Annotated in this window: 40 protein-coding genes; 21 read left to right on the top strand and 19 right to left on the bottom strand. The window is 63.4% G+C overall.

The window, feature by feature from the left end; all coding sequences use genetic code 11:
- Positions 1–121: 121 nt before the first annotated feature.
- Together metH and metF are read right to left on the bottom strand one after the other, a co-directional pair.
- Positions 122–3,997, bottom strand: coding sequence for a methionine synthase (metH, locus tag Q8R73_RS05615; RefSeq protein WP_305718543.1), 3,876 nt, complete (start codon positions 3,995–3,997; stop codon positions 122–124).
- A gap of 3 nt (positions 3,998–4,000) precedes the next feature.
- On the bottom strand, positions 4,001–4,915 hold the full coding sequence (gene metF / locus Q8R73_RS05610) for a methylenetetrahydrofolate reductase [NAD(P)H] (RefSeq protein ID WP_305718542.1): 915 nt from the start codon (positions 4,913–4,915) through the stop codon (positions 4,001–4,003).
- A gap of 412 nt (positions 4,916–5,327) precedes the next feature.
- On the opposite strand from metF, the gene Q8R73_RS05605 reads away from it, so the two are divergent.
- A complete protein-coding gene (locus Q8R73_RS05605) occupies positions 5,328–6,347 on the top strand; it encodes an LLM class flavin-dependent oxidoreductase (protein WP_305718541.1) in 1,020 nt (339 codons plus the stop codon).
- A 97-nt stretch (positions 6,348–6,444) separates the two neighbouring features.
- On the opposite strand, the gene Q8R73_RS05600 is transcribed toward Q8R73_RS05605, so the two are convergent.
- Together Q8R73_RS05600 and Q8R73_RS05595 are read right to left on the bottom strand one after the other, a co-directional pair.
- Positions 6,445–7,293: a prephenate dehydratase gene (locus tag Q8R73_RS05600; protein ID WP_305718540.1), complete on the bottom strand. Its 849-nt coding sequence runs from the start codon at positions 7,291–7,293 to the stop codon at positions 6,445–6,447.
- 42 nt (positions 7,294–7,335) lie between these two features.
- Positions 7,336–8,076: a 3-deoxy-manno-octulosonate cytidylyltransferase gene (locus Q8R73_RS05595; protein ID WP_305718539.1), complete on the bottom strand. Its 741-nt coding sequence runs from the start codon at positions 8,074–8,076 to the stop codon at positions 7,336–7,338.
- Positions 8,077–8,273: 197 nt separating this feature from the next.
- On the opposite strand from Q8R73_RS05595, the gene Q8R73_RS05590 reads away from it, so the two are divergent.
- From Q8R73_RS05590 to Q8R73_RS05555, 8 genes are all read left to right on the top strand, one after another.
- A complete protein-coding gene (locus Q8R73_RS05590) occupies positions 8,274–8,825 on the top strand; it encodes a cytochrome c family protein (RefSeq protein ID WP_305718538.1) in 552 nt (183 codons plus the stop codon).
- A gap of 210 nt (positions 8,826–9,035) precedes the next feature.
- Complete coding sequence (locus tag Q8R73_RS05585) at positions 9,036–10,925, top strand: extracellular solute-binding protein (RefSeq protein WP_305718537.1); 1,890 nt, start codon at positions 9,036–9,038, stop codon at positions 10,923–10,925.
- A 14-nt stretch (positions 10,926–10,939) separates the two neighbouring features.
- Positions 10,940–12,787, top strand: a complete 1,848-nt coding sequence (locus Q8R73_RS05580; protein ID WP_305718536.1) for an extracellular solute-binding protein — start codon at positions 10,940–10,942, stop codon at positions 12,785–12,787.
- Between the two features lie 3 nt (positions 12,788–12,790).
- The gene (locus Q8R73_RS05575) at positions 12,791–13,900 is read left to right on the top strand and encodes a microcin C ABC transporter permease YejB (RefSeq protein ID WP_305718535.1); all 1,110 of its coding nucleotides are present in this window, start codon (positions 12,791–12,793) and stop codon (positions 13,898–13,900) included.
- Entirely contained in the window at positions 13,900–15,078 is a 1,179-nt protein-coding gene (locus Q8R73_RS05570; protein WP_305718534.1) for an ABC transporter permease, read from the top strand. Before Q8R73_RS05575 ends, Q8R73_RS05570 begins: the two co-directional genes overlap by 1 nt.
- Positions 15,079–15,113: 35 nt before the next feature.
- The gene (locus Q8R73_RS05565) at positions 15,114–15,341 is read left to right on the top strand and encodes a hypothetical protein (RefSeq protein ID WP_305718533.1); all 228 of its coding nucleotides are present in this window, start codon (positions 15,114–15,116) and stop codon (positions 15,339–15,341) included.
- Positions 15,334–15,804 (top strand): type II toxin-antitoxin system VapC family toxin, encoded by a 471-nt coding sequence (locus Q8R73_RS05560; RefSeq protein ID WP_305718532.1) that lies wholly within the window; start codon positions 15,334–15,336, stop codon positions 15,802–15,804. The genes Q8R73_RS05565 and Q8R73_RS05560 overlap by 8 nt, the downstream gene beginning before the upstream one ends.
- Positions 15,805–17,439 carry an ABC transporter ATP-binding protein gene (locus tag Q8R73_RS05555; RefSeq protein ID WP_305718531.1) on the top strand — a complete coding sequence of 545 codons (1,635 nt, stop codon included), beginning with the start codon at positions 15,805–15,807 and terminating at the stop codon, positions 17,437–17,439. It abuts the gene before it with no gap.
- Between the two features lie 206 nt (positions 17,440–17,645).
- On the opposite strand, the gene Q8R73_RS05550 is transcribed toward Q8R73_RS05555, so the two are convergent.
- A complete protein-coding gene (locus tag Q8R73_RS05550; protein ID WP_305718530.1) occupies positions 17,646–18,647 on the bottom strand; it encodes an AraC family transcriptional regulator in 1,002 nt (333 codons plus the stop codon).
- Between the two features lie 253 nt (positions 18,648–18,900).
- Between Q8R73_RS05550 and Q8R73_RS05545 the strand changes: the two genes are divergently transcribed.
- The 4 genes from Q8R73_RS05545 to Q8R73_RS05530 all read left to right on the top strand — a co-directional run bounded on the left by Q8R73_RS05545 (position 18,901) and on the right by Q8R73_RS05530 (position 22,288).
- Positions 18,901–19,311, top strand: coding sequence for an AraC family transcriptional regulator (locus Q8R73_RS05545; RefSeq protein ID WP_305718529.1), 411 nt, complete (start codon positions 18,901–18,903; stop codon positions 19,309–19,311).
- A gap of 315 nt (positions 19,312–19,626) precedes the next feature.
- Complete coding sequence (locus tag Q8R73_RS05540) at positions 19,627–21,057, top strand: DUF1254 domain-containing protein (RefSeq protein WP_305718528.1); 1,431 nt, start codon at positions 19,627–19,629, stop codon at positions 21,055–21,057.
- Complete coding sequence (locus tag Q8R73_RS05535; protein ID WP_305718527.1) at positions 20,985–21,983, top strand: DUF2092 domain-containing protein; 999 nt, start codon at positions 20,985–20,987, stop codon at positions 21,981–21,983. Before Q8R73_RS05540 ends, Q8R73_RS05535 begins: the two co-directional genes overlap by 73 nt.
- The gene (locus tag Q8R73_RS05530; RefSeq protein WP_305718526.1) at positions 21,980–22,288 is read left to right on the top strand and encodes a hypothetical protein; all 309 of its coding nucleotides are present in this window, start codon (positions 21,980–21,982) and stop codon (positions 22,286–22,288) included. The genes Q8R73_RS05535 and Q8R73_RS05530 overlap by 4 nt, the downstream gene beginning before the upstream one ends.
- Before the next feature lie 167 nt (positions 22,289–22,455).
- Here Q8R73_RS05530 and Q8R73_RS05525 read toward each other — a convergent pair whose 3' ends face one another.
- Positions 22,456–23,301 (bottom strand): NlpC/P60 family protein, encoded by an 846-nt coding sequence (locus Q8R73_RS05525; protein WP_305718525.1) that lies wholly within the window; start codon positions 23,299–23,301, stop codon positions 22,456–22,458.
- Positions 23,294–24,676, bottom strand: a complete 1,383-nt coding sequence (locus tag Q8R73_RS05520) for a M17 family metallopeptidase (protein ID WP_305718524.1) — start codon at positions 24,674–24,676, stop codon at positions 23,294–23,296. Before Q8R73_RS05520 ends, Q8R73_RS05525 begins: the two co-directional genes overlap by 8 nt.
- 127 nt (positions 24,677–24,803) lie before the next feature.
- Between Q8R73_RS05520 and Q8R73_RS05515 the strand changes: the two genes are divergently transcribed.
- Complete coding sequence (locus Q8R73_RS05515) at positions 24,804–25,631, top strand: tetratricopeptide repeat protein (RefSeq protein WP_305718523.1); 828 nt, start codon at positions 24,804–24,806, stop codon at positions 25,629–25,631.
- Positions 25,632–25,724: 93 nt separating this feature from the next.
- On the opposite strand, the gene Q8R73_RS05510 is transcribed toward Q8R73_RS05515, so the two are convergent.
- The 9 genes from Q8R73_RS05510 to Q8R73_RS05470 all read right to left on the bottom strand — a co-directional run bounded on the left by Q8R73_RS05510 (position 25,725) and on the right by Q8R73_RS05470 (position 34,879).
- Positions 25,725–26,699 (bottom strand): type II secretion system F family protein, encoded by a 975-nt coding sequence (locus tag Q8R73_RS05510; RefSeq protein WP_305718522.1) that lies wholly within the window; start codon positions 26,697–26,699, stop codon positions 25,725–25,727.
- Positions 26,700–26,708: 9 nt separating this feature from the next.
- Entirely contained in the window at positions 26,709–27,971 is a 1,263-nt protein-coding gene (locus Q8R73_RS05505; RefSeq protein WP_305718521.1) for a type II secretion system F family protein, read from the bottom strand.
- An 11-nt stretch (positions 27,972–27,982) separates the two neighbouring features.
- On the bottom strand, positions 27,983–29,443 hold the full coding sequence (locus tag Q8R73_RS05500) for a CpaF family protein (RefSeq protein ID WP_305718520.1): 1,461 nt from the start codon (positions 29,441–29,443) through the stop codon (positions 27,983–27,985).
- Positions 29,444–29,461: 18 nt separating this feature from the next.
- Positions 29,462–30,727, bottom strand: a complete 1,266-nt coding sequence (locus tag Q8R73_RS05495) for an AAA family ATPase (protein WP_305718519.1) — start codon at positions 30,725–30,727, stop codon at positions 29,462–29,464.
- A complete protein-coding gene (locus Q8R73_RS05490; protein ID WP_305718518.1) occupies positions 30,724–31,464 on the bottom strand; it encodes a CpaD family pilus assembly protein in 741 nt (246 codons plus the stop codon). Before Q8R73_RS05490 ends, Q8R73_RS05495 begins: the two co-directional genes overlap by 4 nt.
- Positions 31,465–31,484: 20 nt before the next feature.
- On the bottom strand, positions 31,485–32,939 hold the full coding sequence (locus Q8R73_RS05485) for a type II and III secretion system protein family protein (RefSeq protein ID WP_305718517.1): 1,455 nt from the start codon (positions 32,937–32,939) through the stop codon (positions 31,485–31,487).
- Between the two features lie 14 nt (positions 32,940–32,953).
- Entirely contained in the window at positions 32,954–33,748 is a 795-nt protein-coding gene (gene cpaB / locus Q8R73_RS05480; RefSeq protein WP_305718516.1) for a Flp pilus assembly protein CpaB, read from the bottom strand.
- Positions 33,749–33,874: 126 nt separating this feature from the next.
- Positions 33,875–34,399: a prepilin peptidase gene (locus Q8R73_RS05475; RefSeq protein ID WP_305718515.1), complete on the bottom strand. Its 525-nt coding sequence runs from the start codon at positions 34,397–34,399 to the stop codon at positions 33,875–33,877.
- Positions 34,400–34,714: 315 nt separating this feature from the next.
- Entirely contained in the window at positions 34,715–34,879 is a 165-nt protein-coding gene (locus Q8R73_RS05470; RefSeq protein WP_305718514.1) for a Flp family type IVb pilin, read from the bottom strand.
- A gap of 301 nt (positions 34,880–35,180) precedes the next feature.
- Between Q8R73_RS05470 and Q8R73_RS05465 the strand changes: the two genes are divergently transcribed.
- The 4 genes from Q8R73_RS05465 (at position 35,181) to Q8R73_RS05450 (ending at position 38,027) form a co-directional block, all read left to right on the top strand.
- Positions 35,181–36,011 (top strand): sterol desaturase family protein, encoded by an 831-nt coding sequence (locus tag Q8R73_RS05465; protein ID WP_305718513.1) that lies wholly within the window; start codon positions 35,181–35,183, stop codon positions 36,009–36,011.
- Between the two features lie 125 nt (positions 36,012–36,136).
- Positions 36,137–36,643, top strand: coding sequence for a pilus assembly protein N-terminal domain-containing protein (locus Q8R73_RS05460; protein WP_305718512.1), 507 nt, complete (start codon positions 36,137–36,139; stop codon positions 36,641–36,643).
- 196 nt (positions 36,644–36,839) lie between these two features.
- Positions 36,840–37,412, top strand: coding sequence for a TadE/TadG family type IV pilus assembly protein (locus tag Q8R73_RS05455; RefSeq protein ID WP_305718511.1), 573 nt, complete (start codon positions 36,840–36,842; stop codon positions 37,410–37,412).
- A gap of 27 nt (positions 37,413–37,439) precedes the next feature.
- Positions 37,440–38,027 (top strand): TadE/TadG family type IV pilus assembly protein, encoded by a 588-nt coding sequence (locus tag Q8R73_RS05450; RefSeq protein ID WP_305718544.1) that lies wholly within the window; start codon positions 37,440–37,442, stop codon positions 38,025–38,027.
- 139 nt (positions 38,028–38,166) lie between these two features.
- On the opposite strand, the gene Q8R73_RS05445 is transcribed toward Q8R73_RS05450, so the two are convergent.
- The 3 genes from Q8R73_RS05445 to Q8R73_RS05435 all read right to left on the bottom strand — a co-directional run bounded on the left by Q8R73_RS05445 (position 38,167) and on the right by Q8R73_RS05435 (position 40,396).
- Positions 38,167–38,379, bottom strand: coding sequence for a cold-shock protein (locus tag Q8R73_RS05445; protein ID WP_011474122.1), 213 nt, complete (start codon positions 38,377–38,379; stop codon positions 38,167–38,169).
- Positions 38,380–38,647: 268 nt separating this feature from the next.
- Positions 38,648–38,929 (bottom strand): translation initiation factor IF-1, encoded by a 282-nt coding sequence (gene infA / locus Q8R73_RS05440; RefSeq protein WP_011474121.1) that lies wholly within the window; start codon positions 38,927–38,929, stop codon positions 38,648–38,650.
- 21 nt (positions 38,930–38,950) lie between these two features.
- Complete coding sequence (locus Q8R73_RS05435) at positions 38,951–40,396, bottom strand: DEAD/DEAH box helicase (RefSeq protein ID WP_305718510.1); 1,446 nt, start codon at positions 40,394–40,396, stop codon at positions 38,951–38,953.
- A gap of 537 nt (positions 40,397–40,933) precedes the next feature.
- Between Q8R73_RS05435 and urtA the strand changes: the two genes are divergently transcribed.
- The 3 genes from urtA to urtC all read left to right on the top strand — a co-directional run.
- On the top strand, positions 40,934–42,253 hold the full coding sequence (gene urtA / locus Q8R73_RS05430) for an urea ABC transporter substrate-binding protein (protein WP_305718509.1): 1,320 nt from the start codon (positions 40,934–40,936) through the stop codon (positions 42,251–42,253).
- Between the two features lie 76 nt (positions 42,254–42,329).
- On the top strand, positions 42,330–43,943 hold the full coding sequence (urtB, locus tag Q8R73_RS05425; RefSeq protein WP_305718508.1) for an urea ABC transporter permease subunit UrtB: 1,614 nt from the start codon (positions 42,330–42,332) through the stop codon (positions 43,941–43,943).
- Positions 43,940–45,006 (top strand): urea ABC transporter permease subunit UrtC (urtC, locus tag Q8R73_RS05420; protein WP_305718507.1); only part of this gene is annotated, 1,067 nt, incomplete at its 3' end. The genes urtB and urtC, both read left to right, overlap by 4 nt.

The following is a 45,006-nucleotide window of genomic DNA, read 5'->3' as shown; positions in this document are numbered from 1 at the left end:
GCTGACCTCGCGCAGTGAACGACGGGTCCCGTCGCGATCCCCTCCGAAACTGTCCACGATGTCTCCGAACACCTGTCCACCTTGTCCCCGGTCTGAACACAGGGGAGGGTAAGAGCGAGAGCTAAGCCCGCGCCGCCTTCTTGCGATACGCCAGATGCACCGCGCAGTTGCAGCCGGGGGGATGCGAGGCCACGTCGTTGGCGGGCTCGGCCGTGGCCGGCGCCAGCGTCGGCATCGCCTCGCGCAGGCGACGGTCCTGTTCGGAGCGGTCCTGGGTCGGAATGTAGTTCAGCACCGGCGCCAGCCAGCGCTCGGCCTCCGCCACGCTCCAGCCCTTTCGCGACGCATAGTCCTCGACCTGGTCGCGCTCGATTTTGCCGACCCCGAAGTAAAAGCTCTCGGGATGGCTGAAATAGAGCCCCGACACCGACGAGCCCGGCCACATCGCATAGCTCTCGGTCAGATGCACGCCCGCCGTCTTCTCGGCATCGAGCAGCGCGAACAAGGTCGCTTTCTCGGTGTGGTCGGGCTGCGCGGGATAGCCGGGCGCCGGGCGGATGCCCTGGTATTGTTCCAGGATGAGTTGATCCGGTGCCAGCGTCTCGTCGGGCGCATAACCCCAGAATTCGCGGCGCACCCGGGCATGCATGCGCTCGGCAAAGGCTTCGGCGAGCCGGTCCGCCAGCGCCTTGCACAGGATCGAGGAGTAATCGTCATTGGCGTTCTTGAAACGGTCGGCGATCACGTCCTCGCCGATCCCGGCGGTGACCACGAAGGCGCCGATATAGTCCGGCACGCCGCTGGACGCCGGCGCGATAAAGTCCGACAGCGCCGAGTTGAAACGGCCCTCGCGCTTCTCCAGCTGCTGGCGCAGCGTGTGGAACGTCGCGATTTGCTCCGTGCGGCTGTCGTCGGCGTAAACAGCGATATCGTCGCCCTCGGCATTGGCCGGCCAGAAGCCGATGGTGGCCTGCGCCTTGAACCAGTTCTCCTTCACGATCAGATCGAGCATCTTGCGGGCGTCGTCATACAGCGAGCGCGCGACCTCGCCGACCTTGGGATCGTCGAGGATGGCCGGAAACCGCCCGGTCAGTTCCCAGGTCTGGAAGAACGGCGTCCAGTCGATGTAATCGGCGAGTTCGGCGAGGTCGTAATCGGCAAAGCTCCGGATGCCGAGAAACGCCGGCTTCTTCGGCGGCGCCCTGGTAAAATCGATCGCCTGCGCGTTGGCGCGCGCGTCCGCCAGCTTCAGCCGCTTCTTGTCGGCCTGCGCGCGGAAATGCGCCGCGGAAATCCTGGCATAGTCGGCGCGGACTTCGGCGGCATAGGCTTCGCGCCGTTCGGGCGACAGCAGCGAGGAGGCGACGCCGACGGCGCGGCTGGCGTCGTTGACATGCACCACCGGGCCGCCGCGGTAATTCGGATCGATCTTGACGGCGGTATGGACCCGGCTGGTGGTGGCGCCGCCGATCAGCAGCGGCACGGTCATGCCCTGGCGCTCCAGTTCGCCGGCCAGAAAGCTCATTTCATCCAGCGACGGCGTGATCAGGCCCGACAGCCCGATGATATCGGCGCCTTCCGCCTTCGCGGTCTCGATGATCTTCGAAGCCGGCACCATGACGCCGAGGTCGATGACCTCGAAGTTGTTACACTGCAGCACGATGCCGACGATGTTCTTGCCGATGTCGTGGACGTCGCCCTTGACGGTGGCGAGCACGATCTTGCCGGCGGAGTTGCGGCCGTCGCCGGCGATGCCGTTGGCGAGATTGTCCGCCTTCTCCTGCTCCATAAACGGCATCAGATAGGCCACCGCCTGCTTCATCACCCGCGCCGACTTCACCACCTGCGGCAGGAACATCTTGCCGTCGCCGAACAGGTCGCCGACGATGTTCATGCCGGCCATCAGCGGGCCTTCGATCACATGCAGCGGGCGCTCGACCGTCAACCGCGCGGCCTCGGTGTCGGCCTCGATATATTCGGTGATGCCGTGCACCAGCGCGTGGCTGAGCCGCTTCTCGACCGGCCATTCGCGCCAGGCCAGGTCCTGCTCCCTGGTCTGCTTCTCTTGGCCGCGGAATTTCTCCGCCAGTTGCAGCAGCCGTTCCGACGCGCCGGGATCGCGGTTGAGAATGACGTCCTCGCAGGTCTGGCGCAGTTCGGGATCGATGTCGTCATAGACGATCATCTGCCCGGCATTGACGATGCCCATGTCCATGCCGGCCTTGATGGCGTGATACAGGAACACCGAATGCATCGCCTCGCGCACCGGCTCGTTGCCGCGGAACGAGAACGACAAATTGGAGACGCCGCCGGAAATATGGGCATGCGGCAGGTTCTGCCGGATCCAGCGCGTCGCCTCGATGAAGTCGACACCGTAATTGTTGTGCTCTTCGAGCCCGGTCGCGATCGCGAAAATGTTGGGGTCGAAGATGATGTCTTCCGGCGGGAAGTCGAGCTGCCCGACCAGGATGTCGTAGGCGCGCTTGCAGATCTCGGTCTTGCGCGCAAAGGTGTCGGCCTGGCCGACCTCATCGAACGCCATCACCACCACGGCGGCGCCATGGCGCCGCGCGATCCGGGCCTCGTGGATGAACTTTTCCTCGCCTTCCTTCATCGAGATCGAGTTCACCACCGGCTTGCCCTGCACGCATTTCAGGCCGGCCTCGATCACGGTGAATTTCGAGGAATCCACCATCACGGGGACGCGGGCGATGTCCGGCTCGGCGGCGACGAGGTTGAGGAACGTCACCATCGCGGCTTCGGAATCCAGCAGGCCCTCGTCCATGTTGACGTCGATGATCTGGGCGCCGTTCTCGACCTGGTCGCGCGCCACTTGCAGCGCGGCGGTGTAGTCACCCGCCGTGATCAGCTTGCGGAATTTGGCCGAGCCGGTGACGTTGGTGCGCTCGCCGACGTTAACGAACGGGATCGCGGGGGTCAGCTCGAAGGGCTCGAGACCGGAGAGCCGCAGCCGCGGCTCGATCACGGGGATCGCGCGCGGCTTGTGCGGCGCCACCGCGGCGGCGATCGCCGCGATATGGTCGGGCGTGGTGCCACAGCAGCCGCCGACGATGTTGACGAGGCCGGAGGCGGCGAATTCGCCGATCAGCCCGGCCATGAATTCCGGGCTCTCGTCGTACTGGCCGAATTCATTGGGCAGGCCGGCATTGGGATAGGCGCAGACCAGCGTATCTGCGACGCGGCCGATGTCGGCGATATGGGCGCGCAGGTCCTCGGCGCCGAGCGCGCAGTTGAAGCCGATGGTGATGGGGCGGGCGTGCCGCACCGAATTCCAGAACGCCTCCGGCAACTGGCCGGACAGCAGGCGGCCGGACTTGTCGGTGATGGTGCCCGAGATCATCACGGGCACGTCGATGCCGCGGGCCTCGGCAATTTCAGCGATCGCATAGAGCGCCGCCTTGGCGTTCAGCGTATCGAAGATGGTCTCGACCAGCAGCAGATCGGCGCCGCCGTCGAGCAGGCCGTTGATCTGCTCGCCATAGGCGGTTCGCAGATCGTCGAACGTTACCGCGCGGGAGCCGGGGCTGGACACATCAGGCGAGATCGAGGCGGTGCGGTTGGTCGGGCCGATGGCGCCGGCGACGAAGCGCGGCCTGCCGTCTTCGGCGGTAACACGGATCGCGGCATTGCGCGCCAGCCTCGCGCCTTCCAGATTCATCTCATAGGCGATGCCGGAGAGGTCGTAATCGGCCTGCGCGATCGAGGTCGAGGAGAACGTGTTGGTGGCGACGATGTCGGCGCCGGCGCGCAGATATTCGGCGTGGATATCCTCGATCGCCTGCGGCTGGGTCAGGATCAACAGGTCGTTGTTGCCCCTGACGTCGCGGTGGAAATCCGCAAAACGCACGCCGCGAAACGCGGCCTCGTCATAGTCGAGGCCCTGGATCATGGTGCCCATGGCGCCGTCCAGTACCAGGATGCGCTCGCGGGCGGCCGCGAGCAAGGCGGTCCGCTTGTCGGAAACAGGAGAGGTCATTGATCAAGCGGCTTTCTGGGCGCCCTGCGGGCGAATACCGAGCAAATGGCTGATCGCGAACACGAGGTCCGCGCGGTTCATGGTGTAGAAGTGAAAGGTATCGACGCCGTGCTTGGCCAGCTTCTGCACCTGGCCCGCCGCGACCGTGGCGGCCACCAGTTTGCGCGTCTCGGAATCGTCGTCGAGGCCCTCGAATTTTTCCGCCAGCCAGTCCGGCACCGACGTGCCGGCGCGGGTGACGAAATTGCGCGCCTGCTTGAAATTGTGCATCGGCATGATGCCCGGCACGATCGGAATCGTGATGCCGCGGGCGCGGACGCGGTCGAGGTAGCGGAAATAGAGGTCGTTGTCGAAGAACACCTGGGTGATGGCGCGGGTCGCGCCGGCGTCGACCTTGGCCTGGAGCACATCGATGTCGGCGTCGAAGTCGCGGCTTTCCGGATGCTTCTCGGGATAGGCGGAAACCGAAATCTCGATATCGCCATGCCGCTTCTTGATGCCGGCCACGAGTTCGGTCGAGGTCTGGTAGCCGTCGGGATGCGTCGAATAAATGGTGCCGATGCCGCCGGGCGGATCGCCGCGCAGGGCGACGATGTGGCGGACGCCGACCTCGTGATAGCGGCCGACGATCTCGTCGATCTCGCCGCGCGCCGCCCCGACGCAGGTCAGATGCGCTGCCGGCAGCAGGTCTGTTTCAGCCAGGATGCGGGCGATGGTGGAATGGGTGCGTTCGCGGGTCGATCCGCCGGCCCCGTAGGTCACGGAGACGAAGCTCGGCGACAGCGGCGCCAGACGCTTGATGGTCTCCCACAGGCTCTTCTCCATCTCCTCGGTTTTCGGCGGGAAGAACTCGAACGAGATCGCGGGCGATTTGAGCGCGCGGTGCCCGTCATGCGCAGGCGGCGTAACCTCGGTCATGGCAGCACAGACTCCACTCAAAGCGTTGGGACAGACTTAGCTGCCGAGACGCTAAAATAGGGCAAACAGGAATATTCCAACAGCCCATCGATAGTGGGAAATTGCCCAATTCTTGCGTGGGGTGTGAATTTTATGGCTTGTTTAACATCCAGTGGGCGAGCTGTGAAAAGTGGAATGTTGTCGATCAGAAATTGGTAATAAGAATTAATTCAATTAAAACAATTATATAGTTCGCGTGTGCCGATTTCCATTCCAATTGACGATCAATGTGGGCAGAATGGAAATGCGTCGAAATACGATACATCGTCCCACTATCCGTCTTCCGCCAGCCATCGCCGCTGCCCTTCGGAGCGCGCCTGATCTGCGCGCGGAGGCCCTTTGTGCCCGCGACAATGCACACTAGCTTACCGCCATGATTCCGCTCTCGATCCTCGACCTATCGGTCGTCACAACGGGCACAAAGCCCGCCGCGGCGCTGCGCAACAGCATCGATCTGGCGCGCCATGCCGACGGACTTGGCTATGTCCGCTACTGGCTGGCCGAACATCACAACCTCGCCTCGGTGGCGAGCCCCGCGCCCGATCTGATGATCGGGCAGATCGCGGCGGTGACCCGACACATCCGGGTCGGCTCCGGCGGCGTGATGTTGCCGAATCATGCGCCGCTGGTGGTGGCCGAGCGCTTCAAGATGCTGGAGGCGCTGTTTCCCGGCCGGATCGATCTCGGCCTCGGCCGCGCGCCCGGCACCGACGGCGCCACCGCGCATGCGCTGCGCAGCCGGCTCGACCGCCGCGACGGCGACGATTTTCTGGAGCGGCTGCAGGAATTGATCCTGTGGGAGACCCGCGGCTTTCCGCCCGGCCATCCCTACAACAATGTGGTGGCGATGCCGGACGACAGCCCGCTGCCGCCGATCTGGCTGCTCGGCTCCAGCGATTACTCGTCGGAACTGGCGGCGCAGGTCGGGATGGGCTTTGCCTTCGCACATCATTTCGCCTCGCATGACGCGGTTGACGCCATGACCAACTACCATAACCGCTTCACGCCCTCGGGCTGGCGCGCGACGCCGCACGGCATTTTGGCGGTCGCCGTCGTATCCGCCGAAACCGATGCCGAAGCGGACCGGCTGGCCTCGTCGATGGACCTCAACCGGCTGCGCCGCGACCGCGGCCAGTATCTGCCGCTGCCATCGGTCGAGGAGGCGCTGGCCTATCCTTACACCGACAGCGAGCGCGCCTCGATCGCCCGCAACCGCTCGCGGCTGTTCGTGGGCAGCCCGGCGACGGTGATGCAGAAGCTTCAGCCGATGATTGCGGCAAGCAAGGCCGATGAGTTGATGATCATCACCGCGGTCTACGATCACGACGCGCGGAAGAAATCTTACAGCCTGCTGGCGGATGCGTTCGGGCTGGGCAAGCGCGCGGCGGCGTAGCGGCTTCCAGCAGTCATTCCGGGGCAGCCCGGGCTGAACCCGGAATCTCGAGATTCCGGGTTCGATGCTGCGTATCGCCCCGGAATGACGCCACGTCTCACTCCGCCTCTTCCCTGAACGTCGCCCGGAACGGATGGCCGGGATACACGCCTACGATCCGGAACTCGCGCGAGAAGAATTGCAGTTCCTCCAGCGCGAAGGCCAGTCCCTTGTCCTCGGGATGGCCGTCGACATCGGCGTAGAATTGCGTGGCGAAAAAATTGCCGTCGACCATGTAGCTTTCAAGCTTGGTCATGTTGACGCCGTTGGTGGCAAAGCCGCCCATCGCCTTGTAGAGCGCGGCGGGCAGGTTGCGCACCCGGAACACGAAGGTGGTGACCAGCGGCCCCGAACCCTGTTCGGCCCAGGTCGCCTCGCGCGCCAGCACCACGAAACGGGTGGTGTTGTGGGTCTCGTCCTCGACGTCCTCGGCCAGGATATCGAGGCCGTAGATGTCGGCGGCAAGCTTGGAGGCGATCGCGGCGCAGGACGCGTCGCCGCGTTCGGCGACGATGCGGGCTGACCCTGCGGTATCGCCCGCCACGATCGGCTTGATCCTGAGCTTGCGGATGATGTTGCGGCATTGCCCGAGCGCGTGGACGTGGCTCTCCACGGTCTTGACGTCGCCGAGCTTGGCGCCGCGCGGCGCCATCAGCTGGTGGTGGATCGGCAGAAAATATTCGCCGACGATGAACAGGCCGGATTGCGGCAGCAGATGATGGATGTCGGCGACGCGGCCGGCCACCGAATTCTCGATCGGGATCATGCCGAGGTCGGCTTCGCCGGAGGTGATCGCGGCCAGCGCGTCCTCGAAGGTCGGGCAGGGCACCGGCTCGGCGTTCGGATAGGCCTCGGCGATGGCGATGTGGGAATTGGCTCCCGGCTCGCCCTGGAATGCGATTTTCATGGATTCTTCCTGGGATCTTTCTTGCCGCCTTGTATCAGCCGTTCAGGCATTTGCCAGTAGGCGCCGGGCGGTTTCGAGGTCCGCCGGGGTATCGACGCCGCGCGGCACGGTGTCGACGATGCCGATGTCGATTCGCATGCCGGCCTCCAGCGCCCGCAGCTGTTCGAGCTTTTCCTGCATCTCCAGCGGCGAAGGGGGCAGCGAGACGAAGCGCTCCAGCGCCGCACGGCGATAGGCATAAAGCCCGATATGATGGTAGCGCGGCCCCTCGCCGTGAGGCGCGGTGGCGCGAGTAAAATACAGGGCGCGCAGCCGCCCGGCGCTGACCAGCGAGCCGACCGCCTTCACCACATTGGGGTTGGTGGCCTCTTCCTCGGTATGGATCCGGGCGGCCAGCGTCGCGATATCGACCGCGGGGTCATCGAGCGGCGCCAGTACGCTGCGGATATTGTCGGGGTGGATGGTTGGAAAGTCGCCCTGCAGGTTGACGATGATCCGGACTTCGCCCTTGGGGTCGATCTGGCCGAGGGCTTCGAAAATCCGGTCCGACCCGGAGGGGTGGTCGGCACGTGTCATGACCGCCTCACCGCCATGGCTTGTCACGGCTGCGGCGATCTCGGCCGTATCGGTGGCCACCGCCACCCGGCCAATTCCGGCCGCCTCCGCCCTGCGCAGCACATGGACGATCATCGGCAGCCCGGCGATGTCCAGCAGCGGCTTGCCGGGCAGCCGGCTGGCGGCCATGCGGGCGGGAATCAGCACCAGGGTGCGGGGCTCGGTCACAGGGTTCAGACCCGGCTCGAATGATCAGGAATGGATGGGGATTGGCGGAAAGTCGGGGCGTTTATACGGGTTGCCAGAGCGCGGGCAAACCGATATCTCATCGCTCGGAGTGCGGTGCGAAAGCCCTATTCCTGCTGCTCATCCGGCCGATTCTTGCGGCCTTACGTCGACCTTCCGGCCCTGGAGCCTGATCGAAAATGGACTCCTTCGAACTCAATAAAATCATGGGCGCCGTTCTGGCCACCTGCCTGCTGTTGCTGGTGACGAATTTCGCCGCCAACGCGATCTTCACGCCGCATATGCCGGAAACGCCCGGTTTCGCGATCGCCGTCAAGGAAGCCGCGCCTGCCGGCGGCAAGGAAGCCGCTCCGGCGCCGTCCGAGCCGATCGAGAAACTGCTGCAGACCGCATCCGTCGAGAAGGGTGCCGGCGCGGCCAAGAAATGCGCGGCCTGCCACACCTTCGAGAAGGGCGGCCCCAACCGCGTCGGTCCGAATCTCTACGGCATCCTCAACGAGCCGATGGCTTCCCCGTCGCGCAATTTCAATTTCTCGGCGGCCCTGAAGGCCAAGGGCGGCACCTGGACCTATGACGACCTCAACAAGTTCATCGCCAGTCCCAAGGGCTTCGTTCCCGGCACCGCGATGAGCTTCGCCGGCATCCAGAGGGACAGCGAGCGCGCCGACGTGATCGCCTATCTGCGCAGCCTGGCGGAGAGCCCGGCGCCGCTGCCCACCGCGTCGAAGTAGCATTCCGAAGGCCCTGCATGGGTTTGATGCAAACGGCCAGGCTTCTGCCTGGCCGTTTTGCCATGATCGCATCCTTGTTACCGGGACCTTTCGCCGCACCGGGCGTGTTATCAGGCTGGCAACATGAGGAAAAAGCAACATAATCGGTCGAAACCTTGCCTTATATTGCGTTCTTAAAGGGGCACTCCGTCAGCAACAGGGATGTTTCATTTGCCGATTACCCGACGACATCTTCTGCAAGGCGCGGCCTTGTCCGCCATCGCGCCCTCCCTGGGGGCCGTCGCTGGTGTTGAGGCTCAGGCGCAATCCGCAACCGCCGCGCCGGTCTGGCGCCACGCGCTGTCGCTGTTCGGCGACGTCAAATATCCGGCCGACTTCAAGCGCTTCGACTACGTCAATCCGGACGCGCCCAAGGGCGGCATCGCCCGGCAGATCCTGATCGGGACGTTCGACAATTTCAATGTCGCGGTTGCCGGCGTCAAGGGATCGATCGCGGCAGCCGTCCAGCTGGTGTACGAACCGCTGATGACGTCGTCGCTGGACGAGGTTTCGACTGAATACGGCGCGCTGGCCGAAGCGGTCAGCCATCCCGAGGATTTTTCCTCCGTCACCTATCGGCTGCGGGCCGAGGCGAAATGGCACGACGGCAAGCCGGTGACGGCGGACGATGTGATCTTCTCGCTGGAATCGTTCAAGAAGCATCACCCGCAATATTCGGCCTACTACCGCCATGTGGTGAAGGCCGAAAAATCCGGCGAGCGCGACATCAAGTTCACCTTCGACGCGCCGGGCAATCGCGAGCTTCCGCTGATCGTGGGCCAGCTCACGATATTGCCGAAGCACTGGTGGGAAGGGACCGACAGCGAGGGCCGCAAGCGCGACATCTCCGCGACGACGCTGGAGAAGCCGCTGGGCTCCGGTCCCTATCGCATCAGGGAATTCGTCGCCGGACGGTCGGTCTCGCTGGAGCGCGTGAAGGATCATTGGGCGCGCGATCTCGGCGTCAATATCGGGCGCAACAATTTCGACGAGTTGCGTTACGAGTACTTCCGCGACTCGCTGGTGGCGCTGGAGGCCTTCAAGGGCGATCAGGTGGACTGGCGCACCGAGAACAGCGCCAAGAACTGGGCCACGGCTTACGACTTCCCCGCCGTCGCCGACAAGCGGGTGGTGCTGGAGGAGTTTCCAAACCGCAGCTCCGGCATCATGCAGGCGTTTGCGATGAATCTCCGCCGCGACAAGTTCAGGGATCCGCGGGTGCGCCGGGCGCTGAATCTTGCGTTCGATTTCGAGGAAATGAACAAGCAGATTTTCTTCGGCCAGTACAAGCGCATCAGCAGCTATTTCGACGGCACGGAGCTCGCATCGAGCGGCCTGCCGCAGGGCAGGGAACTGGAAATCCTCGAAAAGGTCCGCGCCGAGGTTCCGCCGGAGGTTTTCACGACGGCCTATACCAACCCGGTCGGCGGCAGCCCGGAAGCGGTGCGCGCGAATCTGCGCGAGGCACTGCGTCTGCTCAAGGAGGCCGGTTACGAGGTGCGTGAGCGCAAGCTGACTGACGCCAGAACCGGAGCGCCGTTCACGATCGAATTGCTGGGAGCCGATCCCTCGTTCGAGCGGGTCATGCTGTTCTTCAAGCCCTCGCTGGAGCGTCTCGGCATCGACGTTGGCGTGCGCACCATCGATCCGGCGCAATACGAGAACCGGCTGCGAACCTGGGATTTCGATATCGTCGTGTCGTCGTGGCCGGAATCGCTTTCGCCGGGTAATGAGCAACGCGAGTATTGGGGTTCGCCGGCCGCCGACATGGCCGGCTCGCGCAATATTATCGGCATCAAGAATCCCGCGATCGACAAGCTGATCGAACGGCTGATTTTTGCCACGGACCGCGACGATTTGCTGGCCGCGACCAGGGCGCTCGACCGCGTGCTGTTGTGGAATCATTACGTCGTGCCGCAATGGACCTACAATAAATCGCGGACCGCGCGCTGGGATCGCTTCGGCCGGCCGGCCGAGCTGCCGAAATACGGCCTGTCGGCATTCCCCGCGATCTGGTGGTATGATGCCGACAAGGCCGCCCGGATCGGCAGACGATCTTGAGGGACATTTCGCGCATGACGATGTTCGACCGCCGCGGCATGCTGCGGCTCGGCGCGGGCGCCGTCGGCGCGGCGTGGCTTCGGCCCGCGGTGGCGCAGGATACGGCCGCCAGAGTCCATGGCCTTTCGGCGTTCGGCGAGCTGAAATATCCTGCGGATTTTCGCCATTTCGACTACGTCAATGCCGACGCTCCCAAGGGCGGAACGTTCTCGCAGCTGGTCGGCGCCGGCGGATCGACCTTCAATTCGCTCAACGCCTACATCATCAAAGGCGACGTCGCCGGCAATATGGGCCTTACTTTCGCGTCGCTGATGACGCGGGCGCTCGATGAGCCCGACGCGGTTTACCCTTTGGCGGCGCAGGACCTGGCGGTTTCCGCCGACGGGTTGCTCTACCGCTTCCGCCTGCGCCCGGGGATCAAATTTCACGATGACACCGACATCACCGCGGCCGACGTCGCGTTCTCGCTGACGACGCTGAAGACCAAGGGCCATCCGGCCTATTCTTCCGTGTTGCGCGAGCTCGCCGAAATCGTGGCCGAGGACAAGCAGACGGTGGTGTTGCGGTTCTCTCCGGCGCGCGGGCTCGATGCGCCGGCACTGGCGGCGTCGATGCCGATCTTCTCGGAAAAATACTACGGCACACGGCCGTTCGACGAGACCTCGCTGGAGGCGCCGCTCGGCTCGGGTCCCTACCGCGTGGCGCGTTTCGAGCAGGGACGTTACGTCGAATTCGAGCGGGTCAGGAACTGGTGGGGCGAGAATCTTCCCGTCGCGCGCGGGCAGTACAATTTCGACCTGCTGCGCGACGAGTATTACCGCGACCGCGAAGTCGGCCTGGAAGCCTTCATCGGCCGCAATTACCTGTTTCGCGAGGAATTCACCTCCCGGGTCTGGGCCACGCGCTACGACTTCCCGGCACTTCGCGACGGCCGCGTCAAGCGCGAGGTGATTCCCGACCAGCGCCCCTCGGGCGCGCAGGGCTGGCTGCTCAATACCAGGCGCGAAAAATTCGGCGATCGCCGGCTGCGCGAAGCGATGGTGGTCGCGTTCGATTTCGAATGGACCAACAAGAACCTGATGTACGGTGCGTACGACCGCACCCATTCGGTGTTCCAGAACTCCGAGATGATGGCGAAGGGCGAACCGTCGCCCGAGGAGATCGCGCTGCTCGAGCCGTTCCGCGACCGGGTGCTGCCGGAGGTGTTCGGGCCGGCATGGCTGCCGCCGGTGAGCGACGGATCGGGGCAGGACCGCAAGCTGCTGCGCGTCGCCGGTGACCTGCTCAATGCCGCCGGCTGGAGCGTCAGGGACGGCAAGCGGGTCAACGCCAAGGGCGAGCAATTGACGATCGAGTTCCTGCTCACCGAGCGCTCGTTCGAGCCGCATCACACCACCTTCATCAAGAACCTGCGCGTGCTGGGCATCGACGCCAATATCCGCCTCGTCGACCCGTCGCAGGCCGAGGCGCGAATCAAGGATTTCGATTTCGACATCGCGATCGCGCGCTTCATCTATCCGCAAATTCCCGGCAGCGCCCTGCGCAATTATTTCTCCAGCGAGTTCGCCAAAACCAAGGGCTCCAACAACCTCGCCGGGGTTGCCGATCCCGTGATCGACGCGCTGGTCGAAAAGGCGATTGCGGCGCAAAGCCAGGCAGAGCTCAATACCGCGTGCCGGGCGCTCGACCGCGTGCTGCGCTCGGGGCGGTACTGGATTCCGCACTGGAACAAGGCGTCGCACTGGATCGCTTATTGGGACCAGTTCGGCTATCCCAAGGTCAAGCCACGCTATGCGCGCGGTGCACCGGAGACCTGGTGGCTCGAGGCCAGCAAGGCGGCCAGGATTGAACAGGCGAAATAGCCCATGAGCGCATACATCGCCCGCCGCATCCTGCTGATGATTCCGACCCTGCTCGGAATCCTGTTCGTGTCCTTCATCGTGGTGCAGTTCGCGCCGGGCGGGCCGGTCGAACGGGTGATCGCACAGCTCAGCGGCGCCGATACCGGCGCCAGTTCCCGGATCTCGGGTTCGTCGGGCGGCGATTTCGGCGCCCGCACCCAGGTCGGCGCCTCCGCCGACATGACCAACTCCAAGTATCGCGGCGCGCAGGGTCTCGATCCCGATTTCATCAAGAGCCTGGAAAAGCAGTTCGGCTTCGACAAGCCGGCGCACGAACGGTTCTTCCTGATGGTGTGGAATTTCGCGCGGTTCGATTTCGGCAAGAGCTACTTTCGCGACGTCAGCGTATTGCAGCTGATCAAGGAGAAGCTGCCGGTCTCGATGTCGCTCGGGATCTGGATGATGCTGTTGACCTATCTGATCTCGATTCCGCTCGGCATCCGCAAGGCGGTTCAGGACGGCACGAAGTTCGACACCTGGACCTCGGCGGTGATCATCATCGGCTTCGCGATTCCCGGCTTCCTGTTCGCGATCCTGCTCATCATCCTGTTCGCCGGCGGCTCGTTCTTCAACATCTTCCCGCTGCGCGGATTGACCTCGGACGGCTGGGAGCAGTTTCCCTGGTACTGGAAGATCCTGGATTATTTCTGGCATATGGCGCTGCCGCTGTTCTCGATGGCGCTCGGCGCCTTCGCCACCATGACGCTGCTGACCAAGAACTCGTTCCTCGACGAGATCCGCAAGCAATATGTCATGACCGCGCGCGCCAAGGGCTGCAGCGAGCGGCAGGTGCTCTATAACCACATCTTCCGCAACGCCATGCTGATCGTGATTGCCGGCTTCCCCGGCGCGTTCATCCACGCCTTCTTCTCCGGCTCGCTGCTGATCGAGACCATCTTCTCGCTCGACGGGCTCGGCCTGCTCGGCTTCGAGAGCGTGCTGAACCGCGATTATCCCGTGGTGTTCGGCACGCTGTTCATCTTTTCGCTGGTCGGCCTCGTGGTCAACCTGCTGTCCGATCTGGCCTATATGTGGATCGATCCGCGCATCGATTTCGAGGCACGGGAAGTCTGATGACCCTGACCTCGCCGCAACCGATCGAAACCTCGATGCAGTCGCCGCTCGGCGAGGTCGCACCGATCACGCGCCATCGCTTCTCGCCGTCGCCGCTCAACCGCCGCCGCTGGCAGAACTTCAAATCCAATCGCAGGGGATACTGGTCGTTCTGGATCTTCCTGATCCTGTTCTTCATCTCGCTGTTTGCCGAACTGATCGCCAACGACCGCCCGTTTCTCATCAAGTTCGACGGCCGGCTGTATTTCCCGGCCTTCGTCAGCTATTCCGAGACCACGTTCGGCGGCGATTTCGAGACCGCCGCCGACTACCGCGATCCCTATCTGCAGAAGCTGATCGCCGACAAGGGCGGCACCGTGGTGTGGCCGCTGATCCGCTATTCCTACGACACCCACAACCTCGATCTGCCGACGCCGGCGCCTTCCAAGCCGACCTGGATGCTGACCGAAGCGCAGTGCAAGGAGGTGGTGCAGAAGAAGGGCCTGACCGGCTGCCGCGATCTCGAATACAACTGGCTCGGCACCGACGACCAGGGCCGCGACGTGGTGGCGCGGCTGATCTACGGCTTCCGTATCTCGGTGCTGTTCGGGCTGTCGCTGACCATCATCTCCTCGATCATCGGCGTCGCCGCCGGCGGCGTGCAGGGCTATTTCGGCGGCTGGGTCGATCTCGGTTTCCAGCGCTTTATCGAGGTCTGGAGCGCGATCCCGTCGCTCTATCTGCTGCTGATCCTGTCCTCGGTGCTGGTGCCCGGATTCTTCGTGCTGCTCGGAATCCTGCTGCTGTTCTCCTGGGTGTCGCTGGTCGGGCTGGTGCGCGCGGAATTTCTGCGCGGGCGAAATTTCGAATACATCATGGCGGCGCGCGCGCTCGGCGTCTCCAATGCCGTGATCATGTTCCGGCACCTGCTGCCGAACGCCATGGTCGCGACCATGACGTTCCTGCCCTTCATCGTGTCGTCGTCGGTGATGACGCTGACCGCGCTCGACTTCCTCGGTTTTGGATTGCCACCAGGCTCGCCGTCATTGGGTGAACTGCTGTCGCAAGGTAAAGCCAATGTGCAGGCGCCGTGGCTCGGCTTCGCCGGATTTTTCGCGGTCGCCATCATGCTGTCGCTGCTGATCTTCATCGGCGAGGCCGTGCGCGACGCGTTCGATCCGCGCAAGACGTTTCGGTAGGGTTATGGTATGTCTCAGCCAATTAGAGGTGCGCCATGAACAGGACCATTCGCGAACATTATCCGGCATCGAAGCTTCCCGACGACCTGCGGGGTGAGGTCGACCCTTCCGCGACCGTCACGGTGACGATCGTCGAAGAGGAAAAACGGCCGGACGAGGTGATGAGCCTTGAAGAAATTTTTTCTCTGAAGGGCTTCCGTCGGCGCTCTGCCGCGGAAATCGATGAGGAACTGCGTCGTCAGCGAGACGAATGGGATGGCTGAATCATCTTTCAGCCCGATTTATCTCGATACCAACTTTTTCATCAAGGCGGTCGAGGGTCTTGACGAAGCGGCAGCTCCGGCGAAGAGTCTGATCGCCAAGATGCGGCAGCGTCCCGGAATTGCGGCAACCAGCGAAATCACTTTTGCGGAAGTCCTGGCTCCATCCAGGCAAGTCGACGGGCTGCCGCCTCAGATGAAGCGCCGCGCATATCTCGATTTGTTGCTCTGGAGCGGTTTTGTCGCCTTGATACCTGTTAGCCGCAATATCTTGATCGAAACCGCAAAGCTGAGAACGACGGGTCGGTTCAAACTACCCGATGCAATTCATCTTGTTTGTGCCATTCAGGTTCGATGCCGGTTTTTCGTTTCGGCAGACAAGGATTTCGACAAAATGCCCGAAGGTATCGAACGACTGGATTGCAACCACGATAGCCTGCCTCGCTTGCTGGAGGCGCTGTCATAAATGGACGCCATCAACCAGCCCTTGCTCGATGTCCGCGACCTCTCGGTGGCGTTTCACCAGCCGAGCGGCACCACGGTCGCGGTCGACCGAATTTCCTTCGAGATCAGGCGCGGCGAATGCGTGGCGCTGGTCGGCGAATCCGGCTCCGGCAAATCCGTCAGCGCGCTGTCGATTCTGAAGCTGCTGCCGTATCCGACCGCCTCGCATCCATCCGGCAGCATCCGCTTCAAGGGGCGCGAACTGATCGACCTGCCGGAGCACGAGATCAGGGACATTCGCGGCAACGACATCTCGATCATCTTCCAGGAGCCGATGACGTCGCTGAACCCGCTGCACACGATCGAATCGCAGATCGGCGAGATCCTGAAGCTGCACAGCGGCATCGGCGGTGCGAACGCGCGGGCGCGGACGCTCGAATTGCTGGGCCAGGTCGGCATTCCCGACCCGGAAACCCGCCTTGCCAGCTACCCGCATCAATTGTCCGGCGGCCAGCGCCAGCGCGTCATGATCGCGATGGCGCTCGCCAACGAGCCGGATCTCCTGATCGCGGACGAGCCGACTACGGCGCTGGACGTCACCGTGCAGGCCCAGATCCTGGCGCTGCTGGCGGAAATCCGCGCCCGGCTCGGCATGAGCCTGCTGTTCATCACCCACGATCTCGGCATCGTGCGCCGCATCGCCGACGTGGTCTGCGTCATGAAAGGCGGCGAGATCGTCGAGCAGGGGCCGGTCGAACAGGTGTTCACGGCGCCGAAGCATCCCTACACCAGGGCTCTGCTGGCGGCGGAGCCGAAGGTCGACCCGGCGCCGCCACGGCCGGAAAGCCCGGTCGTGATCTCCTCCGATGATTTGAAGGTCTGGTTTCCGATCAAGCGCGGCCTGTTGCGCTCGACGGTCGGGCACATCAAGGCGGTCGACGGCGTAAGCGTCTCCGTGCGCAGGGGCGAGACGCTTGGCGTGGTCGGCGAATCCGGTTCGGGCAAGACCACGCTGGGACTGGCGCTGCTGCGGCTGATTTCATCCGACGGCCCGATCGTGTTTCTCGGCAGCAATATCCAGGACCTGCGCTTCAAGGAAATGCGGCCGCACCGACGCGACATGCAGATCGTGTTCCAGGATCCCTTCGGGGCGCTGTCCCCGCGCATGTCGGTCGGCGACATCGTCGCCGAAGGCCTCAGCGTGCACCAGCCCCAGCTTTCCTACGAAGAGCGCGAGGCGCGCGTGATCAAGGCGCTGCAGGACGTCGGCATGGATCCGGCCACGCGCTTCCGCTACCCGCATGAATTCTCCGGCGGTCAGCGCCAGCGCATCTCGATTGCCCGCGCCGTGGTGCTGGAGCCGAATTTCGTGGTGCTGGACGAGCCGACCAGCGCGCTCGACATGCTGTTTCAGGCGCAGATGGTGGACCTCTTGCGCGAACTGCAGCGCAAGCGCGACCTCACCTACATGTTCATCTCGCACGATCTGCGCGTGGTCGCCTCGCTCGCCAGCCACTTGATCGTGATGCGCCATGGCAAGGTGGTGGAGGAGGGCCCGGCCTCGGAGCTGTTCAAGAATCCGAAATCCGACTACACCCGCGCGCTGTTCGCCGCCGCGTTCCGGCTGGAAGCAGCGCCGGGCGGAGCTGCTTCCTAGCGGAAATCCGGCGCGTGGTGCCGGACATGGAAGCTCTCTGGCGCCTTTGCTGTCGAACCAAATTCGGCAGATTGCCCCGGTTGTTGCGGCGCGACCTTCCCCGCGCACCACGGCCATCCGTTTGGAGGAGCCGCGGCGCAAAACTGGCGAAGAGGATCTGTGCGGAGAAAAGGTGCCGTTCAGAGCTTCGCACGGCGATCGACGCTTCAGGCTCTCGGCGAATTCTCTCGAAACTCGCGCGGCGTTATGCCCGCGATGCGGCGGAAGGCACGGGCAAAGTGAGCCGGGTCGGCGTAACCGGTAGCAAAGGCCACGTCGATGATCCTGGCATCCGTCTTGCGCAGCAACTCGGCACCTCTCTCGAACCGGACCTGATCGAGCAAGCGAGAGTATGTCAATCCTGCGCTTGCGAGTTCGCGCTGAAGGCTTCTCACGCTGGTCCCGGCGATCTCCGCTACCTCGGCGATGCTGAGAGGACGCTCATCCAGGTATGACGGAAGCATCATCTTGAGCGCTGTTACGGTATCGGTGCCGATGTGCCGAAATTCGCGCTCCGACGGGCCTGATACCGCGGACGTCGCCGGATTGCGTAAGCTCAGCAGCGAAACGGGCAAATCGATCCATGAGACCTTCTGACCCGACAGAAAGCGGGTGCGTGGCCACCGGGATTGGGTCTCGGCACCAGGCGTGTAGCGCGCTTCAAACGCGATGGTCGTCGGCGCCCAGTTCTGCCCTGCGAACTGGCGTATGACGTAGATCATCATCACGTTCTGCAGCCATTGCGTATGCTCGAGATGCAGCATTCCGGCAGTTCCGGAGATGCTGTTGCAAACCCTCAAGCGGTCATCGTGACGTTCAAGCCAATACCGGACGAGGTTGTCTTCGATCGGGATGAGCCGACACCATTGCTCCAACACGTTAAACAACGTCGGCGCGTGGCGAACCGCGGCTTGAAGTTGCTCGCTCATATGACCAAAGTGCATTCGTTGGACGGCTCGAAATCCAAGATCCGCAAGCCCCTGCGATGACTGTGCGGTCGTTGCGAACTGAAGCGCGGGAATGAGCGGGAAATAGTCGTTGGGCTTCTGTTGGGGATGCGCAGGCAGGCCGAACCTGCTCAGCATCCGTTCAGTCGGGGCGCCGACATCGTTCAAGACATCGACGAAAGGTGCGAGCAGGGCGCAACGCGCCAGGACAATGGCCTTCATGGTTGTGCCCCCGGGAGCGTCACGGCTTTCGGCTGTCCCGGCTGATCCGGGGTGATGCAACCGCGCCTTCGCCTCATGCTACTTTAGGCGTAGTCCGGGATCAACCGTTCCACGCTGCACCGCAGCATCATCCCAGTGCTACCCTCGGCACCAGCCGGCGAAGTCGAATTTTGGCGCGCAGTGGCCATACGGCTCGGCGTTTTCCGGGTAAAAACTCGCAATCTGTGCAATCTGTCAAGGCTTCGCGCGAATCATGAAGCGGGTCTGCACGCCCTCCCGATACGCTGTTCGGGCGGCCATCGCCGCGTCGCTGCGTCAGGGTGGTGCGATGCTGCCGCAAACGGCGCGCCGGCTCGGCATCAGTGCCCGCTCGCTTCAGCGCCGCCTCGCCGATATGGGCACCACCTACGCAGAGCTCGTCGCGGAAGTTCGGCTCGACACCGCGTGCCATCTGCTCGCGGAATCGGACGAAAACATCACCGACATCGCTGCTCGTTTGGGTTTCTCAGGTGCCAGCAGCTTCAGCCGCAGCTTCGTGCGCTTGATGAAGATCCAACCCATCGTCTATCGGCGACAGCAGTCACCCCGGAAGAGTGCCACGAAATGCGGTCCTGTTGCCCGGAAGCCGGCAGGCAAGCGCCTCTCGGCACCTCGCAATGGTTAACTCAACCTCGGAATGATTGGCGCGAAATGGCAAGACGCCGCGACGTCGACTGATCATTCTGCCTCTTGCGGCTGACGCGAGAGTGCTCACCAAAGCGATCGATGGAGCTTTTTGTAACGGGGGCGGACGTCATATGCGCATCACAAAACTGAATCATGTTCTCGCGATTCTCACCTCGGCCACGGCGTCTTGCGGCGCCAATGCGTCGCTCGCCCATGCGGCGGCGCCGTCTTCCCGTTTGCACGGCGTCTCGATCAAGGTATCGTCAGCGTTTTTTTTCTGAACCAGCAAAATCCGATTGAACGGAGATTTTCAATGAACATCACCCGACGCAATCTCACCCTGGGCGGCATCAGCCTGCTGGCCGGAGCTTCCGCAAGCACCGCCAGCCGTGCCGAACTCGGTTCGTTCCTCGGGATCGGGGAGGGCGTCGAGGACTTCCTGCTCGCCACCGATGCCTACATTTTTGGCTATCCGCTGGTGACCATGGAGATGACGCGGCGCGTCATCACCAACGTTGCGTCTCCGGTCGGAACGCGCGGGCCGATGGGCCAGATCATCAAGCTGCGGCAATATCCCGATGCATCGTTTCGCGACGTTACCGCGCCGAATGCCGACACGCTCTACACGACATCTTTCTTCGATGTCGGCAAGGAGCCGTGGGTGCTCAGCATTCCCGACATGAAAGGCCGCTATTTCCTGCTGCCGATGCTGGATGGCTGGACCAGCGTCTTCCAGGTCCCGGGCAAGCGCACCACCGGTACCGGCGCGCAGACCTACGCAATCACCGGCCCTGGCTGGAAGGGCACGCTGCCCCCGGGAGTCAAGGAATACAAGTCGCGTACCGCCATCGTGTGGCTGCTCGGGCGCATCTACTGTACCGGGACGCCGGAAGATTACGCCGAGGTGCACAAGCTGCAGGATGAGTTCAAGCTGGTACCGCTGAGCTCGTACGGCAAGCCCTATAGCCCGCCACCGGGGACGGTCGATCCTTCGATCGACATGAAGACGGCGGTGCGCGAGCAGGTCAACCGCATGGACGCGGTGGCGTACTTCACGCTGTTGTGCAAGTTGATGAAGGACAACCCACCGTCGGCGGAAGATGCGCCGCAACTGGCGAAATTTGCCAGGCTCGGCATCGTGCCGGGCCAGGACTTCGATGCCAGCAAGCTCAAGGCGGATTTCGTCAAGCGGGTGCCCGAGCTTGCCTTCGACCGGATCATGCTCCAGTTCAAGGTCAACAAGGCCATCACCGACGAAAACGGATGGGCCTATACGACCAAGACCGGTATTTACGGGACCGACTACCTGATGCGCGCGCTGATCACTGCGATCGGGCTTGGGGCCAACCGGCCGCAGGATGCGGTCTATCCGACCTCGCAGAAGGATGCCGAGGGCCGCAAATACAACGGCGCCAACAAATACGTGATGCGTTTCGCCAAGGGCCAGCTTCCCCCGGCGGAGGGATTTTGGTCGCTCACGATGTATGACTCCGGCTATTTCTTCGTCAACAACCCGCTCAACCGCTATTCGATCAGCGCGCGCGAGAAGCTCAAGTCGAATCCGGACGGTTCGGTTGATCTCTACATTCAGAACGACTCGCCGGGCAAAGACAAGGAATCCAACTGGCTGCCGTCGCCTCCCGGCGATTTCATCCTGATGCTGCGTCTGTATTGGCCGCGCGAGAACAACCCGTCGATCATCAATGGTTCCTGGAAGATTCCGCCCGCGAAGAAGGTGTCCTGATCAAACTGCAAAAGTTTGATGCGTTGACGGAGCAGATTGCGGCGCCAGCGCTCGTCCGGAGAGAGAATGGCAATGATAGCGATCATGTCACTGAACAAATAAGGGAGAAGTCAATGAAGATGCAGGAAGCAGCACACAAATCGATCGGCCGGGTGGCACGATGGCCGGTTTTGGTCAGCACCATCCTGACTGTGGCCATTTCGCTCATGCCCGAGGCGCGGGCGCAAGGCGGCGACGCCGAAAAACTTCTCAAGGCGATGTCGGACTACGTTGCGAGCCAGAAGACGGTGTCGGTAACGTTCGACTCCGATATCGAGGTAGTCACCCCAAGCGTGGAGAAGATCCAGTTCACGAGTTCGGGTCAGGTGCAACTCAGCCGACCTGACAAGCTTCGGGCCACCCGCACGGGTGGTTATCGTGACATCGAAATCGTGTTCGACGGCAAGATGCTCACCGTCAACAACAAGGACAGCAAGGATTACGCTCAGATTGAAGCGCCGGGAACCGCCGATCAATTGATCGATGTATTGCGGGACAAGTACGGTGTCGTGGCCCCGGGGGCTGATCTCCTGATTTCCAACGTCTATGACGTCATGATGGCCGACGTCATCCAAAGCGCCGTTATCGGCAAGGGCGTCGTCGATGGCGTCGAATGCGATCATCTGGCTTTCCGCAACCTGGATACCGACTGGCAGATCTGGATCGAGTCCGGCGCCAAGCCGATCCCGCGCAAATACGTGATCACCAGCAAGGGTATCGGCGCGGCGCCGCAGTACACGCTGCGCATCAAGGAATGGAAGACCGACCTGCCAGCGGAGCCCTTTGCATTCAAGCCGGATACATCCGCCAGGAAGATCGAACTCGTCGATCTCGGTGACATCGACGAAGTGCCGCATGGCATCGCCAAGACAGGAGGAAAGAAATGACCAGGATATCAAGGACGTTCATCCATCTCTCGATAGCGACTATTCTCGGCGGCGCAGCCTTGTTGTGGAGCGGGCAACTGCCGCTGGATCCGCAATCATCGCTGCTGTCGTCCGCCGAAGCCCGGATCGGGCGTCCGCTGACGCCGATGAGTTATGCAGGCGTCGCGCGGCGCACCACCCGCCGGGCAGTGGCGGTCGGCGCGGTCGCGGCTGGTGCAGCGGTTGTGGCGGCGCCGGTGGTGGTCGCGCCCGCATGCAGGCAGGTGGTGGATGTCTACGGCAGGATCGTCACCGTCTGCCGTTAAGACTGCCTTGACAGGGTCGCATCGGTCTCGCGATGGTGGCGAAGACCGGTCCGGCTGTCCTCTCTTTGCCGCAGGACATCGACCGCGTCCACTTCAGGCTCGGCGTGCTGGCACTGCCACGCGTATGGACGCAGCACCAATCGTCCAATTTGATGCGTGTGCGGCGTTCACGTCAGCCGCTTGATCGCGGTCACCTCGCTCCCCGCAGCCTTGATGCGCGCGATGGCGCCTCGGGCGTCTTCGATCGCTGTCGCCATGTGATGCGCGTTGGCGTGCACGATGGTCGCGGCGTCGCGCGCAATCGCGACATGGCCGTTCCAGAAGATCAGGTCGCCGCGCCGCAATCGGCTGGCTTCCTCCGCATCGAGGGCGCGGCCGAGGGCGTCGCGCTGCATGTCGCTGTCGCGCGGGCAGCCCGCGCCGGCGGCGTTCAATGCGACCTGCACGAGGCCCGAGCAATCGATGCCGAGACTGCTCTTGCCGCCCCACAGATAGGGCGTGCCGACAAAGCGTTCGGCCACCGCGACGAAATCCTCCGCCATCGCATCGATGTCGCCGAGGTGCTGCCGCGGCAGATACCAGTTTTGGCGCGTCACGGCGAAGGCGCCTTCCTCGCGCACCACCGTCAGCGGCGTTCCCAGGCTCAGGCTATCGACCGGCGTCAGCTTGATCGAGGGGCCGGGGAAGGCGAACGTCCTGATGGCTGTGACCTTGTGCGTCGCCGCCGCACCCGGTCTTGCCAGCGCCCGGTCGGGCAGCCAGCCGACATAGCCGTCGCCATTCAACTGGCCCCACGCAAAGCCTTCGCCATCGCGTTCATAGACCGTGACGCGTTCGCCGAACAGCGCCTGGGTCGCGAGTTCGGCATCGGGCGACGGGCCGCTGCGCAACGGCGCGATCGCTTCCGAGACCTCGAATTCCTCGCCGGCGACGAAGCGCGCCGCCGTGACCGTGCCTTCGAGGTATTTCGCGGCGAGGTCGCCGCGTGCCGGCGTCAGGCGGGGATCATGCATAGCGGTCGCTCAACAGTTTATAGATCGCGCGGGCGGCCTGGCATTCGCCGCCTTCGGGGCGGGCCGGCTTGGCCGATGGGGTCCAGCCGTAGATATCGACGTGCAGCCAGCGCGTTTTGTCCTCGACGAAACGCTGCAGGAACAGCGCGCAGGTGATCGATCCCGCGAAGGTGCCCGACGGCGCGTTGGTGATGTTGGCGACCTTCGAATCGAGCCAGGAATCGTAAGGAGGCCACAACGGCAATCGCCACAGCGGATCGTTCTCCGCTTTCGCGTGAGCTGCGACGTCGAGCGCCAGCGCCTCGTCATTGGTGTAAAACGGCGGCAGATCCGGCCCCAGCGCCACCCGCGCCGCACCGGTCAGGGTGCCCATGTCGATCAGAAGATCCGGCTTTTCCTCGCAGGCCAGCGCCAGCGCGTCGGCCAGCACCAGCCGTCCCTCGGCGTCGGTGTTGCCGATCTCCACAGTGAGGCCTTTGCGCGAGGTGAAGATATCGAGCGGCCGGAAGGCGTTGCCGGCGACCGCGTTCTCCACCGCCGGGATCAGCACCCGCAGCCGCAGCTTCAGCTTCGCATCCATCACCATCTGCGCCAGCGCCAGCACGTTGGCGGCGCCGCCCATGTCCTTCTTCATGATCAGCATGCCGGCCGACGGCTTCAGGTCGAGCCCGCCGGTGTCGAAGCAGACGCCCTTGCCGACCAGCGTCACCCTGGGATGCGCGGGATCGCCCCAGGAGAAATCGACCAGCCGCGGCGCCCGCGTGGACGCCATGCCCACGGCATGCATGAGCGGAAAGTTCTGCCGTACGAGATCGTCGCCGATAATGGCGTTGAAACTGGCGCCGAACCGCGTTGCCAGTTCGCTGGCTGCGCGCGCCAGCTCTTCCGGTCCCATGTCGTTCGACGGCGTATTGATGAGGTCGCGGGCCAGGGTCGCCGCGTCCGCCATGCGCGCGATATCGGCGATATCGACGCCCTCCGGCGGCACCAGCCGGACATCGGGCGCATCGTTCTTGCGGTAGCGGCTGAAGCGGTAGGAGCCGAGCGCGAAGGCCAGCGCGGCGAGCCTCGTATCATGCGGCGCATTGGCAAACCGGTAGACGCCCGGCGGCAGCAGGCCGGGCAGGGCGCCGGGCCGGAACAGGTCGCGGGACCTGCTGCCTTCATCCTCGAGCCCGAACAGCACCTGCGCGATATGGCCGTCCGCCGACGGCAGCGTCAGGCAGGCCCCGGGCCTGGCGGCAAAATTGTTGGCCAGCGCAAACTGCCTGCTCTCGGCGGCAAGGCTGTCGCGGATCGCATCCCATGTCGCCTTGGTCGCAAAGGTGATGGGAATGGCTGACGGGGCAGGCGCGTTTTCGAACACGGATGGCATGCGGTTCTGGTCTTCCAATGGCAGGGGCGGGGGCGGTCGTGCACCAATTAACCAGACATTAGGGTTAACGGTCTATTGCTGGCGTGTTCGGCTCGGTCGATTAGCCCGATATCGTGAGTTATGTGCCATGCGTCAGCCCACCAGTCTTGCCCGGTTTCTTGCGTCCGCGGCCGTGACGGCGATTTTGGCCGCAAGCCTTGGCGGCTGTAAGACCATGTCCGACGTCACCGGCTCGATCGGCTCCAAAGCCGAAGCCGGTGCCCATCCCGGTTCCGGCACCGAGGCCGATCCGCGCCGCGCCGTCGAAGTCTACGGCGAGCGCTACCGCGCCAATCCCAGGGATGTCGATGCGGCGCTGCGCTACGGCAATGCGCTTCGCGCCAGCGGGCAGCGCGCCCAGGCGGTTGCCGTGTTCGAGCAGGCCACCATCGCCAATTCCGGCAACAAGGTGCTGCTCGCCGGCTATGGCCGCGCGCTCGCCGACAACGGCAATTCCCAGCGGGCGTTCGACGTGCTCTCCCGCGCCCATTCGCCCGACAATCCCGACTGGCGCATTCTATCGGTGCAGGGCACCGCGCTCGATCAGCTCGGCCGCCATGACGACGCCCGCCGCTATTATGCCGGTGCCCTGGCGATCATGCCCGAGGAGCCATCGGTGCTGTCCAATCTCGGCCTGTCCTATGTTCTTTCCCGGGATCTGCCGAAAGCCGAAGAGACGCTTCGCCGCGCCTACGCCAGCACGCGCGCCGATGCGCGGGTGCGGCAGAATCTGGGCCTCGTGGTCGGCCTGCAGGGCCGCTTCGCCGAGGCGGAAAGCATCGTCAAGGCCGACCTGCCGGCGGAGGAAGCCGCCGCCAATGTCGGCTATCTGAAGCAGATGCTGGCCCGCAAGGACAATCCGCGCGGCGGCCGCCCGGGCACCGTGCCGGTGGCGGAGCTCAACCGGCGAGACTGATCGAGGTGTCTAAATACCTCTGGTTGTCATTGCATGGGGTTGTTTTCGATATTTTCGGTTCGGGCCTGATCGGCCCCGTCGCCAGGCCGCACCTCACTGCATCTCCGCGACCTTGATGCCGGTCGGCCCGAGGATGACCACGAACAGCACCGGGAGGAAGAACAGGATCATCGGCACCGTCAGTTTCGGCGGCAGCGCGGCGGCCTTCTTCTCGGCCTCCATCATGCGCATGTCGCGGTTTTCCTGCGCCATCACGCGCAGGCTCTGGCCGAGCGGGGTGCCGTAACGTTCCGACTGCATCAGCGCGAGGCAGACCGACTTCACGCCCTCCAGCCCGGTGCGCTTTGCCAGGTTTTCATAGGCCACCTTGCGGTCCTGCAGATAGGACAGCTCCGCCGTGGTCAGCGTGAACTCCTCCGACAGCGCCACCGACTGGCTCACGATCTCGGTCGCCACCTTGCGGAAGGCGACTTCGATCGACATGCCCGACTCGATGCAGATCAGCAGCAGATCGAGCGCATCGGGAAACGCGCGCTTGATCGAGAGCTGGCGCTTCGAGATGGCGTTCTTCAGGAACAGCATCGGCGCCTGCAGGCCGAGATAGGCGGCCGCAATGCACATGCCGATCTTCACCGGCGTCGACTGCTGCATCTGCGAGATCACGAAGACATACAGCACCGCGCCGACGAACATCAGGATCGGCGTCACCAGGCGGAAGAACAGGAAGGTGATGTAGGGCGCCTGGCCGCGATAGCCGGCCATCGTCAGCTTGTCGCGCGCGGCTTCCTGCGCCAGCCATTTCGTCAGGTTGAAGTCCTCGACCACCCTGGAGACCAGTTGCTTCGGCGTGGCCCGCAGCGACACCTTCTCGGTCTTGGTGAGGCGGTCGCGTTCGCGCTGCCGGATCCGCTCGCGCTCGCTGGCAACCGCCTTCATGCGCTTGGCGAGGCCTTCGCCCGCGAACAGCGGCATGATCAGCGTGTAGGCGGTCGCGCTCGCGGCGATCGCGGCGAACAGCATGGTCATGAACCGCGCGTCGTGGAGCTTTGAGACCAGGAAATCAATCATGCTGCACCGTCAGAAGTCGAAGTTGATCATTCTCTTCATCACGAAGATGCCCATGCCCATCCAAATCACGCAGCCGACCAGCATTAGCTGGCCTGTCGGATGGGTCCACAGCAACGAGATGTATTCGGGGGTCGAGAGGTAGACGAGCAGCATGACGATCGGCGGCAGCGAACCGATGATGCCGGCGGACGCCTTGGCTTCCATCGACATCGCCTGGATCTTCTCGGCCATCCGCTTGCGGTCGCGCAGCACCTTCGACAGGTTGCCGAGCGCTTCCGACAGGTTGCCGCCGGACTTTTGCTGGATCGCGATCACGATCCCGAAGAAATTCGCTTCCGGCACCGGCATCCGCTCGTACAGGCGCACGCAGGCATCGCCGAGCGGCATGCCGATCGCCTGGGTTTCGATGATGGACAGAAATTCGCCCCGCAGCGGCTCCGGCGCGTCGGCGGCGACCACCTTGATGGATTCGAACAGCGGCAGGCCGGCCTTGATGCCGCGCACGATGACGTCGACGGCGTCCGGCAGCGCCTTGAGGAATGCCTTTTCCCGGCGCGTCTTGAGGTAGCCCAGGGTCCAGCGCGGCAGCCCGAAGCCGGCGGCGAACGCCAGCCCCAGCGCGCCGAGCAGTCCGCGCAAACCGCCCTCGGCGCTGACGAAGACTTCGTAAGTTGCCACCGGCTTGCCGGTGGCGTCCGACACCACGATGGTGGTGCGGCCCTCGGTGGCCGCCGTGACGAAAATCTGCTGGGCCGACCGCACCGTCGCATTTGCTACCGTCGGGTCGCTTGTGCGGACGCTGGTGAGGTTCCGGCGCAGATCGATCACCAATGCCTTTCCCAGGCCGAGATCGACCGAACTGGTGGTCGATGCCGGATCGACGAGAACCGGAGCCGTTCCGGAGCTGTTTCCAGGCTTCAGCGACGGCAACATCACCGCCGCGAAGGTCACCAGCCCGAGGATGGCCGAGATCGTGATGAATTTCTTCGGCGTCCAGTCGAGGCCGGCCTGGGTGAGGCGGACGCTCAGCGAGACGCGTTTTTCCTTCTGGCGGCGCGCGTCGAGCTCCTTCAGCGATCCTTCGACCTGCTCGCGGCGCGAACGCTGGTTCTTGTCGACGACATTGCGGGTAACTGGCTCCGGGCTGGCGACGGAGGCGCGGCGGTTCTCCGCCTTTCGCTGCCCCGACAGCAGCGGATACAGAAACACCCATGCCACGCCGCCGATGGCGGTGGCGGCGAGAAAGGCCAGAGCGAGCGTCTGCATGTTCATGGCTCGCTCCTTCAGACTTCCACGATGACTTCGGCGGCGTCGAGTGCCGCCGCAAGCCGCTTCTCTTCACCGTAATATCGCGCACGATCCCAGAAGCGGGGCCGTCCGATGCCGGTCGAACGATGCCGGCCGATGATGTTGCCGTTGGTGTCCTCGCCGACCATGTCGTAGATGAACAGGTCCTGGGTGATGATGGTGTCGCCTTCCATGCCCATCACCTCGGTGATGTGGGTGATGCGGCGCGAACCGTCGCGCAGGCGCGCGGCCTGGATCACGATGTCGATCGAGGCGCAGATCATCTCGCGGATGGTCCGCGACGGCAGCGAAAATCCGCCCATGGTGATCATGGATTCGCAGCGGGACAGCGCTTCGCGCGGGTTGTTGGCGTGCAGCGTTCCCATCGATCCGTCGTGACCGGTATTCATGGCCTGCAGCAGATCGAAGGCTTCGGGTCCGCGGACTTCGCCGACGATGATGCGCTCGGGGCGCATACGCAGGCAGTTGCGGACCAGTTCACGCATCGTGACCTGGCCTTCGCCCTCGATGTTGGGGGGCCGGGTTTCCAGCCGCACCACATGCGGCTGCTGCAACTGGAGTTCGGCGGCGTCTTCGCAGGTGATGATGCGCTCGTCGTCGTCGATATACTGGGTCAGGCAGTTCAACAGCGTGGTCTTGCCCGAACCGGTGCCGCCGGAAATCAGCACGTTGGCGCGGCAGCGCCCGATGATCTGCAGGATGTCGGCGCCCTCGGGCGTGATCGCGCCGAACTTGACCAGCTGATCCAGCGTCAGCTTGTCCTTCTTGAATTTGCGGATGGTCAGCGCCGGGCCGTCGATCGCCAGCGGCGGCACGATGGCGTTGACGCGCGAGCCGTCGGCGAGACGGGCATCGCAGATAGGGGAGGATTCGTCGACGCGCCGGCCGACCTGGCTGACGATGCGCTGGCAGATATTCAGGAGCTGCTGGTTGTCGCGGAAGCGGATCCCGGTCTTCTGAATACGGCCAGCGACTTCGATGAACACCGTTCCGGCGCCGTTGACCATGATGTCGGAGATATCGTCGCGCGACAGCAGCGGCTCCAGCGGTCCGTATCCGAGAACGTCGTTGCAGATATCGTCGAGCAGTTCTTCCTGCTCGGCGATCGACATCACGATGTTCTTGATCGCGATGATCTCGTTGACGATATCGCGAATTTCCTCGCGCGCCGATTCACCGTCGAGCTTGGCGAGCTGGGCAAGGTCGATCGCTTCGATCAGGGCGCCGAAGATCGTGGCCTTGACCTGATAATAGCTGTCCGACCGCCGCGCGTCGATGGCGGGCGCGGGCGGCCCCGATTTCGCCGGAGAGATCGGCGGTGAGGATACGACGGGCGGTGCAACGGCGGCCGGAGCCGCGGCAGGCGGATAGGTCACGCCTGCGGCGGGCTTCGCAGCCCGCGTATCGCCTTCAGTTCCGCTACGCTTACCAAACACGACGATACTCCATGCGGGTTACTTGGCCCGCAGCTTCTCGAGCAGGGGTGACAGGAAGGAACCCCGCGGTTTTTTGGTCTCGCCGCGGCCTGTCAGCCGTTGCGCGATCTGCAGAAAGATCTCGGTGGTACGATGATTGGCGGAAATCTCCGCGATCATCTGGCCGTTGTTGGCGGCCGACCCGAACATCTGCGGGTCGAACGGTATCGATGCGATCGGCTGGCTCTCGATCGCCTTGGCGAATTCGCCGGCGTTGATTTCCGGCCGTTTCGGCATGCCGACCATATTGAGGCAGTAGAGCGGCGTCCGGTCGTTGGGCCGCGCGGCTTTCAACAGGTCGAAGATATTCTTGGTGTTGCGCAGGTTGGCGAGGTCCGGCGCCCCGACGATCAGGATGTCGTCGGCGCCGATCAGGGCACGCCGCGTCCAGCCCGACCATTGATGGGGGACGTCGAGCACGATGCAGGGCATCGTGGTCCGAAGCGTATCGAAGATCGAGTCGAAGGCCTCGGCGCCGAAGTCGTAAACCCGCTCCAGTGTCGCCGGCGCGGCCAGCAGGCTGAGATGGTCGGTGCATTTCGACAGCAGCCGGTCGATGAAGGCGGTATCGACCCGATCCGGCGAGAACACGGCGTCGGCAATGCCCTGGGGCGGATCCTGGTTGTAATCGAGCCCGGCGGTGCCGAAGGCGAGGTCGAGGTCGGCCACCACCGAGTCCAGCGCCAGGTCGCGCGCGATCGCCCAGGCGACGTTGTGCGCGATGGTGGAGGAGCCGACGCCGCCCTTGGCGCCGACGATGGCGATGATGCGGCCGACGGCCTTGGCCTCCGGCGCCGAAAACAGATTGCAGACCGAGCGCACCACGTCGATCGTGTGGACCGGCGCGAGCACATAGTCGCTGACGCCGCGGCGGACCAGTTCGCGATACAGCGTGACGTCGTTGATCTTGCCGATCACGACCGCCCGGGTTCCGGAATCGCACACGGTGGCAAGTTGATCGAGCCCGGCGAGGATGTCGGTGCGTCCCTCGGTTTCCAGGATAATCACGTTCGGCGTCGGCGCGGTGCGATAGGCCTCGATTGCCGCCGCCATGCCGCCCATCTGGATCTTGAGATGGGCCTTGCCGAGGCGGCGGTCTTCGCCCGCCGATTGCACGGCGGCCGCGGTTTCCACGGTCTCGCAAAACGCCTGCACCGATACACGCGGCGCGGGCGCAATGTGATCTTCCGCGGGCGGCGATCCGTCCGGCTGTTGTTCGATTTTCTGACGCGCGTAGCTGATCATTTGCCTGTATCGCTGAGTTTGGCCTTGTCGGATTCGGGATAGGTGGTCGCGGTCGAAGTACCCTTGCGATACTTGTCGAAGGCCATGCTGCGCCGGGGCGTATAGGCCGGTGTCTCGCTTCGCGGCTGCACCAGGTCGGCCGGATTGTCGACCATCGCCGCCATGTTGCGCTGATAGGCGCAGCCGAAATTGTAATACTGCTTGTTCTCGAAGTAGCTCCTGTTCTTGATCGAGGGACCGAGATCCTCGGGCCACAACCCGCAGGGACCCGCCACCGCCGCGATCTTCGGATAGTTCAGCCGGATCGTCGCCAGCGTGCGCGGATCGTCAGGCTTGTAGCGGCGGGCGACGACCCCGCGATGCGGCACGCCGGCGGCAGTCAGCGTCGCCTGAATTTCCCGGAACGAGTCTGCGGCCGCGCGCGCGTTCGGCGTATCGACCGGCACGTCGGCGGTGATGGCGCCGGTGCCTTCGCGCAGCCAGACCTGCGCCAGCCCGATCACGTCGGCGCGCTGCGCGGCGGAAAGGCCGCCCCGTGCCTGCCCGACGAAGATCACCACCGAGCGGCTGGATTCCTCGATCGCGATCGGGTGGCGCTGGCGGTAATCGTGGGGATAGGGCTCGGCCACGGCGACGTCGCCGGTGTGCCTGCAGGCGCCCAGCACGACGGCCAGACCGACAAGCGATCCCGCCAGGCGGACAGCGCGACTGCGATCGAGGGGTAGTTTGATTGTCATCGTTTTGGTCCTCGTCCCGCCTAGTCGGTGATAAAGCCGTAGGTGCCGCGATAATTCCGGCCCGGTTCGACGCGGCCCGGGACGCCGTAGATGCGATTGATGCTGCCGAGCAGGGCGGCCTGCGGATCCGACGCATTGGCAAAGCCGTCATCCGGCCTCGACAGATCCTTCTGCGCCACCGCGCGCACGATGAAGGGCGTGACCAGCACCACCAGTTCGGTCTGGCTGTTCACGAAGTCGCGGCTGCGGAACAGCGTTCCGAGTACCGGCAGCTGCGCCAGGCCCGGCAGGCCGTTAATGGCCTGCTTGGTCGATTCCTGGATCAGGCCCGCCATCGCCATCGCGCCGCCCGAGGGAATTTCGAGCGTGGTTTCCGCGCGGCGGGTCTTGACCGAGGGGACCGTCAGCGAATTGCCGGATCCCTGGCTGAGCGTAATGGCGTTTTCATTCGACAGCTCGGAGACCTCGGTCATGACCCGCAGACTGATGCGGCCCTCTGTCAGCACGACCGGGGTGAAGTTCAGCGAGATACCGAACTTCTTGAAGGTGACCTGGGTCGTACAGACACGGGTAACGGAATCGCAGTTGTAGCCACCCGGGACCGGAAATTCGCCGCCGGCGATGAAGGACGCGGACTCGCCGGAAATCGCGGTCAGGTTCGGTTCCGCCAGCGTGCGCACCACGCCGGCGTTCTCCATCGCGCGGATGGTGGCCGACACCGAGCCGAACGAAGCGGTCGCGGCGTTATCGGCGACCAGCGTGCGGCCAAGTGCGGTAAAGGGGTTGGAATTGTTGAAGTTCACGACCGCGGTGCCGTAATTCAGGCTGCCGGAGAGATCGATGCCGAGCTGCTTGATGACCGTGCGCGCGACTTCGGCGACGGTGACCTTCAGCATCACCTGGTCGCGGCCTCGCACCGCGATCGAGTTGACCACCTTTTCGGTGCCGCCTACCAGGCGCGCGGCGAGCTCGCCGGCCTGCTGCGCCTCTACCGGGCTTGCCGCCGACCCGGTCAGCATGACGCCGTCGCCGACACCTTCGATCTGGATATCGGCATTGGGCAGCGTGCTCTTCAGCGCCGCGCGCAAGCCGTTAAGGTCGCGCTTGACCGCGATATCGTAGGCCGCGATCTGCTGGCCGGCGGAATCGAAGAACACGATGTTGGTCTGACCGACCGCGGCGCCGATGATGTAGGCGCGCTGAGAGGAGCGGACGACGGCATTGGCGATCTTGGGGTCCGCGACCAGCACGTCCTTGATGTCGCGCGGCAGGTCGATCACGATGGATTTGCCGATGCCGAGCGCAAGAAAGCGTGCGTTCATCTGGCCATCGGCGGCAAACGGCGCCGCGGCGCGATAGTCGCTCGCGAGCACCGGCGTCAGGGCCTGATTGCACATCATTGCCGCGACAGCCGAAAACGACAGGGCGCGGACCATCATGGTCCGGATCACCGGCTGACTTTCCCTGCACTTCATATCGCGCGTCCTCTTCACTTCTGCATCGTCGTCGGACTGGAGACGCCGTAGCGAACGACATTGATGCTGTCGCCCCGCTTGGGAGCCTGATCGTCGGTTTTGTTCTCGACCATGTTGAGGTCGGCAATGCTGCGCAGCGCCAGTGCCAGCGTGCCGGTCTGGCGCGCCCGCGCCAGCGTCTCGGCCTGTTCGGACTTCAACTCGAGCGTGACGGTCTTGCCGACCACGGCGTTCTGCCCGTCCTTTTCCTTCGGCGCCTGATCGATCGCGAGCACGCGGACATTGGTCAGGATGACTTCGGAGTTGACGACGTCGGGACCGTTCTTGTCGGCCCCCTTCTCGCGTTTGGAGAGGATGACGTCGACCCGGTCGTTCGGCAGGATGAAGCCGCCGGCGGCGGTCTCGGGTGAAATCTCGGTGGAAATCGCGCGCATGCCGGTGGGCAGGATCGCAGCCATGAAACCGGATCCGTCGGCCCTGACCAGCTTCTGTTCGCGAATCGGTTCGCCGGCGATGAAAGGCGAGCGCGCGATCGACCCCGCCACCTGCGTGGTGGCATCAGGCCGTTCGGCACGGCGAATGAAGCTGTTGTTGTTCGAAGAGGCCGGCCAGGTCTGCCATTGCAGGTCGTCGGGCTTGAGCGACTGGCCGAGACCGATGTCGGCCCTGGCGACGAGAACGTCGATCGTCGGCATCTGGACCACCGGCTCCGCCGGCGCCGGTCCCGTGTCGGAACCGCTCGCAAGATATGCGGCCACGCCTCCGGCTCCGACAGCGATCGTCAGCACCACAATGCGTGCGGTATTCATACGCTTCACTTTCCACATTACGCCGCGACGCTTCCGTCGCCGTGATGGGAGTTGACCAGCTATTCGTCAAAGCATGGTTAATGAGGCGTATCTAAATCGCGTTAACGGGAGTTTACCGAAACGCGCTCAGCGCATGGCGAAGTGGCTGAGGTCCACGGCCTTGATCCATTCGGTTTCCGGATAGATCATCAGCGCGCCGATCGCGAGCGCGATGCCGTAGGGAATGCCGGTTTCCTTGGCGTGCAGCTTGAGCAGCCAGGGCTGGCCCGCGAGTTGCCAGGGCAGCGGCCATTGCCGGAACTGCAGCAACAATAATGTCAGGGCGCCGCCGAACAGCGAGGCATAGAGCAGGTAGTTGAGCAGATGGCCGAAGCCGAACCACAATGCGGCCGCGGCCGCCACCTTGGCGTCGCCGCCGCCGACCCAGCCCATGGCAAAGCAGCCGAAGGCGATGACGAGCACGGTCAAGCCCGCGCCGACGTGCGCGAGAATGTCGAGGAATGGCATGCCGCTGAACAGGGCGAGGAACAGAAATCCGGCCGTCAGCGCCAGCGATATCCGGTTCGAAATCGTCATGGTGAAGAGGTCGCTCGCCGCGGCAAACGCCATCAGGGCCGGAAACAGCGTGAGGCGAACGATATCGAGGATCATGGGACGAAGCGGCCCGTATGGCTGACGAGAGGTCGGAGCATCGCCCGATTCTAGCGGTCAGAGATGAACAATCGGGAAACGGCCCGAGCGGTCACAAGATACTGGCGATCCGAAAGGCGATGGCGAGCATCGCCAGGGCCAGCGTAAGACAGACCAGTTCCATCGCCCGCCTGTCCCGGCTGCCGGCCGGAAGGTCCGGGCTTGTTGCCGCTGCGGCGGACACCGATTTACGCATGTTTACGCCAACACCACTCTATAGAGACAGCAAAGGCCCCGGGATTTCCGGGGCCTTTGACGCTTTTCCGCAGCCGTCGCTTATTTCAGCGAGGTGTTGATCGAGGTGAACTTGGTGTTCAGGTTGGTACCGAGGCCGTTCACCACGGCGATGATCGCGAGCGAGATGCCGGCTGCAATCAGGCCGTACTCGATGGCGGTGGCGCCGGACTCGTCCTTCACGAAACGCGAAATCAGATTCTTCATATGTAACTCCATGTGTACACGTGGCTGTCGACTTACGTTTGGTCTCGCCGGCGTCTCAGCACCGTGACCATGGGCGTAACCTACGGTCGGGAAATTTCGGCGCAGTTAATTCGACTGCGTAAACCTCGATGGAACCGGCACTTCTTGAGCACAGTAAATGTGGAATTAAGAGCTTGCCTGCAATTCGACAGATCGCCGATCGTCCCCGGTTTGGAGCGCTTCAAGGGCGTCAACCGGCGCGGATTCATCGCTCCTTAAGCGCGAACGGGTACCCCTTGAGGGTCCGCCGCATGAGGTTGCCATGTCCAATCTGCCCCTGGAAGTCGTCGTGATGTTCGGCGAGACGATCGCCAAGGTCGTCCCCGTCACCATCGGCCTGGCCGTGGTGTTCTCGGTGCTGACCCATTTCTGGGCCTGCAATCCGGGAACGCCGTGGTGGCGCAAGAAGGAACTCGTCACTGACTTCTGTTACTGGTTCTTCGTACCGCTGTTCGCACGCGTGCTGCGAATCGGGCTGCTGGTGCTCGGCGCCGGCGTCTTGTTCAATATCCACGATGCCGACGAACTGATCGCCTTCTACGACAATGGCCACGGCCCGCTGGCCCAACTGCCGCTCTGGTTCCAGGCCGTGCTGTTCCTCGTGCTGTCGGACTTCATGCTGTACTGGCTGCACCGTATGTTTCACCGGGGCGACTTCTGGAAATACCACGCGATCCATCATTCGTCCGAGCATCTGGACTGGATTTCCGCGGCGCGCTTCCACCCCGTCAACCTGTTCCTGGGAACCATCCTGGTCGACGTTTTCCTGCTGATCGCCGGTATTTCGCCCAACGTCATGCTCTGGGTCGCGCCCTTCAACATGTTCCATTCGGCGTTCGTGCACGCCAATCTGAACTGGACGCTCGGTCCGTTCAAATACGTGCTCGCCAGCCCGGTGTTCCACCGCTGGCATCACACCTCGCCGGAAGAGGGCGGCAACACCAACTTCGCCGGCACTTTTCCGCTCTGGGACATTCTGTTCGGAACTTTCCGGATGCCGGAAAACAAACTGCCCGACCATTACGGCGTGGATGACCAGGCGACGTTCCCGACCGAGATTGCCGGACAACTGGTCTATCCGTTCCGGCAATAAGCGGCTGCCCAAGGATATCTCCGCTGTTTGCACTTCGTTCACACATTAGGGTCAGATTTGCCCCGTCGGGCGCCGGTTCCGCTGCGTATCGCTTTTGCCGGCTCGTCAACGCCCCGGGGTAGAGTATGTCGTTCAGTTGCTTGCGTAGGCGCTCACGCGCGTTTTCTTCATTCCGCTCGCTCGCGATCGGATTTCTGCTGTGGCCGGCGGCGGCCCTGGCCGCGCCCGCGGCCGACACCGTCCTTGTCAATGTCGATCAGGCCAAACTGGTCAGGCTCCCCAGCAAGGTCGCCACCATCGTGGTCGGCAACCCGCTGATCGCCGACGTCACGCTGCAGAACGGCGGCATCATCGTCGTCACCGGCAAGGGCTACGGCGCCACCAATTTCATCGCGATGGACCGCGCCGGCGATATCCTGGTCGACCGCATCATCCAGGTCGAGGGTCCGACCGACCAGCTCGTCACCATCTATCGCGGCGTCGAACGCGAATCCTACAGCTGCATGCCGATCTGCCAGCGCCGCGTCACCCTGGGCGACGGCGAGAGCTACTTCAAGTCGGCGATCGACCAGGCCGGCTCGCTCTCCAACCAGGCCAGCGGCGCTGCCGCGGCGGGCGGCAAATCACCCTGATGGCCCGCGCCGGCCGGCGCGGCAGCCCGTCATGCCTTCTCTTGGCGAATTGCGATCCGCGGCGCCGCATCCCAAATGGTTAAGGTGCGGTTAACAAAGCGGGTCACTCCGCTTCGATCCGGCGAAACACTTCGACAATCTGTTTCAGGTAAACCTCGCGGTCAGGAAATTGCCGCCGCGATTCAAGGATTGTTCGATGTCGTCCCCCGCCGCCGCTCAAGGCCCGTTCAGAATCGTATTGCGCAGGTTCCGCCGCAACCGCCGAGGCTCGGCCGCCGTCGAATTCGCGCTGGTGGCGCCGGTGTTCTTCGCGTTGCTGTTTGCAATCATCGAGACCGCGATCATCTTCTTCGCAGGCCAGGTGCTGGAGACCGTCACGCAGGACTCCGCGCGCCTGATCATGACCGGCCAGGCGCAGACCGCCAACTACAACAAGGCGCAGTTCAAGGCGACCGTCGTTTGCCCGACCGGCGCTCTCGCCAAGGTGCTTTTCAACTGCGACAATCTCCATATCGAAGCCAAGAGCTATCCCGCTTTCCCCGACGTCGCGATTACCGAACCGATCGACGGCAGCAAGAATTTCATCCCGCCCACCAGCTTTTGCCCCGGTGAGGGCGGCGACATCGTCGTGGTGCGGATGTTCTATGAATGGCCGCTGTTCGTCACCGGGCTCGGCTACAACATCTCGAACCTGTCCGGCAGCAAGCGGCTGTTGTCCGCCACTGCCGCATTCCGCAACGAGCCCTTCCTCGCCACTTCGTCTTGCTGACGGGACAAAGCGATGAAAACCATGTCGATGTTCCCAATCTGGCTTCGCCTGCGGCGCACCGCCGCGAGGATGCTGGCGGATCGCAGCGGAATTGCCGCGACCGAATTCGCCGTGATCGTGCCGGTGATGCTGGTGATGTTCTTCGGTACGGTGGAGTTTTCATCCGGTGTGGCGGTCAATCGCAAGGTGACGTTGATGGCGCGAACGCTATCCGATCTGACCTCGCAGTCGACGTCGGTCAACAACACCGACTTGACCGGCTTCTTCGCCGCCAGCAAGGGGATCATGACGCCCTATCCGTCGTCGCCAACGCAATCAACCATTTCCGAATTGTATGTCACCCCCGGGTCGCTGGAGGTGAAGGTGACGTGGAGCCAGGGTCACTCGCCGCGTGCGAAGGGAAGCACGGTCACGATACCGACCGAACTCAGGGTTGGCGGCACCTATCTGATCTTCAGCGAAGTCAGCTATCTCTATGTACCGGCTGTCGGCAAGGTGATGGCGCCGACGGGGGTGAACCTGAAGGACGTCGCCTATACCCGTCCGCGGCAGTCGACCTGCGTGATCTACCCGACGCCGAGTTCCGGTTCTCTCCCGAACTGCCCGACCTCGTGACCGCAGCTGGGTCCCAGCGATCACGGTAGGTGTCATTCGTGCGTGCAAATAGGAACTGCAAATAAAAAGGCCGCGCACCGGCGCGGCCTTCTGCATTAGTCAGGTCGGATTCTCCGGGGCAGCGCCCGAAAGATATCCGTTAGCCAGCGGCGCGCAGATTGTCGGCCGAAGACTTGCCAGAGCGACGATCGGCCACGATCTCGTAGCTGATCTTCTGGCCTTCACGCAGCGTTCCAAGGCCGGCGCGCTCTACGGCGCTGATGTGCACGAACACGTCGTTGCCACCGTCATCCGGTTGAATGAAGCCGAAGCCCTTGGTCGCGTTAAACCACTTCACGGTTCCCATGCTCACGGGGGTAGTCCCTTCTCAAGATAGATATAGCAGAAGCCCACTTGCGGCGGGCTGGTGAGATCGAATTTTGGAAGGGTCGTCAGCGTCTAAACCGGCTGTACCGGTGGATAGCTAATGTCGTCCGGCCGAAAATCGATAAGGCCCATAATATTGCAAAATAGCCTCCAAAACAATCCTGACGTGCACGATTTTTTTATCGCGTCCGGGATCGCAGTTGGAGGCCATTGCCGACGCACCGCCATGGTTTTGCCATGCGGTTTGCGCGATTTTAGCGGCGGCGGAATTGACCGCGCGGCGGTGCACCGCGAGGCGGTCCGCCACCCGGGCGCTCGTCCTTGTGACGAAAGATCAGTCGGCCTTTTTCCAGATCGTAAGGCGACATCTCGATCGTCACCCGATCGCCCGCCAGCGTCTTGATCCGGTTCTTCTTCATCTTGCCGGCGGTGTAGGCGACGATCTCGTGTCCTGCGTCGAGTTGCACGCGATAGCGTGCATCGGGGAGGATTTCGGTGACCAGTCCTTCGAACTGGATCAGCTCTTCTTTAGCCATGGTTGTCTCCAGATCGATCGATCAGCGCGGTCGTTGGGTGCGGTTGGGTCGGGTGTTCGGACGGCTTTCGCGATGCAAAAACGCAACCCCCTGCATCCCTTCGGGCTTGCCGGTGGCCTGCGCCGGCGGACGGGACGGCTCCTGCCGGCTGGTCTCGTGGCGGTTGGTTTGCGGCGCGCCACCATTACCACCGGGACGGCGGTTTCGGCGAGGGCCTTTCGAGCCCGGTGCGGCTTCGTTGCTCCTGCTCGCATGCGTGCGCGGGCCGGATCGTGCCCCGCGATGCTGCGCCGGCGGCGGTGCGGCTTCGCGATGGCCCGGAGTGCGGTGATCTTCTCGCGGCAGGGCAATGCGGATCAGCTTTTCGATGTCGCGCAGATAGCCCATTTCCTCGGCGCCCGCGATCAGCGAGATCGCAACGCCCTCGGCGCCGGCGCGCGCGGTGCGGCCGATACGATGGACGTAGGTCTCGGGAATGTTGGGCAGGTCGAAGTTCACCACATGGCTGATGCCGTCGACGTCGATGCCGCGGGCGGCGATGTCGGTGGCGACCAGGGTGCGGATCTCGCCGGTGCGGAACGCCGCCAGCACCCGCTCGCGGTGGTTCTGCGACTTGTTGCCGTGAATGGCGTCCGCGCTAATGCCGGCCCGGGCAAGGCTTTTCACCACCTTGTCGGCGCCATGCTTGGTGCGGGTGAAGACCAGCGCGCGGTTGACCGTCTCGCTCTTCAGGAGATTGGCCAGGAAGGTCGGCTTGTTGGAGTGATCGACCTGGATGATGCGCTGGGTGATGCGCTCGACCGTCGAGGCCACCGGCGTCACGGCGACCCGCGCCGGGTCGCGCAGCATCGCTTCGGCGAGTTCGGCGATGTCCTTCGGCATGGTGGCCGAGAAGAACAGCGTCTGCCGCTTGATCGGGAGTTTGGCGACGACTTTCCGGATGTCGTTGATGAAGCCCATGTCCAGCATGCGGTCGGCTTCGTCGAGCACGAGGAACTCGACCTGGCCGAGCTTGAGGCCGTTGCTCTGCACGAGATCGAGCAGGCGGCCGGGCGTCGCGACCAGGACTTCGACGCCTGGCATGATCGAACGGACCTGGCGGCCCATCGGCACGCCGCCGATCGCCAGCGCCGAGGTGAGGCGCATATGACGACCATAGGCGTTGAAGCTGTCGAGGATCTGTCCGGACAGTTCGCGGGTCGGGCTCAGCACCAGCACGCGGCAGGCCTTGGGCTGCGGCTTGATGCGGTTCTCCAGAATGCGGTGCAGGATCGGCAGCGCGAAGGCCGCGGTCTTGCCGGTGCCGGTCTGGGCGATACCGACGACGTCACGGCCGGTGAGTGCGATGGGGATGGTTTGAACCTGGATGGGCGTGGGCGTCAGATAGTTCTCTTCCTTGAGCGCACGCGAGATGGGATCGGCAAGGCCGAAATCCTGAAAGGAGGTCAAAAGTTGGGTACTTTCCATTATAAAAGCAGGCGCCCGGCTGTTTCAGCCAGGAGCGCGCGAGGGTGTCAGAGACACCCGCGTGTCTGGGGCGTCGGTTTTGGTTAGCTGAAGGGGCAAGCCAGAAACCGTTGGACGGGCTCAGAACACGCGGCTCGCAGTGACCCGGTGATTCCCTGGGTCGTGGTAGTCATATGGAACACGAACGCGGCGCTTTCAAGGTGAATCGGGCGACGATTCCTTGACGCGGTTAAAGAGCCCTCAGAATTCAACCCTTCGACGAGCGTTTGCGGCGGTGCAAAAATCCTGCCGGAAATTTAGCCATCAAATCCCGTCTGTTTATAATTTATGCAGGATGCCGCATTAGCAGACAGGTTTGAGGCCTAAAAATAAGGCATGAATTCCGACAATTCTGCGACTGCCTTTAAAATTCTTCAACGATGCCATTTAGTTAGACAGAATATGTCTGGTGGCATGGTTCTTGCGATTCCGTTAACGCAGGCGGCCGTGGGGCCGTTTCGCAGCGTCTTAACGTCTGCGTCAGGGAGATGACACCTCATGCTTACTCAATTGAATCACGATATAGCGAAGCCCTTCAGCCGCCGCCGCTGGCTGGCGGCGACCGCCGGGCTGGTTTTGGGCCTGGCGGGGTTCAACAGCGCCCAAGCCCAGGAGACCATCAAGGTTGGCGTGCTGCATTCGCTGTCGGGCACCATGGCCATCAGCGAAACGACGCTGAAGGATACGGTCCTCTTCCTGATCGACGAGCAGAACAAGAAGGGCGGCGTTCTCGGCAAGAAGCTCGAGGCCGTGGTGGTCGATCCGGCGTCGAACTGGCCGCTGTTCGCCGAAAAGGCGCGTGAGCTCATCACCAAGGACAAGGTCTCCGTGGTATTCGGCTGCTGGACCTCGGTGTCGCGCAAGTCCGTGCTGCCGGTGTTCAAGGAGCTGAATTCGATCCTGTTCTATCCGGTGCAGTACGAGGGCGAGGAGAGCGAGCGCAACGTGTTCTACACCGGTGCTGCGCCGAACCAGCAGGCGATTCCCGCGGTCGATTACCTGATGAAGGACGAAAAGGTGAAGCGCTGGGTGCTGGCCGGCACCGACTACGTCTATCCGCGCACCACCAACAAGATCCTCGAAGCCTACTTGAAGTCGAAGGGCGTCAAGCAGGAAGACATCATGATCAACTACACGCCGTTCGGTCATAGCGATTGGCAGACGATCGTGGCCGACATCAAGAAGTTCGGCTCCGCCGGCAAGAAGACCGCGGTGGTCTCCACCATCAACGGCGACGCCAACGTTCCGTTCTACAAGGAACTCGGCAACCAGGGCATCAAGGCCACCGATATTCCGGTCGTCGCGTTCTCGGTCGGTGAGGAAGAGCTTGCCGGCATCGACACCAAGCCGCTGCTCGGCCATCTCGCCGCCTGGAACTACTTCCAGTCGATCAAGGATCCGGCCAACGAGAAGTTCATCAAGGCCTGGCAGGCCTACACCAAGAACCCGAAGCGCGTGACCAACGATCCGATGGAAGCTCACGTCATCGGCTTCGAGATGTGGGTCAAGGCGGTCGAGAAGGTGAAGTCGGTCGACGCCGACAAGGTGATCGACGCGCTGCCCGGCATCGAAGCCAAGAACCTGACCGGCGGCACCTCCAAGATGCTGCCGAACCATCACATCACCAAGCCGGTGTTCATCGGCGAAATCAAGGCCAACGGCCAGTTCGACGTGGTGTGGAAGACCCCGGGCCTGGTGGCCGGCGATGCATGGTCGAAGGAGCTCGATGGCTCCAAGGACCTGATCGGCGACTGGGTTGGCAAGAAGTGCGGCAACTACAACACCAAGACCAACAAGTGCGGCGGTCAGGGTTCCTGATCTCCTGCTTGATATGAGCTACCGGAGAAGGCGGCGCCAATGCCGCCTTCTCCTTAACTCCGGCCGGGGTCGTCCAGTGCTTGCCAAGGTTCTTGACCGTTTTCGCGCGCTTGTCCTCTCGCTTCTGTTGACCGTCGCCCTCGCATCGCCAGCGCTTGCGGGCCCGTTCGAGGATGCGGTCGGCAAGTTCGCCAACGACGAATTTTCCGACACCGACGAGGCGATCGGCGCGGTTGCGACATCAGGCAACCCGCTCGCCTTCGCCATCATCAGCGCGCTGCAGGACGGCCGGCTGATGGCCGATCCCGACAGCAAGAAAGTCTACGTCACCCAGCCTGACGGCAAGATCATCGATGCCGCGACCGGTGCTGCGGTGGACAAGGCGCCTGACGGCGCCGCCGCCGTACGCCTCAACAACCGGCTGCGCCGCGCCGTCGAAGCCGCATTGGGCGGACTGACGCTGCTGTCGCCGGATCCCGCCAGGCGGATCCAGGCCGCGCAATCGGTGTTCAAGACCCACGACGAAGCCATGCTTCCGCTGGTCGACGAGGCCCTGAAGAAGGAGACCGTCAAGGAAGCTAGACTGGCATTTACCGAGGCGCGGGCGGCCATCCTGCTGTTCAAGCCCGACGCCACGGATGTCGAGAAACTCGAGGCTATCGCCACCATCAAGGCGCGCGGCGATCAGGAGGCGATGGCGCTGCTGACGGGGCTGACCGGCGACCAGCCGGCAGCGATCGCGAGCGCCGCGGCGAACGCCAAGGCGGCCATTCAGCGCAGCCTTTCATTGTGGTCGATGGTGCAGAACGCCTGGTACGGGCTGTCGCTCGGCTCGGTGCTGCTGCTCGCGGCGATCGGCCTCGCCATCACCTTCGGGGTGATGGGCGTCATCAACATGGCGCATGGCGAAATGGTCATGATCGGGGCCTATGTCACCTTCGTGGTGCAGGAAACCATCCGCACCAGCTACCCCCATTTGTTCGACTACTCGCTGCTGATGGCGGTGCCGCTGGCTTTCATCGTCGCCGGCGCGATCGGCATCCTGATCGAACGCGGCATCATCCGCTTCCTCTATGGCCGCCCGCTGGAGACGCTGCTGGCGACCTGGGGCCTGTCGCTGGTGCTGCAGCAGGCGGTGCGCACCCTGTTCGGCCCCACCAACCGCGAGGTGGGCAATCCCTCCTGGATGAGCGGCGCGTTCGAACTGGGCCAGGTCACGATCACCTACAACCGGCTCTGGATCCTCTGCTTCACGCTGGCGGTGTTCGTCATCCTGCTCGCCATGCTGCGCTATACCGCGCTCGGGCTGGAGATGCGCGCCGTCACGCAAAACCGCCGGATGGCGGCGTCGATGGGGATCGCGACCTCGCGCGTCGACGCGCTGACCTTTGGCCTCGGCTCCGGCATCGCCGGAATAGCCGGCGTGGCGTTGTCGCAGATCGACAATGTCAGCCCCAACCTCGGCCAGAGCTACATCATCGACTCCTTCATGGTGGTGGTGTTCGGCGGCGTCGGTAATCTCTGGGGCACGCTGGTCGGCGCCTTTACCCTCGGCATCGCCAACAAATTCCTGGAGCCGGTGGCCGGCGCCGTGCTCGGCAAGATCGCCATTCTGGTGCTGATCATCCTGTTCATCCAGAAACGCCCGCGCGGCCTGTTCGCGCTCAAGGGCCGGGCGGTGGAAGCATGATGCCGCATGTGCTCACGCGGTCGCTGGATCGCAGCGCGACCATCTTCCTCGCGGTGGTCGCCGCGGTCGGCATCCTGATCCCGCTGTCCAACCTGCTGTTGCCGGCAGACTCGATGTTCCAGGTGCCGACCTACCTGGTGGCGCTGTTCGGAAAATATGCCTGCTACGCCATCCTGGCGTTGTCGATCGACCTGATCTGGGGCTATTGCGGCATTCTCTCGCTGGGGCATGGCGCGTTCTTCGCGCTCGGCGGCTACGCGATGGGCATGTACCTGATGCGGCAGATCGGCAGCCGCGGTGTCTACGGCAATCCGGTCCTGCCTGATTTCATGGTGTTCCTGAACTATCCGGAACTGCCCTGGTACTGGTACGGCTTCGACAGTTTCTGGTTCGCGGCCCTGATGGTGCTGCTCGTGCCGGGGCTGCTGGCCTTCGGCTTCGGCTGGCTGGCGTTTCGCTCCCGCGTCACCGGGGTCTATCTCTCGATCATCACGCAAGCGATGACCTATGCGCTGCTGCTGGCGTTCTTCCGCAACGATTTCGGATTTGGCGGCAACAACGGGCTGACCGATTTCAAGGACATACTGGGATTCAACGTGCAGGCGGACGGCACAAGGGCGGCGCTGTTCATGCTGAGCTGCCTGGCATTGATCATTACCTTCCTGATCTGCCGCGCGGTGGTGACGTCAAAGCTCGGCAAGGTGCTGATCGCGGTGCGTGACGCCGAGTCCCGCACGCGATTCCTGGGCTATCGCGTCGAATCCTACAAGCTGTTCGTGTTCACGCTGTCGGCCTGCATGGCCGGGGTCGCCGGTGCGCTCTATGTGCCGCAGGTCGGCATCATCAACCCCGGCGAGTTCGCGCCGGGCAATTCGATCGAGGCGGTGATCTGGGTCGCCGTCGGCGGCCGCGGAACGCTGGTCGGGGCAGCCCTCGGCGCCGTCGTGGTCAACTACGCCAAGACGGTATTCACCTCGGGTCCGCTGGCGCCGTACTGGCTGTTCATGCTGGGCGCGCTGTTCATCCTGGTGACGCTGCTGCTGCCGAAGGGGATCATCGGCAC

It is taken from the genome of Bradyrhizobium sp. (assembly GCF_030697065.1).
Taxonomy (GTDB): Bacteria; Pseudomonadota; Alphaproteobacteria; order Rhizobiales; family Xanthobacteraceae; genus Bradyrhizobium.
The sequence above is the reverse complement of the archived record's forward strand: the minus strand, read 5'-3'. Positions and strand labels throughout refer to the sequence as shown.

Coding starts and splice junctions, on each gene's coding strand:
- metH (WP_305718543.1), bottom strand. CDS start 3,997: ATGACCTCTCCTGTTTCCGACAAGCGGACCGCCTTGCTCGCGGCCGCC.
- metF (WP_305718542.1), bottom strand. CDS start 4,915: ATGACCGAGGTTACGCCGCCTGCGCATGACGGGCACCGCGCGCTCAAA.
- Q8R73_RS05605 (WP_305718541.1), top strand. CDS start 5,328: ATGATTCCGCTCTCGATCCTCGACCTATCGGTCGTCACAACGGGCACA.
- Q8R73_RS05600 (WP_305718540.1), bottom strand. CDS start 7,293: ATGAAAATCGCATTCCAGGGCGAGCCGGGAGCCAATTCCCACATCGCC.
- Q8R73_RS05590 (WP_305718538.1), top strand. CDS start 8,274: ATGGACTCCTTCGAACTCAATAAAATCATGGGCGCCGTTCTGGCCACC.
- Q8R73_RS05580 (WP_305718536.1), top strand. CDS start 10,940: ATGACGATGTTCGACCGCCGCGGCATGCTGCGGCTCGGCGCGGGCGCC.
- Q8R73_RS05575 (WP_305718535.1), top strand. CDS start 12,791: ATGAGCGCATACATCGCCCGCCGCATCCTGCTGATGATTCCGACCCTG.
- Q8R73_RS05570 (WP_305718534.1), top strand. CDS start 13,900: ATGACCCTGACCTCGCCGCAACCGATCGAAACCTCGATGCAGTCGCCG.
- Q8R73_RS05565 (WP_305718533.1), top strand. CDS start 15,114: ATGAACAGGACCATTCGCGAACATTATCCGGCATCGAAGCTTCCCGAC.
- Q8R73_RS05560 (WP_305718532.1), top strand. CDS start 15,334: ATGGCTGAATCATCTTTCAGCCCGATTTATCTCGATACCAACTTTTTC.
- Q8R73_RS05555 (WP_305718531.1), top strand. CDS start 15,805: ATGGACGCCATCAACCAGCCCTTGCTCGATGTCCGCGACCTCTCGGTG.
- Q8R73_RS05550 (WP_305718530.1), bottom strand. CDS start 18,647: ATGAAGGCCATTGTCCTGGCGCGTTGCGCCCTGCTCGCACCTTTCGTC.
- Q8R73_RS05545 (WP_305718529.1), top strand. CDS start 18,901: ATGAAGCGGGTCTGCACGCCCTCCCGATACGCTGTTCGGGCGGCCATC.
- Q8R73_RS05540 (WP_305718528.1), top strand. CDS start 19,627: ATGAACATCACCCGACGCAATCTCACCCTGGGCGGCATCAGCCTGCTG.
- Q8R73_RS05530 (WP_305718526.1), top strand. CDS start 21,980: ATGACCAGGATATCAAGGACGTTCATCCATCTCTCGATAGCGACTATT.
- Q8R73_RS05525 (WP_305718525.1), bottom strand. CDS start 23,301: ATGCATGATCCCCGCCTGACGCCGGCACGCGGCGACCTCGCCGCGAAA.
- Q8R73_RS05520 (WP_305718524.1), bottom strand. CDS start 24,676: ATGCCATCCGTGTTCGAAAACGCGCCTGCCCCGTCAGCCATTCCCATC.
- Q8R73_RS05515 (WP_305718523.1), top strand. CDS start 24,804: ATGCGTCAGCCCACCAGTCTTGCCCGGTTTCTTGCGTCCGCGGCCGTG.
- Q8R73_RS05510 (WP_305718522.1), bottom strand. CDS start 26,699: ATGATTGATTTCCTGGTCTCAAAGCTCCACGACGCGCGGTTCATGACC.
- Q8R73_RS05505 (WP_305718521.1), bottom strand. CDS start 27,971: ATGAACATGCAGACGCTCGCTCTGGCCTTTCTCGCCGCCACCGCCATC.
- Q8R73_RS05495 (WP_305718519.1), bottom strand. CDS start 30,727: ATGATCAGCTACGCGCGTCAGAAAATCGAACAACAGCCGGACGGATCG.
- Q8R73_RS05490 (WP_305718518.1), bottom strand. CDS start 31,464: ATGACAATCAAACTACCCCTCGATCGCAGTCGCGCTGTCCGCCTGGCG.
- Q8R73_RS05485 (WP_305718517.1), bottom strand. CDS start 32,939: ATGAAGTGCAGGGAAAGTCAGCCGGTGATCCGGACCATGATGGTCCGC.
- cpaB (WP_305718516.1), bottom strand. CDS start 33,748: ATGAATACCGCACGCATTGTGGTGCTGACGATCGCTGTCGGAGCCGGA.
- Q8R73_RS05475 (WP_305718515.1), bottom strand. CDS start 34,399: ATGATCCTCGATATCGTTCGCCTCACGCTGTTTCCGGCCCTGATGGCG.
- Q8R73_RS05470 (WP_305718514.1), bottom strand. CDS start 34,879: ATGAAGAATCTGATTTCGCGTTTCGTGAAGGACGAGTCCGGCGCCACC.
- Q8R73_RS05465 (WP_305718513.1), top strand. CDS start 35,181: ATGTCCAATCTGCCCCTGGAAGTCGTCGTGATGTTCGGCGAGACGATC.
- Q8R73_RS05460 (WP_305718512.1), top strand. CDS start 36,137: ATGTCGTTCAGTTGCTTGCGTAGGCGCTCACGCGCGTTTTCTTCATTC.
- Q8R73_RS05455 (WP_305718511.1), top strand. CDS start 36,840: ATGTCGTCCCCCGCCGCCGCTCAAGGCCCGTTCAGAATCGTATTGCGC.
- Q8R73_RS05450 (WP_305718544.1), top strand. CDS start 37,440: ATGTTCCCAATCTGGCTTCGCCTGCGGCGCACCGCCGCGAGGATGCTG.
- infA (WP_011474121.1), bottom strand. CDS start 38,929: ATGGCTAAAGAAGAGCTGATCCAGTTCGAAGGACTGGTCACCGAAATC.
- Q8R73_RS05435 (WP_305718510.1), bottom strand. CDS start 40,396: ATGGAAAGTACCCAACTTTTGACCTCCTTTCAGGATTTCGGCCTTGCC.
- urtA (WP_305718509.1), top strand. CDS start 40,934: ATGCTTACTCAATTGAATCACGATATAGCGAAGCCCTTCAGCCGCCGC.